Annotated in this window: 49 protein-coding genes and 1 riboswitch (1 of these 50 running past the window's edge); of the genes, 16 read left to right on the forward strand and 33 right to left on the reverse strand. The window is 74.0% G+C overall.

All coding sequences use genetic code 11. From position 1 onward, the window contains the following. Nucleotides 1–52: 52 nt before the first annotated feature. Nucleotides 53–814: a VOC family protein gene (locus GA0070606_RS14335; RefSeq protein WP_091099403.1), complete on the forward strand. Its 762-nt coding sequence runs from the start codon at nt 53–55 to the stop codon at nt 812–814. Here the strand turns inward: GA0070606_RS14335 and GA0070606_RS14340 are convergent. The 4 genes from GA0070606_RS14340 to GA0070606_RS14355 form a co-directional block, all read right to left on the reverse strand. Next, nucleotides 743–1,693: an ABC transporter ATP-binding protein gene (locus GA0070606_RS14340; RefSeq protein ID WP_091099406.1), complete on the reverse strand. Its 951-nt coding sequence runs from the start codon at nt 1,691–1,693 to the stop codon at nt 743–745. The genes GA0070606_RS14335 and GA0070606_RS14340 overlap by 72 nt on opposite strands. Continuing rightward, nucleotides 1,690–2,793 carry a FecCD family ABC transporter permease gene (locus tag GA0070606_RS14345; protein WP_091099410.1) on the reverse strand — a complete coding sequence of 368 codons (1,104 nt, stop codon included), beginning with the start codon at nt 2,791–2,793 and terminating at the stop codon, nt 1,690–1,692. The genes GA0070606_RS14340 and GA0070606_RS14345 overlap by 4 nt, the downstream gene beginning before the upstream one ends. 13 nt (nt 2,794–2,806) lie before the next feature. Beyond that, the gene (locus tag GA0070606_RS14350; protein ID WP_091099414.1) at nt 2,807–3,745 is read right to left on the reverse strand and encodes an ABC transporter substrate-binding protein; all 939 of its coding nucleotides are present in this window, start codon (nt 3,743–3,745) and stop codon (nt 2,807–2,809) included. Nucleotides 3,746–3,855: 110 nt separating this feature from the next. Continuing rightward, nucleotides 3,856–3,938, reverse strand: a riboswitch (cobalamin riboswitch). 167 nt (nt 3,939–4,105) lie between these two features. Then, nucleotides 4,106–5,989 carry a M14 family metallopeptidase gene (locus GA0070606_RS14355; protein ID WP_091099417.1) on the reverse strand — a complete coding sequence of 628 codons (1,884 nt, stop codon included), beginning with the start codon at nt 5,987–5,989 and terminating at the stop codon, nt 4,106–4,108. 211 nt (nt 5,990–6,200) lie between these two features. On the opposite strand from GA0070606_RS14355, the gene GA0070606_RS14360 reads away from it, so the two are divergent. Then, nucleotides 6,201–7,556, forward strand: a complete 1,356-nt coding sequence (locus tag GA0070606_RS14360) for a peptidase C39 family protein (RefSeq protein ID WP_091099420.1) — start codon at nt 6,201–6,203, stop codon at nt 7,554–7,556. Nucleotides 7,557–7,627: 71 nt separating this feature from the next. Here the strand turns inward: GA0070606_RS14360 and GA0070606_RS14365 are convergent, their stop codons facing one another. The 3 genes from GA0070606_RS14365 to mqnE are packed head-to-tail and all read right to left on the reverse strand — an operon-like array spanning nt 7,628 to nt 9,565. Continuing rightward, nucleotides 7,628–7,903 carry a DUF4229 domain-containing protein gene (locus GA0070606_RS14365; protein ID WP_091107724.1) on the reverse strand — a complete coding sequence of 92 codons (276 nt, stop codon included), beginning with the start codon at nt 7,901–7,903 and terminating at the stop codon, nt 7,628–7,630. A 46-nt stretch (nt 7,904–7,949) separates the two neighbouring features. Next, nucleotides 7,950–8,372: a hypothetical protein gene (locus GA0070606_RS14370; protein WP_091099423.1), complete on the reverse strand. Its 423-nt coding sequence runs from the start codon at nt 8,370–8,372 to the stop codon at nt 7,950–7,952. Between the two features lie 23 nt (nt 8,373–8,395). Continuing rightward, entirely contained in the window at nt 8,396–9,565 is a 1,170-nt protein-coding gene (gene mqnE / locus GA0070606_RS14375; protein WP_091099427.1) for an aminofutalosine synthase MqnE, read from the reverse strand. Between the two features lie 242 nt (nt 9,566–9,807). On the opposite strand from mqnE, the gene GA0070606_RS14380 reads away from it, so the two are divergent. The 4 genes from GA0070606_RS14380 to GA0070606_RS14395 all read left to right on the forward strand — a co-directional run bounded on the left by GA0070606_RS14380 (nt 9,808) and on the right by GA0070606_RS14395 (nt 15,901). Continuing rightward, nucleotides 9,808–11,409, forward strand: coding sequence for a C40 family peptidase (locus tag GA0070606_RS14380; protein WP_091099430.1), 1,602 nt, complete (start codon nt 9,808–9,810; stop codon nt 11,407–11,409). Between the two features lie 166 nt (nt 11,410–11,575). Further along, nucleotides 11,576–13,084: a hypothetical protein gene (locus tag GA0070606_RS33705; protein WP_176737322.1), complete on the forward strand. Its 1,509-nt coding sequence runs from the start codon at nt 11,576–11,578 to the stop codon at nt 13,082–13,084. Between the two features lie 197 nt (nt 13,085–13,281). Then, nucleotides 13,282–15,171: a DEAD/DEAH box helicase gene (locus GA0070606_RS14390; RefSeq protein ID WP_425413049.1), complete on the forward strand. Its 1,890-nt coding sequence runs from the start codon at nt 13,282–13,284 to the stop codon at nt 15,169–15,171. Nucleotides 15,172–15,280: 109 nt separating this feature from the next. After that, the gene (locus GA0070606_RS14395; RefSeq protein ID WP_091107730.1) at nt 15,281–15,901 is read left to right on the forward strand and encodes a putative glycolipid-binding domain-containing protein; all 621 of its coding nucleotides are present in this window, start codon (nt 15,281–15,283) and stop codon (nt 15,899–15,901) included. A 12-nt stretch (nt 15,902–15,913) separates the two neighbouring features. Here the strand turns inward: GA0070606_RS14395 and cds1 are convergent, their stop codons facing one another. From cds1 to GA0070606_RS14410, 3 genes are all read right to left on the reverse strand, one after another. Continuing rightward, the gene (gene cds1 / locus GA0070606_RS14400; protein WP_091099433.1) at nt 15,914–17,005 is read right to left on the reverse strand and encodes an L-cysteine desulfhydrase Cds1; all 1,092 of its coding nucleotides are present in this window, start codon (nt 17,003–17,005) and stop codon (nt 15,914–15,916) included. Nucleotides 17,006–17,027: 22 nt separating this feature from the next. Next, on the reverse strand, nt 17,028–17,855 hold the full coding sequence (locus tag GA0070606_RS14405) for an SDR family NAD(P)-dependent oxidoreductase (RefSeq protein ID WP_091099434.1): 828 nt from the start codon (nt 17,853–17,855) through the stop codon (nt 17,028–17,030). Nucleotides 17,856–17,978: 123 nt separating this feature from the next. Further along, a complete protein-coding gene (locus tag GA0070606_RS14410; RefSeq protein WP_091099437.1) occupies nt 17,979–18,437 on the reverse strand; it encodes an Lrp/AsnC family transcriptional regulator in 459 nt (152 codons plus the stop codon). Between the two features lie 269 nt (nt 18,438–18,706). On the opposite strand from GA0070606_RS14410, the gene GA0070606_RS14415 reads away from it, so the two are divergent. Further along, nucleotides 18,707–18,973, forward strand: coding sequence for a BldC family transcriptional regulator (locus tag GA0070606_RS14415; RefSeq protein ID WP_089002465.1), 267 nt, complete (start codon nt 18,707–18,709; stop codon nt 18,971–18,973). A gap of 200 nt (nt 18,974–19,173) precedes the next feature. On the opposite strand, the gene GA0070606_RS14420 is transcribed toward GA0070606_RS14415, so the two are convergent. Further along, entirely contained in the window at nt 19,174–19,836 is a 663-nt protein-coding gene (locus GA0070606_RS14420) for a UbiX family flavin prenyltransferase (RefSeq protein ID WP_091099441.1), read from the reverse strand. A gap of 202 nt (nt 19,837–20,038) precedes the next feature. On the opposite strand from GA0070606_RS14420, the gene GA0070606_RS14425 reads away from it, so the two are divergent. Then, on the forward strand, nt 20,039–21,022 hold the full coding sequence (locus tag GA0070606_RS14425; RefSeq protein WP_091107732.1) for a terpene synthase family protein: 984 nt from the start codon (nt 20,039–20,041) through the stop codon (nt 21,020–21,022). Nucleotides 21,023–21,211: 189 nt separating this feature from the next. Here the strand turns inward: GA0070606_RS14425 and mqnP are convergent, their stop codons facing one another. Both mqnP and GA0070606_RS14435 read right to left on the reverse strand, forming a co-directional pair. Beyond that, nucleotides 21,212–22,186: a menaquinone biosynthesis prenyltransferase MqnP gene (mqnP, locus tag GA0070606_RS14430; protein WP_091099444.1), complete on the reverse strand. Its 975-nt coding sequence runs from the start codon at nt 22,184–22,186 to the stop codon at nt 21,212–21,214. Further along, the gene (locus tag GA0070606_RS14435) at nt 22,186–23,646 is read right to left on the reverse strand and encodes a menaquinone biosynthesis decarboxylase (RefSeq protein ID WP_091099448.1); all 1,461 of its coding nucleotides are present in this window, start codon (nt 23,644–23,646) and stop codon (nt 22,186–22,188) included. Before GA0070606_RS14435 ends, mqnP begins: the two co-directional genes overlap by 1 nt. 161 nt (nt 23,647–23,807) lie before the next feature. On the opposite strand from GA0070606_RS14435, the gene GA0070606_RS14440 reads away from it, so the two are divergent. Continuing rightward, complete coding sequence (locus GA0070606_RS14440) at nt 23,808–24,623, forward strand: alpha/beta fold hydrolase (RefSeq protein ID WP_091099452.1); 816 nt, start codon at nt 23,808–23,810, stop codon at nt 24,621–24,623. A 6-nt stretch (nt 24,624–24,629) separates the two neighbouring features. Here GA0070606_RS14440 and GA0070606_RS14445 read toward each other — a convergent pair whose 3' ends face one another. Next, the gene (locus GA0070606_RS14445; protein WP_091099454.1) at nt 24,630–25,184 is read right to left on the reverse strand and encodes a carboxymuconolactone decarboxylase family protein; all 555 of its coding nucleotides are present in this window, start codon (nt 25,182–25,184) and stop codon (nt 24,630–24,632) included. Between the two features lie 111 nt (nt 25,185–25,295). On the opposite strand from GA0070606_RS14445, the gene GA0070606_RS14450 reads away from it, so the two are divergent. Further along, complete coding sequence (locus GA0070606_RS14450; RefSeq protein WP_091099457.1) at nt 25,296–25,769, forward strand: MarR family winged helix-turn-helix transcriptional regulator; 474 nt, start codon at nt 25,296–25,298, stop codon at nt 25,767–25,769. Nucleotides 25,770–25,850: 81 nt separating this feature from the next. Here GA0070606_RS14450 and ccsB read toward each other — a convergent pair whose 3' ends face one another. Genes ccsB through hemL form a run of 6 tightly spaced genes read right to left on the reverse strand, consistent with a single transcriptional unit; the run spans nt 25,851 to nt 31,905 of the window. Further along, nucleotides 25,851–26,825 carry a c-type cytochrome biogenesis protein CcsB gene (gene ccsB, locus GA0070606_RS14455; RefSeq protein ID WP_091099463.1) on the reverse strand — a complete coding sequence of 325 codons (975 nt, stop codon included), beginning with the start codon at nt 26,823–26,825 and terminating at the stop codon, nt 25,851–25,853. Next, nucleotides 26,825–28,477 carry a cytochrome c biogenesis protein ResB gene (gene resB, locus GA0070606_RS14460; protein ID WP_091099466.1) on the reverse strand — a complete coding sequence of 551 codons (1,653 nt, stop codon included), beginning with the start codon at nt 28,475–28,477 and terminating at the stop codon, nt 26,825–26,827. The genes ccsB and resB overlap by 1 nt, the downstream gene beginning before the upstream one ends. Continuing rightward, the gene (locus GA0070606_RS14465; RefSeq protein ID WP_091099469.1) at nt 28,477–29,340 is read right to left on the reverse strand and encodes a cytochrome c biogenesis CcdA family protein; all 864 of its coding nucleotides are present in this window, start codon (nt 29,338–29,340) and stop codon (nt 28,477–28,479) included. Before GA0070606_RS14465 ends, resB begins: the two co-directional genes overlap by 1 nt. After that, a complete protein-coding gene (locus GA0070606_RS14470; RefSeq protein WP_091099472.1) occupies nt 29,340–29,918 on the reverse strand; it encodes a TlpA family protein disulfide reductase in 579 nt (192 codons plus the stop codon). Before GA0070606_RS14470 ends, GA0070606_RS14465 begins: the two co-directional genes overlap by 1 nt. Next, nucleotides 29,918–30,565 carry a histidine phosphatase family protein gene (locus GA0070606_RS14475; protein ID WP_091099474.1) on the reverse strand — a complete coding sequence of 216 codons (648 nt, stop codon included), beginning with the start codon at nt 30,563–30,565 and terminating at the stop codon, nt 29,918–29,920. The genes GA0070606_RS14470 and GA0070606_RS14475 overlap by 1 nt, the downstream gene beginning before the upstream one ends. 2 nt (nt 30,566–30,567) lie before the next feature. Beyond that, complete coding sequence (gene hemL, locus GA0070606_RS14480; protein WP_091099476.1) at nt 30,568–31,905, reverse strand: glutamate-1-semialdehyde 2,1-aminomutase; 1,338 nt, start codon at nt 31,903–31,905, stop codon at nt 30,568–30,570. A 246-nt stretch (nt 31,906–32,151) separates the two neighbouring features. Between hemL and GA0070606_RS14485 the strand changes: the two genes are divergently transcribed. After that, on the forward strand, nt 32,152–32,487 hold the full coding sequence (locus GA0070606_RS14485; RefSeq protein ID WP_091099478.1) for an STAS domain-containing protein: 336 nt from the start codon (nt 32,152–32,154) through the stop codon (nt 32,485–32,487). A 250-nt stretch (nt 32,488–32,737) separates the two neighbouring features. Beyond that, entirely contained in the window at nt 32,738–32,986 is a 249-nt protein-coding gene (locus tag GA0070606_RS14490) for an SHOCT domain-containing protein (RefSeq protein ID WP_218106017.1), read from the forward strand. Nucleotides 32,987–33,104: 118 nt separating this feature from the next. Here the strand turns inward: GA0070606_RS14490 and GA0070606_RS14495 are convergent, their stop codons facing one another. Both GA0070606_RS14495 and GA0070606_RS14500 read right to left on the reverse strand, forming a co-directional pair. After that, a complete protein-coding gene (locus GA0070606_RS14495) occupies nt 33,105–33,659 on the reverse strand; it encodes a response regulator (RefSeq protein ID WP_091099486.1) in 555 nt (184 codons plus the stop codon). After that, nucleotides 33,656–38,023: a hybrid sensor histidine kinase/response regulator gene (locus tag GA0070606_RS14500; RefSeq protein WP_091099497.1), complete on the reverse strand. Its 4,368-nt coding sequence runs from the start codon at nt 38,021–38,023 to the stop codon at nt 33,656–33,658. Before GA0070606_RS14500 ends, GA0070606_RS14495 begins: the two co-directional genes overlap by 4 nt. A 231-nt stretch (nt 38,024–38,254) precedes the next feature. Here GA0070606_RS14500 and GA0070606_RS14505 point away from each other — a divergent pair, with 231 nt between their 5' ends. After that, nucleotides 38,255–40,342 carry a SpoIIE family protein phosphatase gene (locus GA0070606_RS14505; protein WP_091099499.1) on the forward strand — a complete coding sequence of 696 codons (2,088 nt, stop codon included), beginning with the start codon at nt 38,255–38,257 and terminating at the stop codon, nt 40,340–40,342. A gap of 78 nt (nt 40,343–40,420) precedes the next feature. Here the strand turns inward: GA0070606_RS14505 and GA0070606_RS14510 are convergent, their stop codons facing one another. After that, nucleotides 40,421–41,770 carry an FAD-binding oxidoreductase gene (locus GA0070606_RS14510; protein ID WP_091107734.1) on the reverse strand — a complete coding sequence of 450 codons (1,350 nt, stop codon included), beginning with the start codon at nt 41,768–41,770 and terminating at the stop codon, nt 40,421–40,423. A 124-nt stretch (nt 41,771–41,894) separates the two neighbouring features. Here GA0070606_RS14510 and GA0070606_RS14515 point away from each other — a divergent pair, with 124 nt between their 5' ends. Beyond that, nucleotides 41,895–43,991 (forward strand): S9 family peptidase, encoded by a 2,097-nt coding sequence (locus GA0070606_RS14515; protein WP_091099503.1) that lies wholly within the window; start codon nt 41,895–41,897, stop codon nt 43,989–43,991. A gap of 63 nt (nt 43,992–44,054) precedes the next feature. Here the strand turns inward: GA0070606_RS14515 and GA0070606_RS14520 are convergent, their stop codons facing one another. Further along, nucleotides 44,055–45,275, reverse strand: coding sequence for an alpha/beta fold hydrolase (locus tag GA0070606_RS14520; RefSeq protein WP_091099506.1), 1,221 nt, complete (start codon nt 45,273–45,275; stop codon nt 44,055–44,057). A gap of 158 nt (nt 45,276–45,433) precedes the next feature. Between GA0070606_RS14520 and GA0070606_RS14525 the strand changes: the two genes are divergently transcribed. Further along, nucleotides 45,434–45,622 carry a hypothetical protein gene (locus tag GA0070606_RS14525; protein WP_091099509.1) on the forward strand — a complete coding sequence of 63 codons (189 nt, stop codon included), beginning with the start codon at nt 45,434–45,436 and terminating at the stop codon, nt 45,620–45,622. A gap of 12 nt (nt 45,623–45,634) precedes the next feature. Here the strand turns inward: GA0070606_RS14525 and GA0070606_RS14530 are convergent, their stop codons facing one another. The 6 genes from GA0070606_RS14530 to GA0070606_RS14555 all read right to left on the reverse strand — a co-directional run bounded on the left by GA0070606_RS14530 (nt 45,635) and on the right by GA0070606_RS14555 (nt 51,846). Beyond that, nucleotides 45,635–47,767: a bifunctional polysaccharide deacetylase/glycosyltransferase family 2 protein gene (locus GA0070606_RS14530; RefSeq protein ID WP_091099512.1), complete on the reverse strand. Its 2,133-nt coding sequence runs from the start codon at nt 47,765–47,767 to the stop codon at nt 45,635–45,637. A 2-nt stretch (nt 47,768–47,769) separates the two neighbouring features. Then, entirely contained in the window at nt 47,770–48,183 is a 414-nt protein-coding gene (locus GA0070606_RS14535; protein ID WP_091099515.1) for a hypothetical protein, read from the reverse strand. Nucleotides 48,184–48,292: 109 nt separating this feature from the next. Next, nucleotides 48,293–49,816 carry an FtsX-like permease family protein gene (locus GA0070606_RS14540; protein WP_091099518.1) on the reverse strand — a complete coding sequence of 508 codons (1,524 nt, stop codon included), beginning with the start codon at nt 49,814–49,816 and terminating at the stop codon, nt 48,293–48,295. After that, the gene (locus GA0070606_RS14545) at nt 49,813–50,514 is read right to left on the reverse strand and encodes an ABC transporter ATP-binding protein (RefSeq protein ID WP_091099521.1); all 702 of its coding nucleotides are present in this window, start codon (nt 50,512–50,514) and stop codon (nt 49,813–49,815) included. Before GA0070606_RS14545 ends, GA0070606_RS14540 begins: the two co-directional genes overlap by 4 nt. Next, entirely contained in the window at nt 50,511–51,047 is a 537-nt protein-coding gene (locus tag GA0070606_RS14550; RefSeq protein WP_091099523.1) for a PadR family transcriptional regulator, read from the reverse strand. The genes GA0070606_RS14545 and GA0070606_RS14550 overlap by 4 nt, the downstream gene beginning before the upstream one ends. A 226-nt stretch (nt 51,048–51,273) precedes the next feature. Then, complete coding sequence (locus tag GA0070606_RS14555; protein WP_091099525.1) at nt 51,274–51,846, reverse strand: TIGR03086 family metal-binding protein; 573 nt, start codon at nt 51,844–51,846, stop codon at nt 51,274–51,276. A 31-nt stretch (nt 51,847–51,877) separates the two neighbouring features. On the opposite strand from GA0070606_RS14555, the gene GA0070606_RS14560 reads away from it, so the two are divergent. Next, the gene (locus GA0070606_RS14560; RefSeq protein ID WP_091099528.1) at nt 51,878–52,726 is read left to right on the forward strand and encodes a helix-turn-helix domain-containing protein; all 849 of its coding nucleotides are present in this window, start codon (nt 51,878–51,880) and stop codon (nt 52,724–52,726) included. A gap of 46 nt (nt 52,727–52,772) precedes the next feature. On the opposite strand, the gene GA0070606_RS14565 is transcribed toward GA0070606_RS14560, so the two are convergent. The 3 genes in view from GA0070606_RS14565 to GA0070606_RS14575 are tightly spaced (at most 32 nt apart) and all read right to left on the reverse strand, a layout consistent with a single transcriptional unit that may run on beyond the window. Continuing rightward, nucleotides 52,773–54,311 carry a SpoIIE family protein phosphatase gene (locus GA0070606_RS14565; protein ID WP_091107738.1) on the reverse strand — a complete coding sequence of 513 codons (1,539 nt, stop codon included), beginning with the start codon at nt 54,309–54,311 and terminating at the stop codon, nt 52,773–52,775. Nucleotides 54,312–54,313: 2 nt separating this feature from the next. Next, nucleotides 54,314–55,642, reverse strand: a complete 1,329-nt coding sequence (locus GA0070606_RS14570) for a sensor histidine kinase (RefSeq protein ID WP_091107736.1) — start codon at nt 55,640–55,642, stop codon at nt 54,314–54,316. Between the two features lie 32 nt (nt 55,643–55,674). After that, nucleotides 55,675–56,549 carry the 3' portion of a SpoIIE family protein phosphatase gene (locus GA0070606_RS14575; RefSeq protein ID WP_091107739.1) on the reverse strand. It continues 145 nt past the right edge of the window, so the window shows 875 of its 1,020 coding nt (coding positions 146–1,020); the start codon falls outside the window, past its right edge — the gene reads right to left on this strand; it ends in the stop codon at nt 55,675–55,677.

The following is a 56,549-nucleotide window of genomic DNA, read 5'->3' on the forward strand; positions in this document are numbered from 1 at the left end:
GATGCCGGCAGGGGCACGCCGTCGTGGCCGCCCCCCGCCGAGAGGGGTCGACGTGAGCACCGTCCCGCCGGGCACACCCTGCTGGGCCGACCTCGCCACCCCCGGTCTCGCCGACGCGCGGCGGTTCTATCCGGAGCTGTTCGGGTGGACGGGCCGCATCGACCCCGAGCCCGAGGCGGGCGGCTACACGGTGTTCCTGCTCGGCGGCCGGGCGGTGGCGGGCGCGGGCCCGCCGGCCGTCCCCGACCAGGTGCCGATCTGGTCGACGTACGTGGCGACCGACGACGCGGACCTCGTGGCCGGGCGGGTCGAGCGGGCCGGCGGGCAGGTGGTGGTGCCGCCGTTCGAGGTCTTCGACCGGGGACGGATGGCGGTCTTCGCCGACCCGGCCGGGGCCGCCTTCAGCGTCTGGCAGCCGATGACGATGCCCGGGGCCGAGGTGTTCGACACCCCGGGCGCGCTCACCTGGACCGAGCTGGTCACCCCCGACCCGGAGGGCGCGAAGGTCTTCTACGAGCTGGTCTTCGGCTGGCACCCGGACGACCAGCCGGCGGGCGGGGTCACCTACACCGGCTGGCGGCTCGGCACCCGCATCGTGGCCGGCATGGTGCCGCCGCTGGGCGACGGGTTCCCGGCGGACACGCCCGCGTACTGGTCGGTGTGGTTCGCGGTGGCCGACGCCGACGCGGCCGCCGCCCGCGCCGCCGAGCTGGGCGGCACCATCCTGGTCCCGCCCCAGGAGTCACCGGCCGGCCGCTTCGCGGCCCTCCGCGACCCCCACGGGGCCCTCTTCAACGTCCTCACCCGCCCCTGATCCGGGCCGGCGGGGGCGGACGGGGACCACCAGGGGGCCGTGGTCGCCGTCGACCACCCGGACGGTGGCGCGGTACCAGGTGGCGAGGAGCTGCTCGGTGAGCACCTCGCGCGGGGTGCCGGCAGCGACCACCCGGCCGTCGGCGAGGAGCACCATGCGGTCGGCGTACTCGCCGGCGATGGAGAGGTCGTGCATGGTGGCGAGGACGGTCAGGCCGTGCTCGCGGCGGAGCCGGTCGACCAGCTCCAGCACCTCCTGCTGGTGGCCGATGTCCAGGGCGCTGGTCGGCTCGTCGAGCAGCAGCAGGGTCGCGCCCTGGGCCAGGGCCCGGGCCAGGAAGACGCGTTGCCGCTCGCCACCGGAGAGGGTCGCCAGCTCCCGGTCCCGGAAGCCGGTCAGGTCCAGCCCGTCGAGCACGTCGTACGCGGCGACCAGGTCGGCGGCGGACTCCCGGCCCAGGGGCGCGATGAAGGGGGTGCGGCCCAGCAGCACGTAGTCGAGCACCGACATGCCGGCCGGCACGACCGGGGACTGGGCCACGGTCGCCACCACCCGGGCCCGGTCGCGGCGGCGCAGCGCCTCGCTCGGCGTACCGAAGAGGGAGATGGCGCCCGGCGCGGGCAGCAGGCCGCCGACGGCGCGCAGCAGGGTCGACTTCCCGGCGCCGTTCGGGCCGATCACGGTGACCCACTCGCCCGCCGCCACGGTCAGGTCGACGCCGCCGAGGACGGGCGTGCCGTCGAGGCGGACGTGCAGGTCGCGCACCTCGACGGCGGGGACGGCGGGCCCGCCGCTCCGGCCGGCGACCGCCGGCTGCGGGTGCGGTGCCCGTCGCGCGCCCGCCGCGGGCCGGGGCGCCGGCGCACGTCGCGGGCTCATCCGAGCACCCGCCGGGAGGTGCGCAGGACCAGGACGAAGAACGGGCCGCCGAGCAGGGCGGTGACCACGCCGATCGGCACCTCCGCCGGGGCGGCGGCGGTGCGCGCGACCACGTCGGTCAGGGCCAGGAACGCGCCGCCGAAGAGAAGCGAGAGCGGCAGGATCACCCGGTAGCTGGACCCGGCGAGCAGCCGCACGGTGTGCGGCACGATGATCCCGACGAAGCCGATCAGGCCGGAGGCGGAGACCGCGGCGGCGGTGCCGAGCGAGGCGGCGACGATCAGCAGGTACCGGGAGCGCTGCGGGTGCAGGCCGAGGCCGGTCGCCTCGTCGTCACCCACCGAGAGCACGTCCAGCTCGCGCCGGTGCAGCAGCACGACCAGGGCGGTGACCAGGAAGTACGGCAGCACCAGCCGGACGTCGTGCCAGCCGGCGGTGGCGAGCCGCCCGAGCAGCCACGAGTAGACCTGCTGGATGCTGTCGGAGTTGCGTTGCAGCAGGTAGGTCTGCCCGGCGGAGAGGAACGCGGAGACGGCCACCCCGGCCAGGATCAGCGTCGCCGTGGAGCGACCGCGCCCGCCGGAGACGCCCAGCAGGTAGGTCATCGCCACCGCCCCGAGCGCGCCGACGAACGCGGCCAGCGGGATGGTGATCGGCAGGCCGGTCAGCGCGCCGGCCTTCCCGGCGCCGAGGGTGATCACGGCCGTGACCGCGAGCCCGGCCCCGGCGGCCACGCCGAGCAGGTACGGGTCGGCCAGCGGGTTGCGGAACACGCCCTGGTAGCAGCCGCCGGCCAGGGCGAGCAGCCCGCCGACCAGCAGGCCGAGCACCACCCGGGGCAGCCGCAGCTCGGTGACGATGGCGACCTCCCGCTCGGTCAGCCCGCTGTCGACGCGTACCCCGGGGATGAGGTTGAGCAGCTCGGCCGCGACGCTGCCCGGCGGCAGGCTGACCGGGCCGAGCGACACCCCCGCGACGAGGGCGACGAGCACGGCGGCGACGCCGGCGAGGAGCCAGCCCGGCCGGAGCCCGGCGGGCCGGGACGCGCGCGGCGTCCCGGCCCGCCGGGTGGCGGGCGCCTTCTCCAGCGCCCTGGTCATCGCCGGGCGCGGGTCACGCCGGCACCTTGGCGGTGGCGTCGACGATCGCCTTGAGCAGGTCGACCACGCGGGGCCCCCAACGGGACGCGATGTCGTCGTCGAGGGCGACGATCTGGTTGTTCCTGACCGCGGTGACGCCCGCCCAGCCGGCGCGCGCCTTGACCGTGTCCGCGCTCTGCTGGCAGCACTTGGTGTCGGCGAGGAAGATGAAGTCCGGGTCCGCCTTGACGATCACCTCCTGCGACAGCTGCGGGTAGCCGCCGTTCTTGCCGTCGGCGTCGGACGGGTCGGCGATGTTCTCCAGGCCGGCCATCGCGTAGAGCGAGCCGATGAAGGTCTTGCTGGTGGCGGTGTACAGCTCCGGGCCCAGCTCGTGGTAATAGGTCAGCTTCTCGGCGCGCTTCGGCAGGTCGGCGACCAGCTTGGCGATGTCGTCCTTCATCCGTTTGGTCACGTCGGCCGCCTCGGTGGCGTGGCCGGTGAGCGCGCCCAGCTCGGTGATCTGCCGGTAGGTGTCGTCCAGCGTGGTCGCCGCGGGGGTGAGGTAGACCGGGATCTTCAGCGTGGTGAGCTGCTCGACGATCTTGTTGCGGTCGTCGGAGATCACCACCAGGTCGGGGCTCTTGCCGGCGATCGCCTCGGCGTTCGGGGAGAAGCCCGAGAGGTCGGTCTTCGGGGCGTCCGCCGGGTGGTTCGAGTTGTCGTCGACGGCGGTGACCTGCTTGCCGGCGCCGATGGCGAAGAGCATCTCGGTGGCCGACGGCGCCAGCGACACGATCTTCTCGGGCCGCTTGTCGAGCGTGAGCTTGCCGACGGTGACCGGGAAGGCGGCCGTCGCGGAGCTGCCGCCGCCGGCGGCGGGTGTGTCGGAGGTCTTCTCGGCGCAGGCGCCGAGCGCGAGCGCGGCGACCGCGAGGGTCGCGGCGAAGAGCCGGGGGGTACGTCTGGACATCTGTCCTCCTGTCGGTCGAGGAGCGTGGTGCTTCGCCGACAGGGACCGGTGCGCCCGTCCGCGAGGCGCCCTTCCTCGAGAGCGCGAGTCGCGACCACTGACGCAGGCGACCTGGCTCGTCCCCGCCGCGCTCGGCCTCGGCCGGGCGTGGTGGGGCATCACAGTTGCGGGACAGCGCCGGATTCGCACCGGCTTCGCTGCTAGCGGTCGGTAGAACGGTAGCGCACGCCCCGGACGTGCCTCGACGATCCAGGTCGCATCGCCGCTCGTTGATCGACAACAGCGGCGATATGCCCTGGATCGACGGACCGTGCGGAGTGGGTGGGGCCCCGCCGGGGGCGGGACGGGGCCCCACCCGGGTCAGGAACTGGTGATGGTGACGTTGTCCACAGCCGCCTCGACCAGGCTCGCGCCCGAGGCGTCCGCCGCCTCGACGAGGATCCGCACCGACTGGCCGGCGTACGGGGTGAGGTTGGCGTTCGTCACCGCCCAGGCGCCGTTGCGGTTGGTGGCCGCGCCGGACTGGGTGAACAGGGCCGTGGTGCCGCCGTTGTGCACCACGCTGACCCGGAGGTAGTCGGCGGACGAGGCGTTCGAGCCGTGCGCCAGGTACCAGGCCAGCGAGAGCGTCAGCGTGCCCGAGGCCGGCAGGGTCACCGCCGGCGACCGGGCGCTGGTCACCCCGCCGTCGATGTCGTAGTCACCGGCCGAGGTGCCGGCCAGCCGTCCGGTCACCAGGTCGTTGCTGCCGCCGTACGGGGCGAGCTGCTTGGCGCCGCTGGAGGTGGTCGCCTGGGCGGCGCCCCGCTCCCACGCCCCGGTGGTCGCGGTGTCGGTGCCGTTCGGGTTGATCGTCCAGCCGGTGGCCGTCTCGAAGGTGTCCGACCAGACCGTGGTGCCGCCGCCGCCACCGCCGCAGTACTGCGCCTCCTTGCCGATCGCCCGGTACGGGCAGTCGGCGTACTCGCTGAGCAGCAGGACCGCCTCCCGGTTGCGCGACGTCTGGGCGGGGATCACCTCGTCGGGCGGGTAGAAGCCGCCACCGCCGGCCGAACCGGGGTACATCTCGAAGGTGTACGCCCAGATGCCGTGCTGGCCCCACATCCAGTCGATGCTGTCGCCGTCGGTGATGTAGAGGTCGCTGGACTGCTGCGGGGTGTAGCCGTTGGTGTTCGCCATCTGCTGGCCCAGGGTGGCGAAGGTGTTGTACTGGTCCGTCGTCATCCCCGGCGCGGTGTTGTTGTACGTGTAGCCGAACGGCCAGAGCACCAGCTCCGAGTACGTGTGGAAGTCGATGTTGGCCTTGATCTGCTGGGTGCCGCCGACGACCCGGCTGTTGACGAAGTTGCGCAGCGCCGCGGTCTCCGGGGCGGAGAACGCCGACGGGCCCCGGTAGGTGTCCGACGAGGTCGAGCCGGACGAGCCGCCGCAGCAGCCCCACTGGTAGGACCAGTTGCGGTTCAGGTCGGTGCCGACGTACGACGAGCCGCTGTTCGGCTGCCGGTTCTTGCGCCAGGACCGGTAGGAGCCGGTGGCGATGTCGTACTCGCTGCCGTCCGGGTTGACCGTGGGCACGATCCAGATCTCCCGGGTGTTCACGATGTTGGTGACCCGGGAGTCGCTGCCGTAGCTGTCGGTGAAGAGGTTGAGCAGGTAGATCGCCATCTCGACGGTCAGGTGCTCGCGGGCGTGCTGCTGCGAGTTGAACAGGATCTCCGGCTCGCTCTCGTCGGTGGCGACGTTGTCGGAGATCTTCACCGCCATCAGGTCCCGGCCCTCGTACGAGGAGCCGATGCTGATCTTCCGGGCGATCGACGGGTGGTCGGCTACCACCTTGTTCACCACGGCGGTCAGCTCGGCGTAGTCGTGGTAGTTGGAGTCGGCCGGCGGGAAGGCGGCGGTGCCGACGTCCCCCTCGGCGTGGTCGTGCCCGTCGGCGGACGGGGCGGCGACCGCCTCCAGCCGGAAGCCGAGCCGGGTGATCGCCGCCGCCTCGGCGGGGGTGGCCGAGACGTTCAGGACGCCGTGCTCGACATGGTCGATGGCGGCGCCGGTGCCGGCGACGGCGGTGCGGTCGGCCACCGTACGCGGGCCGAGCACCCGGTAGGACGTGGCCGCGGAGTCGGCCGCGTGCTCCGGCGCGGGCCGGGCGGCGGCCGGCGCCGCGGCGACCGTGAGCAGGCCGAATCCGGCTGCTACGGCGATCGCCAGGCGGCGGCGGAGGGTGGTGTTGCGGAAGGCCATGGACAACCTCCTCGGGGGGCGGGAGGAGATCCCGCTCGGTGGAGGACACTCCACCACGCTCACATGGTCATATCAACATTCATCGCTATCCAGTTGCATGCCATCCTGATCCTCACGTCGGCAAGGATTTTCCATAGTTGGACCTATAGCGAAAGTTCCTTCCGGGCGGGACACTGACCCGCAACGATCCGTCCGTCCCTGCGGAGGACCCATGGCCCGAACCCGCCTGCGCACGGCCGCCCTCGCGGCCGCCACCGCGCTCACCCTTCTCGGCACCGCGACGCCCGCCGTCGCGGCGCCCGTCACGGCCCCGTCGACCACCCGCCCGGTGGTCCACGACGAGCAGATCACCTTCCAGGACTGGTCCCGCCACCCCGACTGGCGTCGCGGCACCCACGCCGGCACGAAGGCCGTTCCCGGCCTCCGGCCCGGCGTCACGCTGGCCACGCCGCTCGGCACCACCGACTACACCGACCCGCACACCGGCGTGACCCGGAGCTGGGAGTACGCGACCTGGACCTCCCCGGTCACCCAGGTCGGGTTCGACGCCACCGAGCTCATCGCCTCGTGGAACGCGAACACCCCGGCCGGCACCTGGATCCAAGTGGAGATGCAGGGCACCTACAACACCGGCGTCCAGACCAAGTGGTACGTCATGGGGCGCTGGGCCTCCGGCGACGCCGACATCAAGCGGACCAGCGTCAACCGGCAGGGCGACCCCTGGTCGACCATCTGGACCGACACGTTCAGCATCGACGACGCCTCGGTCGGGGTGCTGCTGCGTGCCTACCAGCTGCGGCTCACCCTCTACCGCGCGCCGGGCCAGAAGGCCTCGCCGGTCGTGCACACGCTGGGCGCGATGAGCTCCAACGTGCCGGACCGGTTCACCGTCACCCCGAGCGCCGGCGGCATCGCCTGGGACAGGGAACTCGCCGTGCCGCGCTACTCGCAGAACATCCACACCGGCCACTACCCCGAGTACGACGGCGGCGGCCAGGCCTGGTGCTCCCCCACCTCCACCACCATGGTCATCGAGTACTGGGGCCGCAAGGCCTCCGAGGAGGACACCTCCTGGGTCGACCCGACCTACCCGGACCCGACGGTCAACCACGCCGCCCGGATGGTCTACGACTACCAGTACGACGGCGCCGGCAACTGGCCGTTCAACACCGCGTACGCGGCCAGCTTCCCCGGGCTGGAGGCGCGGGTCACCCGGCTGCACTCGCTGGACGAGGTGGAACGCTTCATCGCCGCCGGCATCCCGGTGGTGACCAGCCAGTCCTTCCTGGCCAGCGAGCTGGACGGGGCGGGCTACGGCACCTCGGGGCACCTGTTCGTGGTCGTCGGCTTCACCGCCGAGGGCGACGTGATCGTCAACGACCCCGCCTCGTCGAGCAACGACGCGGTGCGCAACGTCTACCCGCGCGAGCAGTTCGAGCAGATCTGGCTGCGCACCAAGCGGATCAACGCCAACGGCGGCGTCTCCGGTGGCTCCGGCGGCGTCGTCTACCTGATCAAGCCCGACCGGATGCCGTGGCCGCACGTGCCCGGCTCCACCAACTGGTGACCTGACCGCCCGACGTCACCGATCGAGGGGCTCGCGCCTCCCGGGTCCGCCCCGGGGGCGCGGGCCTCTCGTCACTTCTCGGCGGCGGGGCCGTCCGGGTCCTGGTCGTCGCCGGCGAGGGCCGAGCGCAGCCGCTCCTTCTCCGCGCGACGACGCTCGGCGGCCTCGGCCATCTCCACGGCCATCTCGTCCCGCCAGCCCTTGAGCAGGAAGAACGAGGCGGCGGCCGAGAAGGCCAGCGCCAGCATCAGCTTGACGAAGAGATTCATGTCGACCAGCCAGAGGGCCGCCAGCACGGCGACGAACAGCCCGATCCGGCCCAGCGTGTACTTGACCGCCGCGCTCACGTTCCGCACTCCGTTTCTCCGCCTCCGGGGTGGCCCCGGTGCGGGTTCAGCCCGTCCGGCGGGCCAGCCAGTGGACGCCGTGGAACCAGACCACCGCGTACGCGAGGGTGAGGGCCGCCGCGCCCAGCCCGCCGGAGGCCAGCGGCGGAAGCCCGGCGGCCAGGCCGGCCACCACCAGCCCCGCGACCAGCCCCACGGCGCCGGCCGCGAGCCCCGCCACCACCCGGGCCGCCCCGAACTCCCAGGCCCGGAAGTCGTCCCAGAACAGCCAGGCCGGCAGGATCACCGCCAGCCACCCGTTGGCCCGCCCGAAGTCGCCGCTGCCGACCAGCGCGAAGGCCCAGTCGAACAGCAGCACCGCCAGCAGGCCGACGACCAGCCCGGCCAGGCTCACCCCGAGCAGGTCGCCCAGGGTGAGGATGCGCCCCTCGGCGTCGCGCCGGGGGAACCCGCTCCGCTGCTCGGTCATGGCCTACGAGGGTACGTGCCGGCTCAGGCCCAGACCTGCTGCGGCTCGGCGCGCCGCTCCGCCAGGGACGGGGCGGCGTCGTACTCGCGGACCACCTCGTAGCGGGTGTTCCGCTCGACGGGGCGGAAGCCGGCGTCCCAGATCAGGTGCAGCAGGTCGTCACGGTGCATCGTGTTCGGGGTGCCGTACGAGTCGGCGTCGTGGGTGATCTTGTATTCGACGACCGAGCCGTCCAGGTCGTCCACGCCGAAGTTGAGCGAGAGCTGGGCGACCGACAGCCCGTGCATCACCCAGAAGCACTTCACGTGCGGGACGTTGTCGAAGAGCAGCCGGGAGACCGCGAAGGTCTTGAGCGACTCGGCCGGCGAGGCCATCGTCGTGCGGGCCTGGATCCGGTTACGGATCTTGCCGTCGGCCGAGTCGACGAAGTCGTGCTGGTAGCGCAGCGGGATGAAGACCACGAAGCCGCCGGTCTCGTCCTGCAGCTCGCGCAGCCGCAGCACGTGGTCGACCCGGTGCCGGGGCTCCTCGATGTGGCCGTAGAGCATGGTCGACGGCGTCTTCATGCCCTTGCTGTGCGCCAGCCGGTGGATGCGCGACCAATCCTCCCAGTGGCAGGCGTGGTCGACGATGTGCTGGCGGACCTCCCAGTCGAAGATCTCCGCGCCGCCGCCGGTCAGCGACTCCAGGCCGGCGTCCATCAGCTCGTCGAGGATCTCGTCGGCGGTCAGGCCGCTGATCTTCTCGAACCACTGCACCTCGGTCGCGGTGAACGCCTTGAGCTTGACGTTCGGCAGCGCCGCCTTCAGCTCGCGGAGCACCTTCGGGTAGTAGCGCCAGGGCAGCGTGGGGTGCAGGCCGTTGACGATGTGCAGCTCGGTGAGCTGCTCGTCCTCCATCTCCTTGGCCTTGCGGACCGCCTCGTCGATGCGCATCGTGTAGGCGTCCTTCTCGCCCGGCTTGCGCTGGAACGAGCAGTACGCGCACGAGGCGGAACAGACGTTGGTCAGGTTGAGGTGCCGGTTGACGTTGAACATCACCCGGTCGCCGTTGAGCTCCGTACGCCTGTGGTGGGCCAGCCGCCCCAGCCACGTCAGGTCGTCGCTGTCGTAGAGGGCGATGCCGTCCTCGCGGGTCAGCCGCTCGCCCGCGTACACCTTCGCTTCGAGCTCACGCTTGAGTCCGGCGTCCATCGAAAGCCACGTCCCTTCCACCTGCGGTAGGAATCGAGCGTACGTCGGGCCGCCGACGTCCCCGCAGCACGGTCGACCCCCGTGCCCTCGCTCACCGAACTCTCAGTCTCCCGTAACCCGTCGATCCATCGACATGGCTGCCTGGGTGAGGTAAGACAGGATGGGACGTTCGACACACACTGGTAGCGTCCTCACGGCCGCGCCCATCCGGCGCGGCGACACCACGCCGGACGGGGAGCGGAATGGTCGACAGCGGGCGCGGGCGACGGCAGCGACGACGGAGCCCGGTGATCTCGCCGGTGCTGCGCCCGGCGCTCTGGTCCGCCCTGCTCGGAGCCGTCGCCGCCACGGTCCTCGCCAACCCGGTCCAGGCCGACCCGGCCCTGCCCTCGAGCGTCCCCGACAGCGGGTCCCGCCCGGTCGTCACCGGATCGCTCCAGCTGCCCGGCGGAGCGCCGGGCAGCGGTGTGCCGGGCCTCGTGGGCGCGCCCGGCAGCACCGTCCTGCCGGGCGGCAGCCTGGTCAACGGCCCGCTCGGCGCCCAGATCTACGCCGCCGAGGCCCAGGTCGGGCAGCTGCGCGACCAACTGCTCCTGCTGCTGCAGAAGCGCACCGAGGCGGAGACCCAGCGGGCCACCGCCGAGCGCGACCTCGCGCTCGCCAGGGAGGCGCTGGCCCGCGCCCAGGAGGGCGCCGACGTCGCCGCCGCGGGCGCGTTCAAGGCCGCCGCCGCCCTCCCCCCCGGCGAGTTCGCCAACGACCTGCACGAGCTGAGCCGGCTCGCCCGCATCGTCCGGGGCGAGAAGGCCGAGGGCGGCACCACCGCCGCCGAGGGCGAGCTGTCCCGCGCCCGCACCGGCGAGCAGGCGGCCAACCAGGCGATGGTGTCGGCCGAGTCCCGGCTCAAGGGCGCCCAGACGGAATACGCGGCCGGCGAGAAGTCCCTACGCGACGCCGAGGCCAAGCTCGCGAAGCTGCGCCGCGACAACGCCGCCCAGCTCGTCGAGCTGGAACGCCAGCAGGAGGCCCTCGACCAGCAGCTCGGCGCCGACTACCTCGGCAACGAGACCGCGAACGGGCTGGCCGCCCACCCGACCGCACTGAAGGCCGTGGCCTACGCCAAGGCGCAGCTCGGCGACCCCTACCTGTGGGCCGCCGAGGGGCCGGACCGGTTCGACTGCTCCGGCCTGATCTACGCCGCGTACCGGCACGCGGGCTACTACGGGCTGCCCCGGGTCTCCCGGGACCAGTACTACGCCACCCGCTCCCGCACCGTGTCCCGCTCCGCGCTGCTCCCCGGCGACCTGGTCTTCTTCGCGTCCGGCACGAGCTGGACGACGATCCACCACATGGGCATGTACGTCGGCGGCGGAAAGATGATCCACGCGCCGACCACGGGCGACGTCGTCAAGATCTCCCCGGTGCGCTGGTCCCGCCTCTACGCGGCGACCCGCGTGATCGGGGCGGTGCCCGCGCCGACCAGCACCCCGTCGCCCACGCCGACGCAGAGCACGTCGCCCACGCCGAAGCCGACGGGCAGCGCCAAGCCGACCGCGAAGCCCACGTCGCCGTCGCCGAGCCCGTCGACCTCGCCGTCGACCTCGCCCTCGGCGTCGCCCAGCGGGTCGCCGTCGCCCAGCACGTCGCCCACGCCCAGCACGTCACCGTCGCCGTCCCCGATCGAGTCGTCCGGGTCGCCGTCGGCGAGCCGCTCCGCCTCGTCGGCGCCGAGCGCCACGTCGGGCGCTGTGGTGCCGAGCGCCACGTCGGGCGCTGTGGCGCCGACCACGGCGGCGGGCAGTGCCGACCCGACGGGCAGCACCTCGGCGAGCACCGGTAGCTGACCGGGGCGGTCGGCCCCCGCCCGGCGCGCCGACGCCGGTCCGCGCCGACCATCGGCCCGCTACGCACTCCGGCTGTGCCGCACGGCCGGAATGTGGCACGGTGACAGTCAGACACGTCCGGTCCGACGCCGCGGACCCGGGCGCGAGCGTGGCGCGGAGGGCGAGCATGGCCGAGCATGAGGTTCCGGGGGAGCCGGTCGACCAGGGATCCACGCCCCCCGACCGGAGTCACGCCGGGTCCGCGCAGCCCTCGGCGTCCGGCGGGTCCGTCGCGACCGCGGCCGACGACGGGTCCGCGTCGGGCGCCGGCTCCGCGGGCCCGTCGGGGTCGTCGACCGAGCCGCCCGCCGACGACGTACGCCGGCAGCCCGCCCGGGGTCGGGTGAGCGTGGCCACCGCCACCGCTCCCGGCGACGGGGAGGCGCCGCCGCCGGCCCGCCCGACCGCCGGCACCACCTACCGTGCCACGGATGCGAGCGCCCCGGCCGGTGGCGTCCCCGAGCAGCGCGGCACCGCCGCGGCCCGGGCCAGCGCCGCCGTGCCCGGGATGCGGCGGGTCTCCGCCGACGAGGCGGCGGCCATCCGGTCACGCACCGGCGAGGCCCGGGTCTACGGGGCTGCGCCGGTCAATCCGGAGCCGCCGGAGCCCGCCCAGCCGCCGGAGCCGGCGCAGCCGCCCAAGCCGCCGGTCCCGGAGCCCGAGCCGGCGCCGGCCCCCGTGCCGCCGGTGCCCGGACCGACCCCGCCGTCGCCGAACCCGCCGGTCCCGAACCCGACCCCGCCGCTCCCCGTTCCCCACCCGCCCGGCCCGGTGCCGCCCCGCCCGACGCCCCCGGGTCCGGTGCCGCCCGTGCCGGGTCCGCCGGCGCCGCCTCCCGGACCACCTGTGCCCGCACCGCCACCCCCGCCGGGTCCGATGCCGGCACCGCCGTTCCCGCCGCCGCCCGCGACGGCCCCGACCTCGTCGGGGGCGCCCGCGAGCGCGCCGGTCTCCGCGCCCCCGCCGGCCCCCGCGCCGCCGTTCCCCACGCCGCAGGTCTCCGCGCCGCCGGCCGTCTCGCCGCAGGTCTCCGCGCCGCCGGCCAGCGCCGTGCCGCCGTTCCCCGCTCCGCCGGTCTCCGGGCCCCCGCCGGCCTCCGCGCCGCCGTTCCCCGCGCCGCAGGTCTCCGCGCCGCCGGCAGCCTCGCCGTTCTCCGCGCCGCCGGCCGCCGCGCCGCCCGTGCCCGCCCCCGCCCTGCCGACGTGGCCGCCGTCGACCAGCCCGGGCGACCGCCGGCCGGGCGGCGCCGAGCCGGCCACGGCTCCCTGGGAGGCGCGCCGGTCGACCGGGCGGCCGGCCGACGCGGTTTCGGGCGGGCGGTCCGACGGCACCCCCGCAGGCCGCTACGACGGCGGGCCCGACCTCGGCACGATCTACGGCGCCGGCACGGACGGCCCGGGCTTCGCCACGGTCGCGTTCCCGGCCAACAACCCCCTGGAGAACTCCGGGTCGCTGACCGGGCACATCCTGGCCCAGGGCTGGACGGAGACCCCCACCGAGGAGCGGTCCAGCACCACCAAGGTGGTGATCGTCCTGGCCACCTCGCTGGGTCTGCTCGTGGCGATCAGCGTGCTGATCGTCCTGCTCGCCACCGACACCGTGGGCGGGCTGGTGGGCGGCGCCCTGACCGGGTGAGCCGCCCGGCGACGGCCATGGTGAGCCCGCCCACTACCGATCCGTGGTGCGGTGGCGGGTTCGCCACGTCGCCGTACACTGGTGACGATCACTGACCCGGCGCGCCGTGCGCGCCCATGGGCGATCTTGCGGGCGATTCGGCGGCGTTCAGCTGCGGCAGGCCATCGCGAAGATGCGCCCCGCTCGAAAGGCATTTCTTGACCACGTTTGCTGAACCCAGCACGTTTCCGCCCGCCCTCCAGAGCCTCGACGCGCAGGCCGCCGAGCGGGACACCAGCCCGCAGGGCCCGGCCGCGCCGGTGACGGCCGAGGCCACCGACTTCGCCGCGCTGGGGTTGCCCCAGCCGCTGGTCCGCGCGCTCGCCCGGCAGGGCATCACCGCCCCCTTCGAGATCCAGCGCGCCACCGTGCCGGACGCGCTCGCCGGCCGCGACGTCCTCGGCCGGGGCCAGACCGGTTCCGGCAAGACCCTGGCCTTCGGCCTGCCGCTGCTGGCCCGGGTGGCCGACGGCGAGCGGGCCCGGCCGCTGCACCCGCGGGCCCTGGTCCTGGTGCCGACCCGCGAACTCGCCATGCAGGTCAACGACGCGCTGCTGCCGCTCGGCAAGGCCGTCGGAGTCTTCCTCAAGACCGCCGTCGGCGGCGTGCCGTACGACCGGCAGATCGACGCCCTGCGGCGCGGCGTGGAGATCGTCGTGGCCACTCCCGGCCGGCTGGGTGACCTGATCGCCCGGGGCGTCTGCAACCTGGACGACGTCGAGGTGACCGTGCTCGACGAGGCCGACCAGATGGCCGACATGGGCTTCCTGCCCGAGGTCACCGAGTTGCTGGCGAAGACGACGGCGGGCACCCAGCGGCTGCTCTTCTCGGCCACCCTGGACGGTGACGTCGACGCGCTGGTCAAGCGGTTCATGACCGACCCGGTGACCCACTCGACCGCGCCGTCCACCGCCTCGGTGTCCACGATGGACCACCACATGCTGCTGATCCCGCCGCACGACAAGTTCTCGGTGGCGGCGTCCATCGCGGCCCGCGACGGGCGGACCATGGTCTTCGCCCGCACCCAGCTCGGCGTGGACCGGCTGGTCGAGCAGCTCGCCGCGGTCGGCGTACGCGCGGGTGGGCTGCACGGCGGCAAGACCCAGCGGATGCGTACCCGCACGCTGGCCGAGTTCCGCGAGGGCCGGATGAACGTCCTGGTCGCCACAGACGTGGCGGCCCGGGGCATCCACGTCGACGGCGTCTCGCTGGTGCTGCACGTCGACCCGCCGAAGGACCCGAAGGACTACCTGCACCGTGCGGGGCGTACCGCCCGGGCCGGTGAGTCGGGCGCGGTCGCCACGCTGGTGCTGCCGAAGCAGCGCCGCACGACCCTCGCCATGCTGGAGAAGGCCGGCGTCGCGCCGGCGGAGACCCGGGTGCGGGCCGGCGACCCGGCGTTGGCCGAGCTGACCGGCGCCCGCGAGCCGAGCGGCGTCCCGGTCCGCAACGAGCCCGAGGAGCCGCGCCGGCACGGCGACCGGCCGGGCGGCGCGCGCCGCTTCGGCGACCGCGACGCCCGGGGCGAGCGCCGCCACGGCGACCGACCCACCGAGGGACGCGGCTACGGCGAGCGCCGCTACGGCGACCGACCCACCGAGGGACGCGGCTACGGCGAGCGCCGCTACGGCGACCGGCCCACCGACGGCCGGGGCTACGGCGAGCGCCGCTACGGCGACCGGCCCACCGACGGCCGGGGCTACGGCGAGCGCCGCTACGGCGACCGGCCCACCGAGGGACGCGGCCACGGCGAGCGCGGCTTCGCCGACCGGGGCGAGCGCCGCCACGGCGACCGGCCCTACGGCGACCGCCCGCAGGGCGAGCGCCGCTACGGCGACCGACCCACCGACGGCCGGAGCTACGGCGACCGACCCCAGGGCGAGCGCCGCTACGGCGACCGACCCACCGAGGGACGCGGCCACGGCGAGCGCGGCGAGCGGCGCTTCGGCGACCGGGGCGGTTTCCGGCCCGAGGGCCGGGGACGCGACGACCGGCCGCGCGACGACCGGCGGGGCTTCGGCGGGCGGCCGCCGGCCCGTACCCACTGATCACGAGCGGCCGACCGGAACGCCGCCGTGGAGCACGTGCTCCACGGCGGCGTTTCCGCATCCCCTGCCGGTGTCGGTCCGGTCGCGTAACGTCCGGCTCATGCCGACCATGCCGAAGTCGCTCTTCTGGACCCGGACGGACACCGCCGGCAGCGAGCACGCGCTGCTCGACGACGGCCGAGGGCTGACGGCCCGGGGCACGCTCACCGCCGTCGACCCGGTGCCCTACACCTGCCGCTACCAGCTCGCCACCGACCCGGAGTGGGTCACCACCCGGGTGGAGGTCGAGGTGGAGGGCTCGGGGTGGCTGCGGAGCGTACGCCTGGAACGGGCCGGCGACCGGTGGCGGGTGACCACCGGCGAGCAGGGTGACCTGGACGCGGCGCTGCGGGCCGCCGGCCACCCGCCCACCGGGTTGGCCGGCACCGACGACCCGGACCGGCTGACCGAGGCGCTGGACGTCGACCTCGGCGGTTCGCCGCTGTTCAACGCCCTGCCGGTGCGCCGCCTCGGGTTGCCCCGGGCGACGGCCGACACGCCGCACCGGATCGCCGTGGCCTGGGTGCTGGTGCCCAGCCTGATGGTGGTGCCCGCCGAGCAGGTCTACACGCCGCTCGGTCCTGGTCGGGTCCGCTTCACCAGCGACACGTTCACCGCCGACGTCGACCTCGACGCCGAGGGCTACGTAATGCGCTACCCGGGGCTGGCCGAGCGCGTCGACCCGCGCTGACCCGCCGAGGCGTCAGGCTGGCCAGGCGCCGTCGGCGAGGAAGCGCTCGATCGTCGCGAGGTGCGGCTCCAGGTCGAGCCCCTGGGCGGCCACCCAGCCGTCGGCGTAGTAGGTGTCGGCGTAGCGGTCGCCGGCGTCGCAGATCAGGGTGACCACCGAGCCGGTGCGGCCCTCGGCGAGCATCTCCGCGATCAGCCCGAACGCGCCCCACAGGTTGGTGCCGGTCGAGCCGCCCACCCGGCGGCCGAGCACGGCCGAGCCGGCGCGCATGGCGGCCAGTGAGGCGGCGTCGGGCACCTGGACCATCCGGTCCACCACCGAGGGCAGGAACGACGCCTCCACGGTCGGCCGGCCGATCCCCTCGATCCGGGAGCCGCGCCCGGTGCGGACCGACCAGTCGGCGGCCTGCCAGGCGGGATAGAACGCGGAGTTCTCCGGGTCGACCACGCAGAGCTTGGTGGGCAGCCGCCGGTAGCGGGCGTACCGGCCGATGGTGGCGCTGGTGCCCCCGGTGCCGGCGCCGACCACGATCCAGGTCGGCACGGGATGCCGTTCCAGCGCGAGCTGCGCGTAGATCGACTCGGCGATGTTGTTGTTGCCCCGCCAGTCGGTGGCCCGCTCGGCGAAGGTGAACTGGTCCATGAAGTGGCCGCCGGAGTCCTCCGCCAGCCAGCGGGCCTCGACGACCACCTTGGCCGGGTCGTCGACGAGGTGGCAGCGCCCGCCCTGGAACTCGATCTGGGCGATCTTCTCCGGCGACGTGGAGGCCGGCATCACCGCGATGAACGGCAGGCCCAGCATCCGCGCGAAGTAGGCCTCCGAGACCGCCGTGGAGCCGGAGGACGCCTCCACGATCGTGGTCTCCGGGCCGATCCAGCCGTTGCACAGCCCGTAGAGGAAGAGCGAGCGCGCCAGCCGGTGCTTGAGCGAGCCGGTGGGGTGCACCGACTCGTCCTTGAGGTAGAGGTCGATCCCCCAGGCGCGGGGTAGCGGGAACGGCAGCAGGTGGGTGTCGGCGGACCGGTTGGCGTCCGCCTCGACGGTGGCGATCGCCTCGGTCACCCAGCGCCGGCTGGCCTCGTCGCACCGGTCGAGATGAGTCACGCCCGAAACCTAGCAAGCCCGGTCAGCGCGGCCCGGCTCCGGCCCGGCGGCGCTGGCGGCGCTGGCCCGCCCGCCCGGCGGCGAGGATCAGCGGGGCGAGCCGCACCGCCGCGCCGGGCAGCGCGTCGAGCAGCCGTACCTGCGCGCCGCGCCAGCGCGGGACGCTGACCACGGGGCGGGGCCGGCGAGCCAGCCGCGCGGCCCGGCGGGCCACCCGCTCGGGGCTCAGCAGCGTCCCGGTGAAGGAGGCCGCGGCATTCGCGTCGTCCAGCCGGCCGTGCAGCATCGGCGTCCAGATCCCGTCCGGGCACAGGCACGAGACGTGTACGCCCCGGTGCCCGGCCAGCCGCAGGTCGGCGAGGGTGCCGATGCTGAAGGCGATCAGCGCGTGCTTGCTGGCCGCGTAGACGGTCTCGCCGGGAGCGGCCACCAGCCCGGCCAGCGAGACGACGTTGACCACGTGCCCGTGCCCCCGGGCCCGCATGACGGCCAGCGCGGCGAGGGTGCCGTTCATCGCGCCGAGGGTGTTCACCTCGACCATCCTGCGGCGGGTGGCCGCGTCGTGCTCCCAGGAGGGGCCGGTGACCAGGATGCCGGCGTTGTTCACCCAGAGGCCGAGGCCGCCCCGCCCGGCCGCCTCGGCGGCGACGGCGGCGCAGGCGTCCTCGTCGCGGACGTCGAGCGGCCGGGACCAGCCGCCCAGCGGCGCGGCGGCGTCGGCCACCGCCCCGGCGTCGAGGTCGGTGAGGAGCACCTGCCAGCCGTCGGCGTGCAACGCGGCGGCGATGGCCCGGCCGAGACCGCCGGCGGCGCCGGTGACCACTGCCGCCCCGGGAGCGGGCTTCGTCATCGGCGCACGCTATCCCCGCCCGGGCGGCGCGCGCCAGAGCCGGGCGGACCGACTCCCCGCGCAGCGGCTCGTCTCCGGCACGCGAGGCGGCGGACCGGTGCCGCGCCCGGGAGGCCGCCCCGCTCAGGCCTCCGGCGGCACCGGAGGCTGCGGGCGGTTCTCCCACTTCGTGGAGAGCGCGATGCCGGTCCGGGTGGAGGCGACGCCGGGCGTCCGGTTCAGCCGTACGATCAGGCGCTCCAGTTCGGCGATGGTGCCGACCCTGGCCTTGAGCATGAACGACTCGACGCCGGCCATGAAGTAGCAGGACTCGATCTCGGGCATCTGCCGGAACGCCTCCAGCACGTCGTCGGTGTCACCGCCGGAGTCCTCGACGATCCCGATGAGCGCGGTGACGGCGAAGCCGATGGCCTCGGGCTCCACCTCCGCCCGGTATGCCCGGATGACGCCACTGGCCTCCAGCTTGCCGACCCGCTCGTGCACGGCCGGCGCGGAGAGGCCGACCTGCCGGGCCAGCTCGGCGTAGGACAGGCGGGCGTTGCCGCGCAGTAGTTCGACGAGGCTCCGGTCGATGGCGTCCACGGACTGTAGACCCTAGCTGCCCGGGCGTAACGCCGGGCACCCGGGATGCGTTGAACATGACAGCGGGTAGTTGTTCGCAGACTCATAGTCAAGGGAGCCCTACGCAGGTAATATTTCCTAACTTCCCACTCAGTGCGTTTTTCGCGTTTGGCGGACAGGCCAGGTCGCTGGTGCTGTAATTGCCATACGTCCCTCATGACGGCTCTGGGCTCGCACCGGCCGGGGGCAGTGTGTTCAGCCGGGGGCTTCGTCGACGCGAGGAGGGGGCTGTGGACACTGGAGATCGCCTGCTGACACCGGGTGAAGTTGCCGCGTTGTTTCGGGTCGACCCGAAGACTGTGACGCGATGGGCGGCGGCGGGCCGGATAGGCAGCATCCGGACTCCAGGCGGGCATCGCCGGTTTCGGGAATCCGAGGTGCGGGCCCTGCTTGAGGGGGAGGGCATGTTGGACGAGGCGGAAGACGTCGGCAAGCCGCGCAACGCGGGGCCGGCCGCCTCGACCGGGCCGGGCCCGGCCAACGCCGGCATGTATTGAACGGTGCGGATCATCGCGCGGACCGGACGCCAGCTCCGGTCCGCGGCCCTGTGGAAGCGGGGCCACCCGGGCGACGGGCGTCGGATCCTGCGGACCCCGCGCCACCTTCGACGAGGCCGAGCCCCGATGCCGTCTCCGGCCCGCGGGTTCCGCGTAAGGCGGGCCGGGCTCCGTCCCGCGTCCGCGTTCAGCGGCCAGGCTCAGTCCAGCGGATCCCGTGAAGCGGCCCGGGCTCCGTCCCGCGCCGCGCCCAGCTCACCCGACCAGCGACGGAACAGGTCGTGCGGCACGCCGAGGGCGTCCAGCACCTTGCCGGCCACGAAGTCGACGAGCTGCTGGGCGGAGGCCGCCGCCCCCGCGCCGTAGAAGCCGGGGCTGGCCGGCAGCACCACCGCCCCCGCGTCGTGCAGGGCGATCAGGTGCTCCAGGTGGCTGCGGGTCACCGGCGTCTCCCGGGGCACCATCACCACCGGCCGGCGCTCCTTGAGGTTCACCTCCGCGGCGCGCTGGAGCAGGTCCTTGGAGAGCCCGATCGCGATGCCGGCGCAGGCAGCCGTGCTCGCCGGCACCACCGCCATCCCGCGTACCCGGTAGGAGCCGCTGCTCGGGCCGGCCGCCAGGTCGCCGGCGGGCCAGTGCCGCACGTCGGCTCCCGCGAGGTCCCGGCCCAGCCAGGCGGCGAGGTCCTCCGCCCAGTGCCCGTCCCGGAACGGGCGGCCCGTCTCGTCGAGGACGGTCAGCCGGGCGGCCCGGGAGACGATCAGGTCCACCGGTTCCCCGGCGTCGAGCAGTGCCCGCACGACGGCCGCCGCGTACGGCGTTCCGGACGCCCCGGACACCCCGACCACCCATGGTTCCCGCATGCCCCCAGCCTGCCTGGTCGCGCCCACGCCCCGACGGGCACCCCCGACCCCGGTGCGTTTCCGGAGGCGGCCGCGAGGTCCGCGTACGGGCGGATGTCTCCGGCGAGCGCGCGGTCGGCCGGGATCGCGGGGATCCCGGCGACCTGACATGCTGCCGGAGGCGATTCGCGAGGACGCGGATCGCACGCGGGAGGAATGGGAGATGACCGGCGAGATCCTCTGGTCGTTACGGTCGGAATGCCCCATCCCGCCCCGGCTCTCGCCGCACGCCGACCGGGTGCAGGAGTGGGTGACCGACGACCTGCTGCCGGGCCTCGGCCTGCCGGCGGACGACCCGACCCCCCGGCGACTGGCCGGCGCGGGGGTCGCCCGGTACGCCGGCCGCCTCTACCCGGACGCCACCGAGGCCGACCTGCGCGTGCTCACGGCGCTGTTCACCTGGTTTTTCCTCGTCGACGACGCCTGCGACGGGCCGAACCGGCTCGGCCCCGACCAGATCCGCGCGCTGCGCGCCGGGGTGCTGAGCCTGCTGCACGACGGTCCCCGCCTGCGGCACGCCGGCCTGACGGGGCCGCTGCGGCGGCTGCTGGTGCGCGCCTGGCGGGAGCCGCGGCGGCGGATGCCGGCCCGCTGGCGGCAGCGATTCGCCGAGGCCGTCGCCGACCACCTGGACGGCACGTGGCGGGAGGCGGTCAACAAGTCGGCCGGGCGCCGGCCCGTCGTGGCCGAGTACGTCGAACTGCGGCGCGCCACCTCCGCCGCGTACGTGTCGTATCCGCTGGTGGAGTTCGTCACCGGTCGTCCGCTGCCCGACGCGGTCCACCACCACCCGCTGCTGCGCCGGATCGCCGACACGGGCAACGACCTGCTGTCCTGGTACAACGACCTGGCCTCGCTGGAGCGCGACCGGGCCACCTCGGGCGGGCACAACCTGGTGCTGGCGACGGCCGCCGAGCACGGGGTGCCGCTGGAGGCCGCGATCGCGCTGACCGCCGAGCGCTGGCGGGCGTCGATGCGGCGCTTCGTCGAGCTGCGCGCGGCGCTGCCGTCGTTCGGGCCGGCGCTGGACGAGGCGGTCACCGACCATCTCGACGGGGTGGCGAACGCCGTCCGGGGCACCGTCGAGTGGACGCTGGAGAGCGCCCGCTACCCCGACGCCCGCGCCGAGCCCGCCGCCCTCGGCTGAGCCCCGCCGCCGTCAGCTCAACCCGCCGCCCTCGGCTGAGCCCCACCGCCGTCAGCTCAACCCGCCGCCGTCAGCTCGGCCCGCCGTCCTGCGCCCGCCCGCCGCGGTGTGGGCCGACCGGCCCGGCGCGGGGCCGGTGGACCGGCCGCCGCGGTCGACCTCCCGCCGAGCAGTGGACCGGGCGCACCCTCAGGGGCGCAGGCCGAGGCGGACCACCAGGTCGAGCAGGGCGAAGACGAACAGCGCGATGCCGACGAAGCCGTTGGCCGTGAAGAAGGCCCGGTTGACCTTGCTCAGGTCGGTCGGGCTGACCACCACGTGCTGGTAGCCGAAGGCGAGCGCGGTCAGCGCCAGCCCGATCCACCAGGGCCAGCCGAAGCCGACAAGCGCGCCGAACCAGAGGAACAGCACGAACGTCACCACGTGCGCGACGGTCGAGGCGTGCAGCGCGAACCGCAGCCCGTAACGGGCGGGCACGCTGTGCACGCCGATCTGCCGGTCGACCTCGGCGTCCTGGCAGGCGTAGATCAGGTCGAACCCGCCGATCCAGAGCCCGACGGCCACGCCGAGCAGCCAGGCGGGCCAGGAGCCGTCGAGGGTGCCGGTGACGCCCAGCCAGGCGCCGACCGGCCCGACGGCCTGGGCGACGGCAAGGATGGCGTGCGGCCAGTTGGTGAACCGCTTGCCGTACGGGTAGACGACCAGCGGCACCACGGCGAGCGGCGCGAGCACCAGACAGAGCGGGTTGAGCAGGGCGGCGGCGGCCAGGAAGACCACGAGCGCGACCGCCGCGCCGGTCCAGGCCGTCCGCACGCTGACCGCCCCGGTGACCAGCTCCCGGGAGGCGGTACGCGGGTTCCGCGCGTCGATCCGGCGGTCCAGGATCCGGTTCGCGGCCATCGCGAACGTCCGCGCGCCGACCATCGCCACGGTGATCAGCAGCAGGTCGAGCCAGCGCACCCGCCCCCCGGAAACCTCCATCGCGGTCAGCGCCGACAGGTACGCGAACGGCAGCGCGAAAACGGAGTGCTCGATCGCCACAAGATCGAGGAACGCCCGCACCTTCCCCCGCGATCTTGCACTTTCCGCCCCGACAGAGGCGGATGAACCGGGCGAACCGGGGGCCGAAACTGCAAGATCGCGCGGATCGGAGTTCGTCGGCATCAGATGCCGTACTCCTTCCAGCGCTTGTCGACCAGGGAGACGACCTCGGGGGCCATCCGCATCTCCTCCGGCCAGCCCCGGGTGTAGCCCTCCTCGGGCAGCTTCCGGGTGGCGTCGACGCCCGCCTTGCCGCCCCAGAACTGCTGGTAGGAGGAGTGGTCGAGGTGGTCCACCGGGCCCTCGGTGAGCAGCAGGTCGCGGGCGTAGTCGACGTTGCCGAAGGCGCGGAAGGCGACCTCGTTGTAGTCGTGCACGTCGCAGTCCTCGTCGACGATCACGATCAGCTTGGTCAGCGACATCATGTGCGCGCCCCAGATCGCGTTCATCACCTTCTGGGCGTGCTTCGGGTAGCGCTTGCGGATGGACACGATCGCGCAGTTGTGGAAGACGCCGGCGGCGGGCAGGTCGTAGTCGACGATGTCCGGGATCAGGAAGCGCAGCAGCGGCGCGAAGATCCGCTCGGTGGCCTTGCCGAGGCCGTGGTCCTCCTGCGGCGGCTGCGACGTGACGATCGAGTGGTAGACCGGGCTGCGCTGCATGGTCATGCACTCGATGTGCGCCACCGGGAACGGCTCGACCGGCGTGTAGAAGCCGGTGTGGTCGCCGAACGGGCCCTCCGGCAGCCGCTCGCCCGGCTCGATGTAGCCCTCCAGGACGATCTGCGCGTGCGCCGGCACCTGGAGCGGGACCGTCAGGCAGTCCACCATCTCCACCCGCTCGCCGCGCAGGTACCCGGCGAACAGGTATTCGTCGATGTCGGCGGGGAGCGGGGCGCTGGACGCGTAGGCGACCGCGGGGTCGGTGCCGATGGCGATCGCCACCGGCAGGCGCTGCCCCAGCCGCTCGGCGACGGCGTGGTGCGCGGTGGAGTTCTTGTGGATCTGCCAGTGCATGCCGAGGGTGTTCCGGGAGTGCTGCTGCAACCGGTAGAGCCCGAGGTTGCGCTTGCCGGTCTCGGGGTGCTTGGTGTGCGTCAGCCCGAAGTTGTGGAAGATCCCGCCGTCGCCCGGCCAGACCTGCAGGCCTGGCAGCCGGTTCAGGTCGACGTCGTCGCCGCGGTAGACCACCTGCTGGCAGGGAGCCGTCCTGACCTTCTTCGGCGGCATCGACTTGAGCTGCATGACCTTGCCGAGGCCGTCCATCATCCCGGAGAGGCCCATCGGCAGCTCCGGCTTGAGCATGTTGCCGATCCGCTCGCCGACCTCGTCCAGCGACTCGACGCCGAGCGCCATCGCCATCCGCTTCTCGGTGGCGAAGAGGTTGATCGCCACCGGCATCTCGCCGCGCGTCGGCCGCTCGAAGAGCAGCGCCGGGCCGCCCGCGCGGACCGTCCGGGTGACGATCTCGCTGATCTCCAGGGTCGGATCGACGGGGACGCTCACCCGCCGCAACTCGCCCGCGCGCTCCAGCGCCGCGAGGAAGTCCTTCAGATCGGTGTACGGGAAGCCACGAGCCGCCATACCTGCCAGTCTCCCCCACCGTGCCGCCGACCGGCCCGGCCGGGTGGGGTGATGTCGGCGGCCCGCTGTGCGTCGCGCCACACCGGTCCCGCGAACGGGCCCGGATGTCGGTGCCGGATGGCAGCATCCCCGGGCCGTCGCAGAACCATGGAGGAGCCGGGATGCCGCGCCGTACGTCCGTGTCGCTGGAGGTCGTCGAGCGGGGTGCGGGCACCCCCGTGCTGGCGCTGCACGGCTGGAGCCCCGACCACCGGCTGATGCTCGGCTGCCTGGAGCCGGTCTTCGCCGGGCGCCCCGGCTACCGCCGGCTCTACCCGGACCTGCCCGGCATGGGCGTGTCGCCGGCTCCGGCGGAGATCGCCAGCTCCGACGACGTGCTCGACACCGTCCAGGACGTCGTCGACGACCTGCTCGCCGACACCCCGTTCCTGCTCGTCGGCGAGTCCTACGGCGGCTACCTCGCCCGCGCCCTGGCCCGGTCCCGTCCCGAGCAGGTGCTCGGACTGGCGCTGGTCTGCCCCATCGGCACCGCCGTGGACAGGGCGGACCGCCGGGTGCCGCGGCGGCAGGTGCTGCGCCCCGACCCCGACCTGCTCGCCGCCACCGACGACGACACCGCCGCCAGGTTCGCGGACGTCGCCGTCGTGCAGTCCCCGGAGACGCTGCGCCGGTTCCGGGAGGACATCCTGCCCGGCCTCGACGCCGCCGACGGCGCGGCGCTGGAGCGCATCGCCCGGCGGTGGAGGCTCGCCGAGGATCCCGAGGGCGGCGCGCCCTTCACCCGGCCGACCCTGATCCTCACCGGGCGGCAGGACCACTCCACCGGCTACCTCGACCAGTTCGCGCTGCTGCCGCACTACCCCCGGGCGACGTTCGCGGTGCTCGACGTCGCCGGCCACAACCTCCAGATCGAGCAGCCCGCCCTCTTCGACGCCCTCGTGGGCGAGTGGCTCGACCGGGTCGCCGCGGAAGGCTGACCGCCGTCAGCCGGCCGGCTCCCAGGCGTACGCGGCCACGGGCGGGTCGAGCGGGGCGCGGGTGAGCCGGTTGGCGAAGGTGGAGATGGTGTACGTGCCGACGCCGAGCACCACGTCCAGGGCGTGCCGCCGCTGGTAGCCGGCGGCCAGGAGGGCGGCGATCCCGCCCTCGGGGACCGCGCCCGCGTGGTCGAGCACGGCGAGCGTGAAGCGGCGCAGCGCCTCCAGCCGGTCGTCGGGCAGCGGCGCGCCGGCGCGCAGCGCCTCGATCAGCTCGGGCGCGGCGCCGTGCCGGGTCAGCGTGGCGGTGTGCATGGCGACGCAGAGGTGACACTCGTTGCGGGTGGCGACGGTCATGACGACGACCTCCCGCTCGACGGGGTCGAGGGCGCAGCTCTCGAAGATGCCGTTGACGGTGAGGAAGCCCCTGAGCAGCTCCGGGGACTCGGCCATCAGGCCGACCGCGGCGGGCAGATGACCGAGCCTGCGGTGCACCGCCTCGACCGTCTGTCGCGCGTCGGCGGGGGCGGTGTCTGCGGTGTGGGTGGTGAACGGTGGCACGGGTACCTGCTCTCCGGGTCGGGGTGGCCGGCGCGGCCCGATCGGCGACGCGCCGCACGTGACGTAGGATCGTCAACGTGGTTGTCGAAACCGTAAACCAGGTTGTCGAACATGGCAACGGCTGACCCCGACCGACCCGGCTTCCTGCTGCCCCTGCTGCTGCTGGCCGGCTTCCGTACGCTCGTCGACGACCTGCACGCGGAGCTGGCCCGGCAGGGCCACCCGGAGCTGCGCCCGCTGCACGGCTTCGTGCTCCAGGCCGTCGGCGGCGGCACCACCGCCACAGAGCTCGGCCAGCGGCTCGGCGTCTCCAAGCAGGCGGCCGGCAAGACGGTCGACCGGCTGGTCGCGCTCGGCTACCTGGAACGCGCCGACGACACCCGCGACGCCCGCCGCAAGCTGGTCCGGGTGACCCCGCACGGCCTGGACGGCCTGCGCCGGTCGGCGGAGGTCTTCGACCGCCTCCGGCAACGCTGGGTCGAGACCCTCGGCGCGGACCGGGTGGCCGCGCTGGAGGACGACCTGCGGGCGGTCACCCCGGCCAACCCGTTCCGCCTCGACGTGCCTGGCTGGTTGGGCGGCTGACCCGCCCGGGCCGCGAACCCGCGTCGCCGGGAGAGCGGCGGAGCGGGCTGCTCCCCGGGCGGCCCGGTCGTCCGCCGATGATCAGTCGAGGCCGCCGTACGAGTGCAGGCCCTCGAAGAAGATGTTCACCCCGAACAGGTTCATCAGCATGGTGAGGAAGCCGGCCACGGCGAGCCACGCGGCCACGTTCCGCTTCACGCTCGGGGTGGCGCGGGCGTGCAGGTAGCCGGCGTAGATCACCCAGGAGATGAACGACCAGGTCTCCTTCGGGTCCCAGCCCCACGGCCGGCCCCAGGCCGCCTCGGCCCAGATCGCCCCGGCGATCACCGCGAAGGTGAAGATCGGGAACGCGAACGCGTGCAGGACGAAGGTCAGCCGCTCCAGGCCCGCCGCCGACGGCATCCGCTTCGCCAGGGTGTACGGGAAGCTCCGCCGGCCCTGCTCGTAGCCGGAGCGCATCAGGAACGCCACCGCCGGCACCGCGCCGAGCAGGAAGATGCCGGAGGCGAAGACGATGGTCGAGACGTGGATGACGAACCAGTACGAGTTGAGCGCGGGCACCAGCGGCACGATCGGCACGTAGAGCACCAGCTCGGCGGTCGCCAGCAGCAGCACCATCACCAACGACAGGAACAGCCCCAGGCGGCGCAGCATCGGCCGCTTCCAGAGCACCACCAGCCAGGCGGCGGAGCCGATCCACGAGACCGTGAGCACGAACTCGTACATGTTGCCCCAGGGCATCCGGTCGGCGGCGATGCCGCGGGTGACCAGCGCCCCGAGGTGCAGCAGCGCCGCCAGCGCGGTGGCGGCCACGGCGCCCACGCCCGCCAGCCGGGCGCGGCGGGCGGTGCGCTCGGCCGCCCCGTCGGGGGCCTTGGCGGGCGCCTCCGGCAGCCCACCCCCGGCCGCGCCGACGCCGGCCCCGACCAGCTCGCGGGCGGGCGCGGCGACCTGCGTCCGGGCGTTGCCGAGCGCGTACTCGACGGCGTGGCTGATCATCGCGACCAGGTACGCCAGGATCGCGAACGACACCAGCTGATCGGAGAGTGCGGACATCACTCGGCTCCTTCTCGCGCTCCGGCCCGGTCGTCGCCGTCACGGTCGACGCCGTCACGGTCGGCCTTGTCGCCGCCGCCGACCGCCGCCACGAGCTGCGCGAACTCGTCGGCGAACCCGGGATGGTCGGTGCGCGGCAGACCACCGGCCTCGACCAAACTACTACCGCCCGTCGGAGATCCACCCGCGGGGTCGGCCGGAACCATCCGGAAGAAGACCCGCCGACGCCGGCCGAACAGCGAACCCATCAGGCCGACCAGCAGCACCGCGGAGCTGACCAGCAGCAGCGTCGAGCCCGGGTCGTGGCGGACCGACAGCGTGACGTACGGCCTGGTGTCCAGGAACTCGACCTTGGTGCCGTCGTCCAGCGTCCAGGTCTCGCCCCGGCGGAGCAGCTTCGTGCCGACCTCCTTCACCTTCCCGGCGCGCACCTGCCGCTGGTCCAGTTCGTAGATCGAGCCGGGGATGCCGGCGTCCAGCCCCAGGTTGCCCCGGTAGGCGACGAGGTTCAGCGCCGGGTTGCGCTCGGTGGGGTACTCGGAGCGCGCGTACGGCGGCGACGCGGGCGCGGTCGGCAGGTAGAGACCCGAGAAGGCCATCTGGAGGTTCGGGTCCCGGTCGCCGGTGGCCGGATCGACGTTGGCGTCCGGGAAGGCGGCCAGGCCCTCGCTGGTCAGCCCGACGTCGCCGGTGGTCAGGAACGGCACGGTGCTGGTCTGGCTGCGGCCGAACCGGTCGGTGTAGCGGATCACCGGGGCGTAGCCGTGGCCGAGCAGGTGGACGTTCGCGCCGTCGAGGCGCAGCGGCGCGTTGACCGAGAACTCGGCCCGCCGCGACTCGCCGCCCGCCTCGTCGACGGTCACCTCGGCGTTGAAGAACTCCGGCTGGCCGGTCTCCAGGAACCGGGCGTGGAAGTCGTCGAGCCGGACGCAGAATCCGGGCAGGTCCTCGCTGCCGACCCGCGGGCCGAGCTTGGCCTCGGCGTACTGCTGGCGGGTGTTGCAGAACGCGTTCTCCTCGCCGGCGACGAGCAGCCGGTTGCCGCTCCAGCCGTACCACGAGCCGAGCGCGACGCCGACCAGCACGACCACCATCGAGGTGTGGAAGAGCAGGTTGCCGGTCTCCTTCAGGTAGCCCTTCTCGGCGGAGACCTCGTCGCCGCGGACCGCCACCCGCCAGCGGCGCCGGCGCAGCGCCTCGGCGACCGCCGCCACGCCGCCCTCGGGGGCGGGCAGCAGCGCGTGCTGCGGCAGCCGGTCCAGCCGCTTCGGGGCGGCCGGCGGCGTCGACCGCAGCGCCCGGACGTGGTCGCGCAGCCGGGGCGTGATGCAGCCGATCAACGAGGTGAACAGCAGCAGGTAGATCGCGGAGAACCAGACCGAGCCGAACGCCTCGAAGGCGCCGATCCGGTCCAGCACCGGCGCCAGGTCGGGGTGCTCGGTGAAGTAGTCCCGGACGTCCTCCGGGTTGACCCCCCGCTGCGGCAGCACCGAACCGGGGATCGCGGCGATCGCGAGCAGGAACAGCAGCACCAGCGCCGTACGCATGCTGGTGAGCTGCCGCCACGAGTTGCGCAGCAGCGCCAGCAGCCGGTTGGGCCGGCGCCGGGGCGCCTCGGCCGGCGTCGCCGGACGCTCGTCCACGACCGTCATCAGATACTCACCTCGCCGACCCCGACGGTGGTCTGCAACCAGATCACGAAGTTCGTCCACCCGCCGGTGACCAGCGCGAGGCCGATCAGGATCAGCAGCGCGCCGCCGACCCGGGTGACCCAGCGGCTGTGGCGCCGGACGGCGCGGAAGACCCCGAGCAGGCGCTGGAAGCCCAGCCCGAAGACGACGAACGGTATCCCCAGCCCCAGGCAGTACGCCACGGCGAGCACCACCGCCCGGTCCGTCTGGCCGCCGACGGCCGCCATGCCGATAACGGCGCCCAGGGTCGGGCCGACGCACGGCACCCAGCTCAGCGCGAAGACCGCGCCGAACACCGGGGCGCCGAGAAGCCCGGCGGCGGGCAGCCGGTTGATCCGGAACTCCCGCTGCAGCCCGGGGACGACCCCGACGTAGCCCAGGCCGAGCACGACGATGAGCGCGCCGATGACGATCTCCAGCGTGCGCTCGTACTCGAAGAAGACCCGGCCGACGCCGGCGAAGAGGATCGCGGTGGCGGTGAAGACGACGGTGAAGCCGGCGATGAACAGCAGCGTGCCGGCCAGCACCCGGCCCTTCACCGCGGCGGTCGCCGCCACGGCCCGCTCCCGCACCGCCACCCCACCGCCGTTGGTGTCGGGAGGGGTTCCCTCCGCCACCGGAGCCGTCGACGGGAAGCCCTTCCCGGCCTGCGGGCGACGGGTTTCGAGATCGGCCCCGGCGAGACCGGTGACGTACGACAGGTAGCCCGGCACCAGCGGGAGCACGCACGGGGAGAGGAAGCTGACCAGACCGGCGAGCGCGGCCGCGCCGATGGCGAGCAGCAGCGGACCGGACTGGGCGAGCTCCCGGAACGTCTCGCCCATCAGCGGGAACCGTTGGGCGCCGGCTGCTCGGCCGCGATCCGCTCGACGATGGGCTGGAGGCCCTCCTGCCTCACCGCCGCCCGGATCACGGCGGCGATCCGGCCGTCCCGGTCGAGCACGATGGTGGCCGGGATGGTGTTCGGCGGGATGTCCAGGGCGAGCGCCACCCGGCTGGGCGGGTCGAACAGGCTCGGGTAGCTGACCCCGAACCGCTCCTCGAAGGCGATCGCCTTGTCCCGGCTGTCCTGGATGTTGACGCCCAGGAAGGTCACCCCGGAGGCCTTGGTGGCCTGGTAGGTGTTCTCCAGGTCGTCCGCCTCGGCCCGGCACGGGTTGCACCACGAGCCCCAGAAGTTGACCACGACGACCTGGCCGCGGTCCTTCGCCACGTCGTGGCTGCCGCCGGTGAGCAGCTCACCGGAGATCTTCGGGGCCGGGGAGCGCTCGTCCGGGGCGCACTCGATGACGCCCTCGGGGCTGGTGCCGCAGGCCTCCTCCCGGCTCTGCGAGGAGCAGCCGGCCAGCGCCGCCGTCGCGACGGCGGCGAGCAGACCCGCGGTCCACCTCCGGGCGTTCATCAGGCCCCCTTGGCCGTCCGGGCTGTCGCCGACATCGCGATCAGGTGCGCGGCCGGCTCGGAGTAGCCGATGCCGACGACCTTGGCGCCGTCGAAGTGGAAGGAGGTGAGGCTGGCCAGCCCGCACTGGCGCCGGCGCGGGTCGTGCCAGAGCCGCTTGCGCTCGACGTGGCGGCGCAGCGTCCAGATGGGAAGCTGGTGCGAGACCAGCACGGCCTCGCGCCCCTCGGCGGCCACCCGGGCGGCGTGCAGGGCGGCGAACATCCGCTCCGCGATCGCCCGGTAGGCCTCACCCCAGGACGGGGTGACCGGGTCCCGCAGCACCCACCAGTTGCGCGGGTCGCGGAACGAGCCGTCGCCCGGCGAGACCTTCTTGCCCTCGAACCAGTTCGCGCTCTCGATGAGCCGCTCGTCCACGCCGACCGGCAGCCCGAACTGCGCGGCGATCGGCTCGGCCGTCTGCTGGGCGCGCTCCAGGGGGCTCGCCACCACGTGCACGACCTCGCGCTCGGCGAGCCCCTGCGCGGCGGCCTTGGCCATCTGCACCCCGAGCTCGGAGAGCCGGAAGCCGGGCAGCCGGCCGTAGAGGATGCCCTCCGGGTTGTGCACCTCGCCGTGCCGCAGCACGTGGACCACCGTCTTGCTCACCGCTACCCCCCGTGACCGGCCGCTGCCGCCGCGCCCGCCGCCGCCGGCAGGGCGGCGGCGATCCGCTCCAGAGCGGCGTCGTCCAGCGCCGCCGACACGAACCACGCCTCGAAGGCGCTCGGCGGCAGGTAGACGCCGCCGGCGAGCATCGCGTGGAAGAACGCCTTGAACGCCGGCACCTGCTGGGTACGGGCGCTGTCGTAGTCGACCACGTCGGCGTCGGTGAAGAAGATCGAGAACATGTTGCCCGCGTACGACAGCCGGTGCGGGACCCCGGCGGCGGCGAGCGCGTCGGAGGCCAGCTTGCTCACGACGGCGGCCGTGTCGTCGAGCCTGCGGTAGAGCGCGTCGTCGGCCAGCCGCAGGGTCGCCAGACCGGCGGCGCAGGCCAGCGGGTTACCGGAGAGGGTGCCGGCCTGGTAGACCGGGCCGGCGGGGGCCAGGCGTTCCATGATCTCCGCGCGCCCGCCGAACGCCGCGGCCGGCAACCCACCACCCATGACCTTGCCGTACGTCCACAGGTCGGCGTCGGAGGGGTCGAGGCCGTGCCAGCCGGCGCGGGAGACGCGGAACCCGGTCATCACCTCGTCGACGATCAGCAGGGCGCCGTGCGCGTGCGCGATCCGGGCGAGCTGGGAGTTGAAGCCGTCGCGCGGGGCGACCACGCCCATGTTGCCGGCGGCGGCCTCGGTGATGATCGCGGCGATGTGCTGGCCCTCGGCGGCGAACGCCTGCTCCACGGCGGCGACGTCGTTGTACGGCAGCACGATCGTGTCGCCCGCCGCCGCGCCGGTCACACCGGGCGAGTCGGGCAGGCCGAGGGTGGCCACGCCGGAGCCGGCGGCGGCCAGCAGCGCGTCGGAGTGCCCGTGGTAGCAGCCGGAGAACTTGACGATCCGGGGGCGGCCGGTGAAGCCGCGCGCCAGCCGGATCGCCGACATGGTGGCCTCGGTGCCGGAGTTGACCAGCCGGACCTGCTCGACCGGGGTGCGGTCGACGATCTCGGCGGCCAGCTCGACCTCGCCCGGCGTCGGGGTGCCGAAGCTGGTGCCCCGGGTCGCGGCGGACCGGATCGCCTCCACCACCTCCGGGTGGGCGTGGCCGAGGATCAGCGGCCCCCAGGAGGAGACCAGGTCGACGTAGCGCCGGTCGTCGGCGTCGTAGAGCCAGGGCCCCTCCCCCCGGACCATGAAGCGCGGGGTGCCGCCGACGGCACGGAACGCGCGCACGGGGGAGTTCACCCCGCCGGGCACGATGGCCTTGGCGCGGTCGAACAGGGCCTCGGAGGCCGGCGCTTCGGCCGGGTAGCGGCCAGATCCGGCGGGAAACATATCGGTCACGATGCCGCCATTGTGTCAGCGCCGGACGGCGAATCGGCAGGCACCCCGCACCGGGGTTACCAGTCTCACCCGGGCCGACCGTTCGCGGCTCCCCCAGGCCGACCGTTCGCGGCTCCCCCAGGCCGACCGTTCCCGGCTCCCCCGGGCCGACCGTTCCCGGCTCCGTCGGCGGGGTCGTCCCGCCCCGCGGATTCGGTCGCCGTCGCTCGACAGGCCGGGTCGTCCGGATCGCGCTAGGCTGACCGGGTGGATCGTGCCGAACTGTCCATCACGCTACACCGGACGGGCGACGAAGCTGTGCTGCGCCTGTCCGGTGAGATCGACATGCTCACGGCCGCCCAGCTGTCGACCGTCGTCAACGAGGTGCTCGCCGACCCGCCGCCGCGGATCGTCCTCGACCTCGGCGGCGTCACCTTCTGCGACTCCCAGGGGCTGGGCACCCTCGTCGTGCTCAGCCGCAAGGCCAGCCACGCGCAGAGCCTCCTGGTCCTGACGAACGTCGGCGACTTCCTGCTCCGCGTCCTGGACATCACCGGCCTCCGCAGCGCCCTGATGATCCGCAACGACCAGACCACCGGCTGACCCGTCCCCTCCCCAGCCCTCGCGCGGCTCGCCCCGTGGCGTCGAGCATGAGGTTGCCCGGGACGGTCCGGGGTCTTTCCGCAAGGCCAACTTCGTGCACGGTGGCCACGCCGACCACATGAATCACGAGACGTCGGACGCGGCCCGCGCCCTCCGGGCCCGGCCTCCGGCATGAGGTGAGGTCCACCGGCGGCGGGGTACGCAGCCCTGCCGGTCGAGACGGCTCCCGGACACCGTCGGAACGGACCCGATGTCACGCGTCGAGAAGGGACATGCCATGCACGGCTACGGTTGGGCCTGGCCGATGGGCGTCATGATGCTCGGCTGGCTCGTTCTGGTTCTGCTGGTGATCTGGGCGGTGTGGTATGTGACGACCGGCATCCGCCAGCGCCCGATGGCCGACCGGCACGAGTCCGCACGCCGGATCCTGGGCGAACGCTACGCGCGCGGCGAACTGGACACCGAGGAGTACCACCGGCGCCTGGATGCGCTGCGCTGACCGTCCGGGAGCCGCTCCGACGTGCGCGCGGCCTCCGGCTGCACCCCGCCCTGGCGGGCGGCGGAAGGATCGCGGCCGTGGGCGCGGGGCTGGACGGCGAACTCGCGTCCGCCCAGGGTCAGGCGGTGTTGCCCCAGCGGGCCTGTTCGAGGAGTTCGACGGCGCGGTCACGGGCGTCCGGATCGTCCGTACGCAGCATCGCCGTGGCCTCGTCGACGGCGTCGGTCAGCATCCGCCACTGCGCGTCGCGCTCCCGCACCAGGTCGGACTGGGCCGCGAGCTGCCGGGTCTTCACCCACAGCTCGACGAAGACCGACACCTTGGCCCGCAGCACCCACGGGTCGAACGGCTTGGTGAGGTAGTCGACGGCGCCGACCGCGTAGCCGCGCAACGCGAGCTGCGCGTCGCGGTCGGCGGCGGTGAGGAAGATGATCGGCACGTGCCGCGTACGCTCGCGCCGCTTGATGTGGCTGGCCGTCTCGAAGCCGTCCATGTCCGGCATCTGGGCGTCCAGCAGGATCACCGCGAAGTCGTCGACCAGCAGCTGCTTCAGCGCCGCCTCGCCGCTCTCCACGGCGACGGACTGGACCGGCAGCCCCTGGAGGATCGCCTCCAGCGCCATCAGGTTCTCCCGGCGGTCGTCCACCAGCAGCGCCTTAGCCATCTGGGTCACGAACTCTCCTCGCTCCGGCTGCCGCTGATCCAGGACGACATGAGCTCGATCAACTCGTCCAGGTCGACGGGCTTGGTGATGTAGTCACTTCCCCCGGCCGCCAGCGCCGACTCGCGGTCGCCGGGCATGGCCTTGGCGGTCAGGAAGACGATCGGCAGATCGGCGAACCGGTGGTTGCGCCGGATCTGTCGGGTCGTCTCATAACCGTCCTGGTCGGGCATCATCGCATCCATCAGGACGATGTCCACCTCCGGATGCTCGGCCAGCAGGCGGACGCCGTCCGCCCCGTTGTCCGAGTACAACACGGTCAGGCCGTGCAGTTCCAACGCGCTGGTCAGCGCGAAGACGTTCCGCACGTCGTCATCGATGATCAGCACGGTCGCCCCCTCCAACTGCCGGGTGGCCGGCGTCGAGGCCGGCTCGGGCAGCTCCGGCGGCGGCATCAGCAGCGACGACGGCAGCCCCGCCCGGGCCGGCGACGGCGGCAGCGGCGCCACCACCGCGTCCGGCGCGAGCACGTCCGGCACGAAGAGGGTGAACGTCGAGCCCTGGCCGGGTGCCGACGACACGGCGATGCTGCCGCCCAGCAGCCGGGCCAGGTCCCGGCTGATCGACAGCCCCAGCCCCGTGCCTCCGTAACGGCGGCTGGTGGTGCCGTCCGCCTGCTGGAACGCCTCGAAGATCAGCGACAGCTTGTCGTCGGAGATGCCGATGCCGGTGTCGACCACCGTGAACGCGATCACCTGCCGCGCGTTGATCAGCGCCGGCACGTCGAAGACCGCGTTCTCGGGCGCCGGCGCGATCCGCAGCGTCACCGCGCCGTTGTCGGTGAACTTGACCGCGTTGGAGAGCAGGTTGCGCAGGATCTGCTGCAGGCGCTGGGCGTCGGTGACCAGGGCCGGCGGCAGGTCCCTGCTGATCCGCACCTGGAAGTCCAGGCCCTTCTCCTCGGCCTGCGGCGCGAACGCCTGCTCGACGTAGCCGCGGATCTCGTCGAACCGGACCTCGGTCGGCTCGACGTCCATCCGCCCCGCCTCGATCTTGGACAGGTCGAGGATGTCGTCGATCAGCGACAACAGGTCGGAGCCGGCGCCGTGGATCGTCCGGGCGAACTCGATCTGCTTCGGCGTGAGGTTCTGCTCCGAGTTCTCGGCCAGCAGGCGGGCCAGCAGCAGCAGCGAGTTCAACGGCGTACGCAGCTCGTGGCTCATGTTGGCCAGGAACTCCGACTTGTACGCCGAAGCCCGGGTGAGCTGCTGGGCCTTCTCCTCCAGGCCGAGCCGGGCCAGCTCGATCTCCCGGTTCTTGGTCTCGATGTTGCCCTTCTGCTCGGAGAGCAGCTGCGCCTTGTCCTCCAGCTCGGCGTTGGTGCGCTGGAGCTCGGCCGACTGCTCCTGCAACTCGTGCGCGAGTCGCTGCGACTGCGCCAGCAGCTCCTCCGTACGCCGGTTGGCCTGGATGGTGTTGACCGCGATGCCGATGGTGAGGACCAGCCGCTCCAGGAACGACAGGTGCAGCTCGGAGAAGGTCGTGACGCTGGCGAACTCGATCACCCCGAGCAGCTCGCCCTCGAAGAGCACGGGCAGCACGACCAGGTCGGCCGGCGGGGTGTCGGCGAGGCCGGAGCGGAGCATCAGCTTGCCGTCCGGCAGGCCGCCCATCCGGATGGTCCGGCGGGACAGGGCGGCCTGGCCGACCAGCCCCTCGCCGGGCCCGAAGGTGACGTCGTGTCCCCGGGCGACGTAGCCGTACGAGGCGGTCAGCCGCAGCCGCATCACGCCCTCGGAGTTGTCCGCCAGGAAGAACGCGCCGAGCTGCGCGTCGACCAGCGGGGTCACCTCCATCATGATCATGCGGCAGACCTCGCCGAGGTCGCGCTGCCCCTGGAGCAGGCCGCCGATCCGGGCCAGGTTGGAGTCGAGCCAGCCCTGCTCGGCGTTCTTCTTGGTCGTCTCCCGGAGGGTGACGATCATCTGGTTGATGTTGTCCTTCAGCTCGGCGACCTCGCCCTGCGCCTCGACGGCGATCCGCTGGGTGAGGTCGCCCCGGGTCACCGAGGTGGAGACCTGCGCGATGGCGCGCAGCTGGGTGGTGAGGGTCGAGGCGAGCTGGTTGACGTTCTCGGTGAGGTCCCGCCACGTACCGCTGACGCCCTTGACCTGGGCCTGACCGCCCAGCTTGCCCTCGATGCCCACCTCGCGCGCGACGCGGGTGACCTCGTCGGCGAACGACGAGAGCTGGTCCACCATCGTGTTGACCGTCGACTTCAGCTCCAGGATCTCGCCCTGCGCGTCGACCGTGATCTTCTGCGACAGGTCGCCGTTGGCGACGGCGGTGGTCACCGAGGCGATGTTGCGGACCTGCGACGTCAGGTTCGACGCCATCGAGTTCACGTTGTCCGTCAGGTCGCGCCACGTACCGGAGACGCCCTTGACCTGGGCCTGACCGCCCAGCTTGCCCTCCGTGCCCACCTCGCGCGCCACCCGCGTCACCTCGTCGGCGAACGACGAGAGCTGGTCCACCATCGTGTTGACCGTCGACTTGAGCTCCAGGATCTCGCCCTGCGCGTCGACCGTGATCTTCTGCGACAGGTCGCCCTTCGCCACGGCGGTCGAGACCTGGGCGATGTTGCGGACCTGGGCCGTGAGGTTGGACGCCATCGAGTTGACGTTGTCGGTCAGGTCCCGCCAGGTGCCGGCGACGCCGCGCACCTGGGCCTGACCGCCCAGCTTGCCCTCCGTGCCCACCTCGCGCGCCACCCGCGTCACCTCGTCGGCGAACGACGAGAGCTGGTCCACCATCGTGTTCACGGTCGACTTCAGCGCCAGGATCTCGCCCCGGGCGTCCACGGTGATCTTCTGCGACAGGTCGCCCTTCGCCACGGCCGTGGTCACCGAGGCGATGTTGCGCACCTGCGACGTCAGGTTCGACGCCATCGAGTTCACGTTGTCCGTCAGATCGCGCCACGTACCGGAGACGCCCTTGACCTGGGCCTGACCGCCCAGCTTGCCCTCCGTGCCCACCTCGCGCGCCACCCGCGTCACCTCGTCGGCGAACGACGAGAGCTGGTCCACCATCGTGTTGACGGTGTTCTTCAGCTCCAGGATCTCGCCCTGCGCGTCGACGGTGATCTTCTGGCTCAGGTCGCCCCTGGCGACGGCGGTGGAGACCTGCGAGATGTTGCGGACCTGGCTGGTCAGGTTGCCGGCGAGCTGGTTGACGTTCTCCGTCAGGTCCCGCCAGGTGCCGGAGACGCCGCGCACCTGGGCCTGGCCGCCCAGCTTGCCCTCGATGCCCACCTCGCGCGCGACGCGGGTGACCTCGTCGGCGAACGACGAGAGCTGGTCCACCATCGTGTTGACGGTGTCCTTGAGCTCCAGGATCTCGCCCTGCGCCGCCACGGTGATCTTCTGGGACAGGTCGCCCCGCGCCACCGCCGTGGAGACCTGCGCGATGTTGCGCACCTGCGACGTCAGGTTCGACGCCATCGAGTTGACGCTGTCGGTCAGGTCCTTCCAGGTGCCCGCCACGTTCGGCACGTCGGCCTGGCCGCCCAGCTTGCCCTCGGTGCCCACCTCGCGCGCCACCCGGGTCACCTGCTCGGCGAAGAGCCGCAGGGTGTCGGTCAGGTAGTTCATCGTGTCGGCCAGCTCGGCGACCTCGCCGCGCGCGCCGACCGTGATCTTCTGCGACAGGTCGCCCTTGGCCACCGCCGTCGCCACCTGGGAGATCGACCGCACCTGGCCGGTCAGGTTCGACGCCATGGTGTTGACCGAGTCGGTGAGGTCCTTCCAGGTGCCGGCAACGCCGCGCACGTCGGCCTGGCCGCCCAGCTTGCCCTCGGTGCCCACCTCGCGCGCGACGCGGGTGACCTCGTCGGCGAACGACGAGAGCTGGTCCACCATCGTGTTCACGGTGCGCCCGATGCGCAGGTACTCGCCGCGCAGCGGCCGGCCGTCGATCTCCAGCGCCATGTGCTGGGACAGGTCGCCCTCGGCGACCGCCACGATGACCCGGGCGATCTCGGTGGTGGGCCGGCCGAGGTCGTCGATGAGCGAGTTGATCGCCCGCTGGCCCTCCGCCCAGGAGCCGTCCAGCCCCTCGTCGTCCAGGCGCTCGGTGAGCCGCCCGTCCCGGCCGACGATCCGGCTGATCCGACGCAGGTCGAGGTACTGCCGCTCCTGGAGCGAGACGACCTCGTTGAAGGCGTCGGCGACCTCGCCGGCGCGGCCCGCCCGCCGGGGCAACCGGGTCTTCAGGTCGCCGCGACCCACCCGCCGCAGCGCCTCGGTCAACTCGAGGAGGAGCGCCTCGTGGTCGGGCGCGGACGAATCCGCGGTCGCCGACTGTTTCGCCGTGGTCATCAGTCCTCGCTCAGCTCGGGGCCACCGACGCCTGCGACGCAGGCCATCCCATCATTGTGCCCGTGGCCTCGTCTCCGCCACGTGTGTGCGGCCGGCCGCCACGCCCGAAATCGCCCCGCCCGCACTGTTCGCCCGGTCCTGCGTCGCCCGCCGTGACCGGGCGACTGCCGATCGCGCCACTCGTCCGGCATCGGCTTGGCACCCGAGCGGGCAGAGGTGGAGGATACGGGGGTGTCAGCGGAGACGGGGCCCGCGGCGACCGGGGGCCGAGACGAGCACGTCCGGCGCGTCCGGCTTCCCGCCGACCGGCGTACGCCCGCCGCCGCCCGGGCCCTGGTGCGCTCGGTGCTCACCGAGGCGCACCTGGACGAGCTGGTCAACGAGGCGCTGCTGCTGACCACCGAACTCTCCACCAACGCAGTGGAGCACGCCCGCACCGAACTGGACGTCGAGGTCGTCGCCGACCCGGTCGGGCTCACCGTCACCGTCTCCGACTTCGCGGCCGGCCCCGTCGACGAGCTGACCGTCGGGGTCCGCAACGACACCACGAACATCGACGAGGTCTCCGAGCGCGGCCGAGGGCTGCTGCTGGTCGACCACTTCGCCAGCCGCTGGGGCACCACCTACCTGCCGACGGGCAAGGGCGTCTGGTTCCGGCTGGACCGGCCCGGCCCGTCCGGCGACGGGGAGCCGCAGGCCGTCGGGCGTACGGCGCCGGGCGCCGCGACCGCCGGGGGTGGGGCCGCCGCGACGTCGGGGCACCCCGCACCGAGCGCGGGGGCGATGAGCGAGCTGATGCAGACCACCCCCGACCCGTACGCCGAGGATCCGCTGCCCGACTTCGCGACCAGCCTGCTCACCCGGGTGGCCGAGATGGTCGGCGCCGCCGGCGGGACGGTCCGGCTGGACCGGGGGGACGGGCAGGGCGCCCAGGTGCTGGCCCGGTACGGCCGCCAGCCCCGGCCCGGCAACGAGCTGATCCGGGTGCCGCTGTCGGTGCACCGGCCGTACGGCGGCGAGCTGGAGCTGGACGCGGCGCCGTCGGCGTACGCCCGGCCGCTGGCGGTGCTGATGGCCGAGCGGCTCTCGCTGCACCTGGAGAACGACCGGCTGCGCCGGGCGGACGTGCGTCGGCAGGCCTGGCTGACCTTCCTCGCCGAGGCCAGCGAGCTGCTCGCGCAGTCCCTGGACGTCGAGCTGACGATGGCGCTCGTCCCGCAGCTCGTGGTGCCCCGGCTCGGCCAGTGGTGCGCGGTGCACACCACCGACGAGTGGGGTCGGTTGCGCCTCGCGGCGGCGAGCCACGCCGACGAGTCGATGCTGCCCCAACTGCACAAGGTGCTCCAGGAGACCGGCCCGGAGTCGGTCCAGGCGCGGCTGCGGGAGGCGTCGCGCAACGGCACCCAGATGCCGCTCGGCGCGCCGATGGAGGGATTCGCCCTGCCGCTGATCGCCCGGGGCCAGCGGCTCGGCACCCTGGCCGTGGGCCGGCACCAGCGGCACCGGCACGACCCGGACGAGGTCGCCGTGCTGGAGGACGTGGCCCGCCGGGCGGCGCTGGCGATCGAGAACGCCCGGATCCACGCCGAGCGCCGCCGGGTCGCGCAGACCCTCCAGCAGTCGCTGCTGCCGCCGGTGCTGCCCGTGGTCGAGGGCATCGGCTTCGCCGCCGAGTACGTCCCGACCGGCGGCGACGCCGACGTCGGCGGCGACTTCTACGACGTGGTGCCGCTGCCGGACGGGCGTTGGCTGGTGGTCGTCGGCGACGTCTCGGGCAAGGGCGTGCAGGCGGCGACGGTCACCGGCCTCGTCCGCGACGTCATCCGGGTGCTGGTCGGCGACGGCAAGCCGCTGCCGGAGGCGCTGGCCCGGGTCAACGAGACGCTGGTCGAGCGGGGCGGCGGGCGATACTGCACGCTGGCCCTCGCGGCGGTGGGCCCGGGCGACGGCGCACAGCTCGACGTGTCGCTGCACCTCGCCGGCCACGACCGTCCGGTGCTGCTGCGTTCCGCCGGCGGGGCCACCTTCGTCGGCACCGGGGGCACCGCCCTCGGGCTGCTCGACTCGATCGCCTCGCCGACGGCGCAGGTCCCGCTCGACCCGGGCGACTCGTTGGTCTTCTACACCGACGGGGTGACCGAGCGGCGGCGCGGCCGGGAACTGTTCGGCACCGACCGGCTCCGCGACGCCGCCGCACCGCTGGCCGGCTACTCGGCCGACGTGGTGGCCGCCCGCCTGCGCTCGACCGCGCTCGGCTTCTCGGCGGAGGCGCCCCGCGACGACATCGCCATCCTGGTGCTCCGCAACGACGCCGCCTGAGTCCGCTGTGGAGGGCGGACTGGTGTTCGGCAGGTTCGCGGAAAGGGGCGCCGAGAGCCTCCAGGTGGTGACCCGGCCCTAGAGGCCGCCCGGCAGGCGGCCGGGGGCGAGGCGGCGGTGCGGGTCGAGGTGCTCCTTGGCGGCGCGCAACCGGGGCAGGCCGGCCAGCTCGCCCCAGAGGTCGACGGCCCGTCGGACGGCCGGCGACGCGGACACCACCACGCACCGGCCCTGCCGGGCGAGGAGCACTCCACGGACGGCGGCCAGGATCGAGGCGACCCGGTCGGGGGGCATGGCGCCGGGCAGGGCCGCGTGCACGACGCCCAGGCCGGCCGAGCCGCGCACCGGGACGGGGGCGCCGGCGGCGTCGCGCAGCGCGTAGACGGCGGCGTGCAGGTCGGCGATCGGCACCTCGATCCGCAGCGCGGTGTCGCCCGGGCCGAACGGATAGCGCCGCCACCACTGCGGCGCCGAGTGGCTGACCCCGGACCGGCCGCCGAGGAGCGTGACCAGTCGGTCGGCGCGCTCGGCGACGTCGGCCGGACCGCCCTCCAGCAGCACCGCCAGCCGCCCGGCGCCGGCCGGGCCGGTCGCGGCGCGCCCGGTCATGGACGGGTGGCGCGCCATCGACTCGGCCCGGCCGTCCTGGCGCGGCCGGGGTCCCGCGCCGGCCGGCAGGTCCAGCTCGACCGCCGCCGGATCGAGGCGGGCGGCGAGCACCGTACGCACGAGGTCGTGCACCTCCAGCGGGGTCCAGACCGGGCGGGTGACCCAGATCCGGCCGGCCGGGACGGTCTGCACGCGCAGCGTGGCGGAGACGAGCACGCCGAGCGCCCCCTGCGAGCCGCAGAGCAGCCGGGCCAGCTCCAGCCCCGCACTGCCGCCGCCCGCGTCGACCAGTTCGCCGTCGGCGTCGAGGTAGCGCACGCCGAGGAGCTGGTCGCACGGGCTGCCGTGGCGGTGCCGCAGCGGGCCCGCCTCGCCTGCGGCGAGCACCCCGCCGAGGGTGGCGCCGGGCGAGGGGGCGTCGACCGCCAGCCGTTGCCCGGTGCGTTCGAGCGTGGCCTGCACCGCGCGCAGCGGGGTGCCCGCGCCGACCTCGGCGGCCGGCGCTCCGGGCGGCTCGTGCCCGATGCCGGCGAGCCGGCCGGTGTCGAGCATGAGGTCGACCCGGTCGGGGGCGGCACCCCAGTCGATCTTGGTGCCGGCGCCGCGCGGCACCACGCTCAGGTCGTGCCGGGCGGCGAGCCGCAGCACGTCGGCGGCGGCGCGCGGGCCACCCGGGACGGCCACCCAGCGGGCCGGACGGCCGGCCACCTCGTCGGCCGGGCCGGCGAGGCGGGCGAAGGGCGGGCCGCAGATCTCGGTCAAGCGCCGGGTGATGTCGAGGGCTCCGGGCCGGTCGGTGGAACTCGCTGCTGCCGCCATGCCGGTCATCGTACACATGTTCGAATGAACCGCGACGGATTCACGGGGCTCAGGGTCGCCGACGGTTTCGAGTTGACCTGAGCAGCGGCCGTGTCCGTGAGCGGACAGCCGGTAACGTGGCGCCGTGACCACCGAGACCCCCGTGCCCACGGCGAAGCGGGTGCCCAGCGAGCGCACCCACCACGGCGACACCGTCACCGACGAGTACGCGTGGCTGGCCACCAAGGACGACCCGGAGACCATCGCCTACCTGACCGCCGAGAACGCCTACACCGAGGCCCGGACGGCGCACCTGGAAGGGCTGCGCGCCGACCTGTTCGAGGAGACCCGCCGGCGCACCCAGGAGACCGACCTGTCGGTGCCCAGCCGCAAGGGCGGCTACTGGTACTACACCCGCACCGTCGAGGGGCAGCAGTACGGCGTGCAGTGCCGCCGGGCGGTCCGGGACGGCGAGACCGACCCGCCGGTCAGCGCGGACGGCGCGCCGCTGGACGGCGAGGAGGTGCTGCTCGACGGCAACGTGCTCGCCGAGGGGCACGACTTCTTCGCGCTCGGGGCGTTCGACGTCAGCCCCGACGGGCGGTGGCTGGCCTACTCGACGGACTTCTCCGGCGACGAGCGGTTCACGCTACGGGTCAAGGACCTCACCACCGGTGAGGTCCTCCCCGACGAGGTGCCCGGCACCTTCTACGGCACCGCCTGGTCGGCCGACGCCTCGGTGCTGTTCTACGTGACGGTGGACGAGGCGTGGCGGCCCAACCGCGTCTGGCGGCACACCCTGGGCACCCCGTCGAGCGAGGACGTGGTGGTGCACCAGGAGGACGACGAGCGGTTCTGGGTCGGCGTCGAGCTGACCCGCTCCGAGAAGTTCGTCCTCATCGACATCCACAGCAAGATCACCAGCGAGGTGCTGGTGATCCCGGCCGGCAACCCGACCGGCGCACCCGCGTCCGTCGCGCCCCGCCGACAGGGCGTGGAATACACGGTCGAGCACCACGGCCACCGCTTCCTGATCCTGCACAACGACGGCGCCGAGGACTTCGCGCTGTCGTACACCTCGGCGGACGCGCCCGGCGACTGGGTGCCGCTGATCGAGCACTCCCCCGGCACCCGGCTGGAGGCGGTGGACGCCTTCGCCGACCACCTCGTCGTCTCGCTGCGCAACAACGGGCTGACCGGGCTGCGGGTGCTGCCGATCGGCGGCGGCGACCCGTTCGACATCGACTTCCCCGAGCCGCTCTACAGCGTCGGGCTGGACAGCAACCCGGAATACCAGACCAGGCAGATCCGGCTGCGCTACACCTCGCTGGTCACCCCCGACTCGGTCTACGACTACGACCTGGTCACCCGGCAGATGGTGCTGCGCCGGCAGAAGCCGGTGAAGCCCGGGCCGGACGGGCGGGCCTACGACCCGGCCGACTACGAGCAGCACCGCGACTGGGCGCTGGCCGACGACGGTACGCGGGTGCCGATCTCGCTGGTCTGCCGGGCGGGCACGCCGAGGGACGGCTCCGCCCCCTGCGTCGTCTACGGCTACGGCTCCTACGAGTCGAGCATGGACCCGTGGTTCTCCATCGCCCGGCTCTCGCTGCTCGACCGGGGCGTCATCTTCGCCGTGGCGCACATCCGGGGCGGCGGCGAGCTGGGCCGTCGCTGGTACGAGCAGGGCAAGCTGCTGGCCAAGAAGAACACCTTCACCGACTTCGTCGCCTGTGCCCGGCACCTGGTCAAGGCCGGCTGGACGGCGAGCGACCGGCTCGTCGCCCGGGGCGGCTCGGCCGGCGGGCTGCTGATGGGCGCGGTGGCCAACCTCGCCCCCGACGCGTTCGCCGGGATCGTCGCGCAGGTGCCCTTCGTGGACGCGCTGACCACGATCCTCGACCCGTCGCTGCCGCTGACCGTCACCGAGTGGGAGGAGTGGGGCAACCCGCTCGACGACCCGGAGGTGTACGCGTACATGAAGTCCTACACCCCCTACGAGAACGTGCGGGCCGTCGACTACCCGGCGATCCTGGCGGTGACCAGCCTCAACGACACCCGCGTGCTCTACCACGAGCCGGCGAAGTGGATCGCCCGGCTGCGGGCGGTCGCCCCGCGGGGCGACTACCTGCTCAAGACCGAGATGGGCGCCGGCCACGGCGGCCCGAGCGGTCGCTACGACGCCTGGCGGGAGGAGGCGTTCGTCAACGCCTGGATCCTCGACCGCCTCGGCCGCGCCTGAGCGGCGTCGGGCAGGGCCCCGGTCAGGAGGGGTCCTGCCCGGCGCGCGGGGACACCACCGGTCCTACATCGGTTCGAGCGGAACGGCCACCGGCTGCTCCGTCCGTCCCGACGTGTAGTCCATCTCGACCGGGTCGCCCTCCCACGGGACGACGAACGTCCCGCTGGTGTTGCCGTCGACGTTGTAGGGGCGCGTCGGGTGCCGCGCACTGCGCAGCCACTTCCGGGACAGCGTGTGCAACCGCTTGCGCTGACGCTCCCAGACGACGAGGTGCCCGGCGCCGTCCAGCCGGTACATCAGCTTGCGCCGGCCCTGGACGGACCTGTAGAGCTCCGGGACCGAGAAGTTGAGTGGCGTGTTGTTGGCCGACGTGTCCTTCTCCCCGTAGACGATGAGCACCGGCACCTCCTCACCGAGGTTGGTGCGGTCGGCGGTCACCCGCTCCGGGTTCCAGCCCCACCAGTAACCGTTGCGGAACCGCGAGACACCGGGCCCCCAGGTACGCCCCAGTTGGTCGTTGTCCAGGAAGGCGTCCCACACCACGTCGACGATGTCGTGCACGTCGTCGCGCTGGCCCGGGTAGCGGGGTTCCACGTCGACCTCGCTGTCCCACGACTTCTTGAAACCGGTCCTGTGCAGGATGTGCATCGGGAACCCGTACACCGCGCAGGGGGTGCTGACCGGAAGCGTCGGGGGCGGCGTCGACGGGCCCTTCACCGCGAAGATCGGTGCGAGCAGCAGGAGGCTGGCCACCTTGGCGGGGTCGATCGTCATGGCGTACGGACCCACGGCGTAGGCGCCCGCCGAGTAGCCGATCAGATCGATCTTGGATGGCATGCCCGACTGGCCCAGGATCCAGTTCACGACGGTGCCGAGTTCCGCCCAGTCGCTCGCCGAGTTCGTGAGCTGCTTCGCGTACCTGGCCGCGCACGGTTCCCGGGGCAGCAGGAGGTGCTGCTGGAGCGGATTGATGTTGCACGGATCGTTCATCTGCACCGGACGGGTCGATCTGCCCATCCCCTGCAGGTCCATGACGAAGACGTCACACCCCTCCTCCGCCAACTCCCTCGCCCAGCTGTACCTGCCCTCTCCCGCGTCGCTCCGCAGGTCGAACGAGACGAGGCCCGGGCTGCTGCGGCCATGCACCATGAGCACCGGCTGGCGGGGCCGGCCCGGCGGAAGGTCCGGTTTGAACCAGCGGACGAACAGCTCGATCGTCGCGCCGTTGTTCGCGTCGAGGTTCGACCTGTGGTCGACCACGAGGTCCTGGCTGGTGAAGTGCATGGGCCTGCTCCGTCGTGTCGGGCCCGGGCTGGCGAGGACACGTCCCGGTGACGCCAGGATCGCCTGGTCGCCTGGGGGCGCACGGGCCGAGCAGACCGTCTTCACCCGTCCGGGCGCCAGCACCCGGCGGCCCGCCCGCCGGCGCCTAGACTGCCGGGGTGACCGGGGGCGACGGGGCGGACGACGAGCCGGCCGAGGACGTACCCCGGTCGGGCCTACGGGCGGCGGCGCGCGACCGGCGCGTCTGGGCGATCCTCGCGGTGGTCGCGTTCCTGCTGGTGTGCTGCTGTTCCACCGCCGCCGGGACGCTGCTCGCGATCGCCGCCGGCCTGTTCACCGCCGGCTGACCCCGCCGGGCGTCACCGGGGCGGCCGGCCCTGCGCCCCGACCAGGGCCGCCGCCTCGCCGGTGCGCACCATCCGCTGCCAGCGCAGCCGGTTGCCGATCAGCGCGGTGACGACCGACTGCACCACCACCAGGTACATCAACTGCCGGTAGATCAACTGTTGGAACGGCAGGCTCCACAGCGGGCCGGGACGTTCCCGGTCCAGCCGCAGCGCGTACGCGGCGGTGACCGTCTGGAGCAGCAGCAGCCCCGCCCAGGCCAGCACCAGCGTCGACCAGGGCAGGAAGAGCAGGCCGTAGACGGCGTAGACATCCACCGCCGGGGCGGTCAGCGGCAGCACGACCTGGAACACGGTCAGGTACGGCAGACCGCGCCGGCCCAGCTTGCCGCCGGCACCCCGCTCCCGCAGCGCGTGCCGGTGCTTCCACATCGCCTGCATCGTGCCGTAGCACCAGCGGTAGCGCTGCCGCCAGAGCTGCCGCAGCGAGGAGGGTGCCTCGGTCCAGGCGATCGCCGCCTCCTCGTAGACCACCCGCCAGCCCGCCCGCAGCACCTTCATGGTGAGGTCGGTGTCCTCCGCCAGGGTGTCCGAGGGCACGCCGCCGACGGCGAACAGCACCTCGCGGCGGAACGCGCCGATCGCGCCGGGGATGGTCGGCATGCACTCCAGCACGTCGTACATCCGGCGGTCGAGGTTGAAGCCGATCACGTACTCCAGGTGCTGCCAGCGGCCGAGCAGCCGCCGCCGGTTGGCGACCTTGGTGTTGCCGGAGACGGCGCCCACCGTCGGGTCGGCGAACCCCTGCACCAGCCGGTGCACCGTGTCCGGCTGGAAGACGGTGTCGCCGTCGACCAGGACCAGCAGGTCGGCGCGGGCGGCCCGGATGCCGGTGTTCAGCGCGGCCGGCTTGCCGGCGTTCGCCTGCCGGATGACCCGCACCCCGCGCAGGCCGAGCCGCTCGACGATCCCGGCGGTGTCGTCGCTGGAGCCGTCGTCCACCACGATCACCTCCAGCGCCGGGTAGTCACTGGCCACCAGCGACCGGACGGTCGCGGCGATGTTCGCGGCCTCGTTGTACGCGGGCACGATCACCGACACCGGGGCGGTGACCGTCGGCGGGACGCGCCTCGGCCGGCGGACCCGCCGCACGTGGACCTGCGCGCAGCACACCTGCACGGCCAGCCGGGCCACGCCCAGCACCAGCGCGATTCCGAGCAGCAGGTCCATCGCGCCGGCGATCCAGCCCGCGCCGACCTGGGTCCACCGGAGGGCGTGGCCGCTCAGCCGGCTACCCCCGCCCGCCGGCACCATGGACGCGGGCGCGTCGATGCCCTCCGAGACGGTGGTGAACCGGTAGCCCTGTCGGGTCAGCCCGGGCAGCAGCCGGTCGAGGGCGGCCACCGTCTGGGCGCGGTCGCCGCCGCCGTCGTGCATCAGCACCACCGCCCCGCGCCCCCGCTCCGGGGTGGCGGCCTCGACGATGGCCGGCACGCCGGGCCGCCACCAGTCCTTGGTGTCCCGGTCGGCGAGCACGGTGACGTGCCCGGTGCCGGCGGCGGCGCGCAGCGCGGCGTACTCGGGACCGGTCAGCGCCGACGGCTGCGACGAGAACGGCGGCCGCAGCAGGGTGACCTCGCGGCCGGTCGCCGCGGCGACCGCCTTGCGGGTCAGCGACAGCTCCAGGTCGCGCCGCCAGTCGGGGGCCGCGCCGAGGTCGGCGTGGGTGAAGCTGTGCGAGCCGATCTCGTGCCCCTCGGCGAGGATCCGGCGGACCAGCTCGGGGTGCTCGTTGACCCGGGCGCCGACCACGAAGAAGGTGGCGCGCGCGTCGTGCCGGCGCAGCACGTCGAGCACCTGCGGCGTCCAGCGCGGGTCCGGCCCGTCGTCGAAGGTCAGCGCGACGGTCCGGTCGGGCATCGTCCGGCTGGCCGGCCGGTCCCGGTCGAGCCGCAGCACCGGCCCGCCGGTCGCGACCTCCTTCGGCACCGCCGGCCCGGCGGAGGCGTCGGCCCGCGCGGAACCGGAACCGCCGGCGAGTCCGGTCACCAGGCCGTCAACGGTGAGCGCCGCGAGGAGCAGCACCAGCCCGAGCAGGAGCAGGACCCAGTGCGCCCGCGGATCCCGGCGGGCGATGTGCCGTGCCACCGCTACCTCGGCCTGCCCGGTGACCGGCTGGGCTTCGCGGTGCGCCGCTCGTCGCCCTGGCCGGGCTGTTCCGACGGGGTCGGCCGGGCGGTGGAGGCGCCGACGGCCGGGGCGGTGCGGGTGGGCGTCGGCACCGGCACCGAGGTGCTGGTCGCCGGCGACGGCCGGGCGCTGGTCGGCGCCGGGCCGCCCAGCCCGGCGCGCCCGTCCACCTCGGCCTCCACCGGTGCGGGTGGGCGGCTGTCCGACCAACCGGGCAGCGGCACCGACGAATCCATGAAGAGGCCGGCGGCGATCAGGCCGAGGCTCGTGAGCAGCCCCAGGCCCATCGCGGTGCCGGCGATCACCGTGAGCCGGCGCCGCCGCCCGGTCCGGTCGACGAACACCGGCGGCGCGCCGCCCGGCTGGTTGTGCATCGCTGAACTCCCGCTGCCACGCGTGCCCGGGAGCCGGCGCCCCCGGGCCGGCCCGTCGGCCGGGCCTCCGGAGCCAACAGCGTCACCATCGCCGCCGGCGTTACACCACTCAGGCCGCCCGCAGTTCCTCGACGGCGGTGCCGGTGCGCAGGAAGAGCAGGCCGACGCCGACCGTCACCAGCACCGCGGCCAGCGCGCCGCCGCCGAGCGCCGCCAGCTGCTCCAGGGGTACGTCGGGAGTCACGATCACCTGCGGCTCCGACACGATGCGGGTGTACCGGGCGCGGGCGACGGGATCGGCGCAGATGTGCTCGGCGGCCTCACAGACCTCGGCGTAGTGGGTTTCGGTCGGCGCGCGGAAGAGCCCTCGGGCGAGCAGCAGGCCCACGGCCAGGGCGACGGCCACCGCCGGCACGGCCGGGGCCAGCGACTGCCAGGCGATCGAGCGGCCGAGGACACCCCGGGGCACGCCGGTCGCGACCAGGGCCGCGTACGCCCGGCGCCGGGCGACGATCCCCTCCACGAGGGCGACGACCAGCCCGCCGGCGGCGACCAGCATCGCCACCGCCACCGCGAGGTCCACCAGGTCCATCGTCCCGAGATAGAAGTTGTCGGTGCCGGCCGAGCTGGCGCCGGACAGCCGGTCGGCCTCGTCCCGGGCGACGAAGTACGACCGGAGCCCGGCCGCGCCGGCGCCGAGGAGCACCGCCGCCAGCAGGGTGGCGAAGGTGCGGCTGCCCGCCCACGGGTCGGCCATGAGCCGGCGGGCGGCGAGCAGCGCGGCCGGCCCCCGGGCGTAGCGGTGCAGCATCCGCCCGGTGGTCCAGGAGATCCAGCCGGTGCCGACGACCACGCCGAGCATCGCGGCCAGGCCGCCGCAGACCAGCAGCGCCGGCACCAGCCACGACGGCGGTTCGACGTCGCGCCGGTCGTACCAGCGCAGGACCGGCTGCACGGCGACGAAGGCGGTGAGCCCGACGCCGATCAGCACACCGGCCCAGGGCCGGGGCCCGCGCTCCCGGCGGGCCCGGCGCACCACGCCGAACGGGGTGGTGCTCACCCTGCGCAGCATCAGCGCGGTGACCAGGGCCGCGACGGCCGGCAACCCGAGCAGTACGGCCGCCAGCACGCCCGGCGGGGGCAGCACGTCGGTGGGGAGGGCGAGCCGCCCCCGGGCGTCGGGCCGGCCCCACACCTCCCGGCCGGCGAAGTGGAGCGCGGCGCCGGTCAGCGTGCCGAGCAGGCTCGCCAGGCCGGTCTCCAGCACGGCGATCCGGGTCACCTGCCCTGGGGTGGCCCCGGCCAGCCGGAGCGCGGCGAGCCGGCGGTCCCGGGCCGGGGCACCGAGCCGGGCGCACTGCCCGGCCAGCGCCAGTACCGGAATGGTGAGCAGCAGCAGGGCGAAGGCGGTGCCGCCCCGCAGCCCCGGCTCGACGAGCAGTTGGTTCGCGTACTGCTGCGACCAGCGGTTGTCGTTCCCGGGGGTGGCCGGCGGGGTGGGAATCGCCAGCACGGTCAGCGCGGCCAGGCCCGCGAGGGTGGCCAGCGTGGCGCTGAGCGCGGTCAGGACCACCCGCGCGGTGTCGGTGCGGGTGCCGGCCAGGGCGAGCCGGACCAGCGTGGCGGGCCTCACCGCTGCCCGCCGGTCAGCGGCGCGTCGAGCCCCAGGCCGGTGTCGTCCACCACGCCGTCGCGGAGGACGACCTCGCGGTCGGCGTACGCGGCGATTCGCGGCTCGTGGGTGACCAGCACGACCGCCGTGCCCTGCTCGCGGGCCAGCCGGACCAGTCGGGTGAGCACCTGCTCGCCGGCGAGCGTGTCCAGCGCTCCGGTGGGCTCGTCGGCGAAGAGCACCCGGGGCTCGGTGACGAGGGCCCTCGCCATGGCGCAGCGCTGCTGCTGCCCGCCGGACATCTCGCCCGGCCGGGTGTCGGCCAGGTCGGCCACGCCGAGCCGGTCCAGCCAGGACACCGCCGCCGTCCGCGCCTCTCGCCGCCCCGTGCCGGCGAGAAGCAGCGGAAGGGCGACGTTCTCCGCGGCGGTCAGCTCGGCGACGAGCTGGCCGAACTGGAACAGCACGCCGAACTCGGTACGCCGCAGCTTCGAGCGCGCCGCCTCGGACCAGGTGTCGATCCGCTGCCCGTTCCAGCTCACCTCGCCGGCGTCGGGACGCAGGATGCCGGCGAGGCAGTGCAGCAGGGTGGACTTGCCGCAGCCGCTGGGCCCGGTCACGGCGACGATTTCGCCCTCGGCGACGTCGAGGGTGACGCCGCGCAGGGCGGGTGTGTGCCCGTAGGCCTTGGCCACTGCGCGTGCCTGGAGTTCCGTCACGAGTGCACCTCCCGGTGCCAGTCGGCGACCCGGTCCAGGGTGGTGTGCAACCACCGCAGGTCGGCGTCGAGGTGGGCGATGGCGTAGTCGGCCGCGACGACGTCGTCGAGGGTGGCCGAGGGGGACGTCTTGACGGCGGTCAGCTCCCGCAGCCGCTCGGTGTGCGCCCGGCGCTGGGCGGCCAGGTAGGCCCGGGCGCGGTCGACGTCGGCGACCAGCAGCGCCACCACGACCTTGGCGAAGAGCGTGCTGGTGACGTGCGGCATCGGCGGCTCGACCGTGCCGAGCCAACGGTCCAGCGCGGCACGCCCGTCGCTGGTGAGCGCGTAGGCCGTGCGGTCCGGGCCGCCCTCGCGCTCCTGCCCGGTGACCGCCACCAGGCCGTCGCGGTGCAGCCGGCCGAGGGTGGCGTAGACCTGCCCGAAGGCCAGCGGCCGGGCGCGGGGCAGCCGCTCGTCGTGTGCGCGCTTGAGCTCGTAGCCGTGCTTCCTGCCGGTGGCGAGCAACCCGAGCAGCACATGCGGGATGGACACCCCGCCACTATTCGCTGAGCGAATAGCAGGTGTCAACGAGGCCCGCGCGGCGGACTGCCGCGCGGGCCTCGGGTAGCTGGCGCCGGGGCCCGGCCGGCCCGCCGTGCGACCCGCGCCGAGCCGCCCGTCGAGCGGTCGGCTGGGACACCCTGCTGGACCGGCGACCCGGGCAGTTCCCCGGCGCGGAGCCCCCGGTGCCGTCGCGGGAGGCGGGCGGCCCGCCGCGTCAGGCGGTCGGCGCCCAGGCGGGGTCGCGGCCGGTGCCGCAGAGCAGCCGGTCGAGCCCGGACAGCCCGGCGTCGGCCGCCACCGGCTCGGCGAAGACGCCCATCTTCCGGGCGTTCGGCCCGAGCTGCGCGACCAGCTCGTGCAGCGCCGTCGTCGCCTCGGGGGCGGGGTGGTACGGCTGGCCCGTGGCGACGGCCAGGTCCCACCCGTGCACCGTCAGGTCCAGCAGCACCATGCCGCCGACCATCCGCTGCGGCATGCCCATCCCCGGCGAGACCCCCTCCAGCGTGGACGGGTCGGACCAGGCGTCGACCAGCCGCCGCGTCTCGGCCTCGAACCGGTCGCGCCAGCCGTCGGTGAGGAGGTCGGGCTTGTCCGCCCACTCGACGGGCCGCTTCGCCGCCAGCGCCTGGAAGTTCACCACCACCTCGAACAGGTGGTTCAGCAGGTCCCGCACCGCGTACTCGCGGCAGGGCGTCGGCAGGTCGAGCTGGTCGTCGGCGATGCCGCGCACCACCGCCACGGTCGGCGGCGCGGCGACCGTCAGCAGGTCACTAGTCTGGGTTGCCATACGGCGAGCGTATGAGGGCGGTCTTGAAGAAATGCGACACCAGCCGCGCGGGGACAGCCGGGGCATCGTGGACCCGACCCGGCTGCTGCGGCGGGTCCGCTTCCGCCGGCACCTGCCCGCCGCCGCGCTGCGCCCGTACGTCGAGCACTACTGGCTGGTCGACTGGGACCTGACCGAGCCGCTCACGCAGCAGGTCGTCCCGCACCCGGCGGTAAACGTGGTGTTCCAGCGCAACGGTGAGGGCCCGGAGACCGCCGAGGTGGCCGGGGTCGGGCGGGAACTCTTCTCGATCACCCTGACCGGGGTCGGCCGGGTCAGCGGCGTCCAGTTCCGTCCGGGCGGCTTCCGCCCGTTCTGGCGGGGCCGGTCGGTCGCCGAGCTGACCGGGCGGCGGTGGCCGTTCCCGTCGCTCGCCGACCGCTGGCCGCCGGCCGCCGCCCTGGTCGCCGCGACGTCCGGCGGCGCCGGGCCGCCGCCCGCGAGCCACTGCGACGGTACGGACGACGAGCGCCGCCGCGCGCTGGACGACCTGCTCCTCGGCTGGGCGCCGGAGGCGGACCCCGGCACCGACGAGGTGATCGCGCTGGTGGAGGCGATCCGCGCCGACCGGACCGTGTTGCGGGTGGACGAGTTCGCCCGGCGGCGGGGCCTCTCCGTCCGGCGGCTGCAACGCCTGTTCCTCGCGCACGTCGGCGTCGGCCCGAAGTGGGTGATCCGCCAGTACCGGCTCCACGAGGCGGTCGAGCAGGCGGCCGGCGGCCCGCTCGACTGGGCGGCGCTCGCGGCGGACCTCGGCTACAGCGACCAGGCCCACCTGGTGCGCGAGTTCACCGCCGCCGTCGGCGTCTCCCCGGCCGCGTACGCGCGCTCGGTCCGCTGACCCCGGCCGGGGCGCGAGGGGCGGCAGGAAGGTGCTTCCGTGCGCCTCAGTGGCGGCGGAGGGCGACCACGGCGACGTCGTCGTGGATCTCCGACGGGGCCAGCTCGACCAGGAGCCGCTCGCAGAACCGGTCCAGGTCGTCGTCGACCCGCGCGGCGACCCCGGCCAGCGCGGCCAGCCCGTCGTCGATCGTGGTGTCCCGCCGCTCGATCAGGCCGTCGGTGTAGAAGACCAGCGTCGCCCCGGCCGGCAGCACGAACTCGAGGTCGGGCGGTCGCGGCGCGCGGACCCCGAGCAGCGGCGCCGAGTGCTGCACGAACTCCACCTTGCCGTCGAGGCTGAGCACCGGCGGCAGGTGGCCGGCGCTGGCCAGCCGGATCCGCCCGGTGGGCGGGTGCAGCAGCAGCACGCAGATCGTGGCCAGCTCGGTGGGGAGCAGGGTGCGCATCAGCTCGTTGACCCGCTCCAGGATCTCGCCCGGCTGGTGCCCCTCCACCGCGTACGCCCGCACCGCGTGCCGCAGCTCGGCCATCACGGTCGCGGCGTGCAGCGAGTGGCCGGCCACGTCGCCGATCGCCAGCAGCAGGTGGCCGTCGAGCATCACCAGCTCGTAGAAGTCGCCGCCCACCTCGGTCTGCGCGCTCGCCGGCTCGTAGCGCACGGCCAGGTCGAGCCCGCTGATCTCGGGAATCCGGCGTGGCAGCAGGCTGCGCTGGAGGGTGACCGCGATGCGGTGCTCCTCGTCGAAGGAGCGCTGCGCCTCCACGGCCGCCGCCACCGCCTGGGCGAGCTGCCGCAGCACGGGGGTGCGGGCGGTCTGCGTGGCGGTGGGCACGACGACGTAGAGCGGCGCCCGGTCCTCGCGCAGCCGGGCGGCGGCCACCGTCACCGTGTCGTCCGCCGGCCACTCCACCAGACCCCAGGCGGCCGGCTCGTCCACCCGGACCGTCGCCCCGGTCGGCACGCCGGTGTCGTCCACGATCCACGGGACGATCGCGGCCCCGGCGTCGGGACCGGTCGCCACCCCCGCGAGGCAGTCGCCGTCGAACGTCTCGGCGATCACGGCGGCCGGGCTCTTGAAGATGCGCGCGGCGCCGGCGGCCGCCTCCTCCAGCAGCCGCGCGAAGTTCGGCGCGGAGTGCACCGCCACGGTGGTGTCGGCCAGCCCCAGCAGTCGCTCGGCGAGCAGTTCCGCCCGCTGCCGCGCCCGGTAGTAGCGCAGCACCGCGTGCGTGGTGGCGACCAGTTCCTCCGGCTCGATCGGCTCCGCCAGGTAGGCGTCCGCGCCCCGGGTCAGCCCCTGCGCCCGGTCCACCACGTCCACCGCGTGCGCGGACACGTGGATCACCGGCATCGCCGGGTGCGCTGCCTTGATGCGCTCGCACACCTCGAACCCGCTCAGGTCGGGCAGCCGCACGTCGAGCACCACGAGGTCGATCGGATCCACCCCGACGCGGGCCAGGGCCTCGCCGCCGGTCTCCGCCTCCAGCACGGTGAAGCCGGCCCGGGACAGCCAGCTGACCAGCAGGTACCGCTTGGTGCGACTGTCGTCGACCACCAGGACGGTCGCCGCCCCGCCCTCCACCGTCACGCTCCGCCCGTGGGCAGGCTGACGGTGAACGTGCTGCCCCGGCCCGGCTCGCTGGACAGCTCCAGGGTGCCGCCGAGCAGGGTCGCCAGCCGCCGCGCGTACGGCAGGCCGAGGCCGGTGCCGCCGACCCGGGTCGCGCCCGGCACCTGGTAGAACTCCTCGAAGATCCGGTCGTGCTGCTCCGGCGGGATGCCCGGCCCGGTGTCGGAGACCGCCAGCAGCCAGCGGTCGCCCCGCCGCTCCGCCCGCAGCCGGACCTCCCCGCGCTCGGTGAACTTGAGCCCGTTGTGCAGCAGGTTGCGCAGCACCTGGGCGAGCAGCACCTCGTCGCTGCGCAGCGTCGCCGGCGCCGGCGGCTCCTCCACCACCAGCTCCACGTCGGGCCGGGTGGGCAGGGCCCGCAGCGTGCCGCGCAACTGGCCGAAGAGGGGCCGCAGGTCGACCTCCGCCCAGGTGGGCTCGAGCCGGCCGGACTCGGCCTTGGCCAGGTCGAGCAGCTCGTTGACCAGCGTGAGCAGGTCGCTCGCCGAGGAGCGGATCAGCCCGACCTGCCGGGCCTGCTCGGCGGTGAGCGGGTCGGAGGCGGAGTCGCCCAGCAGCCGGCCGAGCCCCATGATCGCGGTGACCGGCGCGCGCAGCTCGTGGCTGACGTTCGCCAGGAACCGGCTCTTCGACTCGCTCGCCGCGCGCAGCTGGGCGGACTTCTCGTCCAGCTCGGCGTAGAGCGCCACCACGCCCCGGTTGGTCTCCTCCAGCTCCTCGGTGAGCTGGTTGTAGAGCGCCATCACCCCGCGGTTGGTCTCGGCCAGTTCCTCGTTGAGCACGGCCAGCTCGTCGCGCTGGCTGCGTACCTCGTCGAGGGCGGCGATCAGCTGCGCGTTCTGGGCGGCCAGCTCGTCGATGGCGCTGCCGGGGGCGTTCCGGCCGAGCTCGGTGTGCAGCTCGGCGAGACGCTCCGGGGTCAGCGCCGCTGCGGTGGCGGGGACACGTCGGGACATCCTCACGACCGTATCCCCCTCCTCGGTCACCACGCCCAACATGTCGACCAACCGCGCCACCGCGCCCGACTGCGGCTCGTAGTGCCCGTCGGGCAGCGGGCGCACCGGCGCCAGGTCCACCCGCAGGTGCCGCCCACCCCCAGCGGGGTCATGCACGATGATAAATGTCACGTCGGCCCCGCCGACCGTACGCAACAGGTCCCGGGCGACCTCGCTGAGCGCCGTGGCCACGCGCACCTGGTCCTGGTGCTCCAGCCCGGCCGCGGCGGCCACCTCACGGCCCCGCTGCCGGACCACGAAGATGTCGTGCTCGACCCGCAGCGTCATCTGGAGCAGCGGCGCCGCCCCGGTGGGGCCGCTCACAACCACGCCCGGGCGACCAGGACGCACGCGTCGTCACGGCGGGTGCCGGCGTCCCGCAGCAGCGTCGCGGCCACCACGATGGGCGACCGGTCGGTGAGACCGGGATAGTCCGCGAGCTGCCAGCGGTCGACCACCCCGTCACTGTGCATCACCAGCAGGTCGCCGGCACCGAAGGGGTAGTCGTACTCCCTGACCTGGGGACGCTGGTGCCCGGCGATGCCGGGCAGCGAGACCAGGCCCCGGCGCTGGCCGCCCCGGCCGACCACGGCGGCCGAGATGTTGCCCAGCCCCGAGTAGCGCAGCATCCCGGCGGCCGGGTCCAGCTCGGCGACGGCCAGCGCCGCGCCCCGGGTGTGCGACATCGCCCGGTGCAGGTGCTGGACCACCACCGCCGGCGGCCCCGCGGGCGCCTTCCGGAACGCGTCGAGCGCGGCGTCGGTGGCGGCGGAGGCGAGCGGCCCGTGCCCCAGCCCGTCACAGGCCAGCACCTGCCGACGGCCCTCGACGATCCGCCACGCGTACCCGTCGCCGCTGACCGGCTCTCCGCTCAGCGGTCGGGTGAGCGCGCCCACCCACGGCCGCTCCCGCTCCGCCTGGCGGTCCGGCCAGACCTGGACGGCCAGGGCCGTGCCCCGACCCGGCAGGGAGTAGCCGTCGAACCAGCTCGCCTGCCGGACGATCGCGCCGAGGCCGATGCCGAGCGTGCCGGTGGTGGAGTGCCCGTCCCGCGAGGACACCGTCAGGTCGACCATCCCCGGCCCGGCGTCGATCGCGACCAGCTCGACGCCGACCTCCCGCTCGTGCCGGACGGGCCGCAGCAGCAGCACCCCGTCCTCGGCGTGCTTGACCAGGTTGCTGGTCAGCTCGGCGG

The organism is Micromonospora citrea, assembly GCF_900090315.1.
In the GTDB taxonomy this organism is placed as follows: Bacteria; Actinomycetota; Actinomycetes; order Mycobacteriales; family Micromonosporaceae; genus Micromonospora; species Micromonospora citrea.

Bases quoted from the DNA above. Each gene is read 5' to 3' on its own strand.
- GA0070606_RS14340 (WP_091099406.1), bottom strand. From the start codon at position 1,693: ATGAGCCCGCGACGTGCGCCGGCGCCCCGGCCCGCGGCGGGCGCGCGA.
- GA0070606_RS14345 (WP_091099410.1), bottom strand. From the start codon at position 2,793: ATGACCAGGGCGCTGGAGAAGGCGCCCGCCACCCGGCGGGCCGGGACG.
- GA0070606_RS14350 (WP_091099414.1), bottom strand. From the start codon at position 3,745: ATGTCCAGACGTACCCCCCGGCTCTTCGCCGCGACCCTCGCGGTCGCC.
- GA0070606_RS14355 (WP_091099417.1), bottom strand. From the start codon at position 5,989: ATGGCCTTCCGCAACACCACCCTCCGCCGCCGCCTGGCGATCGCCGTA.
- GA0070606_RS14360 (WP_091099420.1), top strand. From the start codon at position 6,201: ATGGCCCGAACCCGCCTGCGCACGGCCGCCCTCGCGGCCGCCACCGCG.
- GA0070606_RS14370 (WP_091099423.1), bottom strand. From the start codon at position 8,372: ATGACCGAGCAGCGGAGCGGGTTCCCCCGGCGCGACGCCGAGGGGCGC.
- mqnE (WP_091099427.1), bottom strand. From the start codon at position 9,565: ATGGACGCCGGACTCAAGCGTGAGCTCGAAGCGAAGGTGTACGCGGGC.
- GA0070606_RS14380 (WP_091099430.1), top strand. From the start codon at position 9,808: ATGGTCGACAGCGGGCGCGGGCGACGGCAGCGACGACGGAGCCCGGTG.
- GA0070606_RS33705 (WP_176737322.1), top strand. From the start codon at position 11,576: ATGGCCGAGCATGAGGTTCCGGGGGAGCCGGTCGACCAGGGATCCACG.
- GA0070606_RS14395 (WP_091107730.1), top strand. From the start codon at position 15,281: ATGCCGAAGTCGCTCTTCTGGACCCGGACGGACACCGCCGGCAGCGAG.
- GA0070606_RS14405 (WP_091099434.1), bottom strand. From the start codon at position 17,855: ATGACGAAGCCCGCTCCCGGGGCGGCAGTGGTCACCGGCGCCGCCGGC.
- GA0070606_RS14420 (WP_091099441.1), bottom strand. From the start codon at position 19,836: ATGCGGGAACCATGGGTGGTCGGGGTGTCCGGGGCGTCCGGAACGCCG.
- GA0070606_RS14425 (WP_091107732.1), top strand. From the start codon at position 20,039: ATGACCGGCGAGATCCTCTGGTCGTTACGGTCGGAATGCCCCATCCCG.
- mqnP (WP_091099444.1), bottom strand. From the start codon at position 22,186: ATGCCGACGAACTCCGATCCGCGCGATCTTGCAGTTTCGGCCCCCGGT.
- GA0070606_RS14435 (WP_091099448.1), bottom strand. From the start codon at position 23,646: ATGGCGGCTCGTGGCTTCCCGTACACCGATCTGAAGGACTTCCTCGCG.
- GA0070606_RS14440 (WP_091099452.1), top strand. From the start codon at position 23,808: ATGCCGCGCCGTACGTCCGTGTCGCTGGAGGTCGTCGAGCGGGGTGCG.
- GA0070606_RS14450 (WP_091099457.1), top strand. From the start codon at position 25,296: ATGGCAACGGCTGACCCCGACCGACCCGGCTTCCTGCTGCCCCTGCTG.
- ccsB (WP_091099463.1), bottom strand. From the start codon at position 26,825: ATGTCCGCACTCTCCGATCAGCTGGTGTCGTTCGCGATCCTGGCGTAC.
- resB (WP_091099466.1), bottom strand. From the start codon at position 28,477: ATGACGGTCGTGGACGAGCGTCCGGCGACGCCGGCCGAGGCGCCCCGG.
- GA0070606_RS14465 (WP_091099469.1), bottom strand. From the start codon at position 29,340: ATGGGCGAGACGTTCCGGGAGCTCGCCCAGTCCGGTCCGCTGCTGCTC.
- GA0070606_RS14470 (WP_091099472.1), bottom strand. From the start codon at position 29,918: ATGAACGCCCGGAGGTGGACCGCGGGTCTGCTCGCCGCCGTCGCGACG.
- GA0070606_RS14490 (WP_218106017.1), top strand. From the start codon at position 32,738: ATGTCACGCGTCGAGAAGGGACATGCCATGCACGGCTACGGTTGGGCC.
- GA0070606_RS14500 (WP_091099497.1), bottom strand. From the start codon at position 38,023: ATGACCACGGCGAAACAGTCGGCGACCGCGGATTCGTCCGCGCCCGAC.
- GA0070606_RS14510 (WP_091107734.1), bottom strand. From the start codon at position 41,770: ATGGCGGCAGCAGCGAGTTCCACCGACCGGCCCGGAGCCCTCGACATC.
- GA0070606_RS14520 (WP_091099506.1), bottom strand. From the start codon at position 45,275: ATGCACTTCACCAGCCAGGACCTCGTGGTCGACCACAGGTCGAACCTC.
- GA0070606_RS14535 (WP_091099515.1), bottom strand. From the start codon at position 48,183: ATGCACAACCAGCCGGGCGGCGCGCCGCCGGTGTTCGTCGACCGGACC.
- GA0070606_RS14555 (WP_091099525.1), bottom strand. From the start codon at position 51,846: ATGGCAACCCAGACTAGTGACCTGCTGACGGTCGCCGCGCCGCCGACC.
- GA0070606_RS14560 (WP_091099528.1), top strand. From the start codon at position 51,878: ATGCGACACCAGCCGCGCGGGGACAGCCGGGGCATCGTGGACCCGACC.
- GA0070606_RS14570 (WP_091107736.1), bottom strand. From the start codon at position 55,642: ATGACGCTGCGGGTCGAGCACGACATCTTCGTGGTCCGGCAGCGGGGC.